Source organism: Burkholderia sp. Bp9004 (assembly GCF_003858025.1).
Classification (GTDB): domain Bacteria; phylum Pseudomonadota; class Gammaproteobacteria; order Burkholderiales; family Burkholderiaceae; genus Burkholderia; species Burkholderia diffusa.
On the sequence record NZ_QTQD01000026.1, the window covers coordinates 1 to 57,671 of the forward strand.

Below are 57,671 nucleotides of genomic sequence, written 5' to 3' on the forward strand. Positions count from 1 at the left end.
CGAATGCCCATGGATTTCCGTCTGGGCAGCGTCAATGAATGGACCAGGCACGTCGCTACGCGCAAGCCGCGAACGGCAGATGGCGGAGGTGTAGCCGCCTTACAAACATCCGGTCAAACGCCTTGGTGAGTGACGCCTCGTGGCCGGCGGCGGTCAAAAGCAACTGACCGCTGCCGACCGAAAGCGGCCTTTCTACGCGGTGGATCGTCAATGTCAGATAGCGGGGCGCAACGGTCATACGAGTCAAGCGCATTTCAAGTTTGTGAAAGCCCCTCACACGGTGCCACGGCGAGGTTTGTCGGGCCCTCCACCCGCCTGGGACAGCGCAACGCCGCCGCGCTCTGGCCGCTGCCATGTGCGATGCCCTAACCGCGCGCCGCGAATGCATGTACCTTCATCTTCCGTACACCAAATTATCAGTTTTTATAATAGTGCCGCACGCATGATTTGATTTTTTGAATGTGTCACTACACTCGTCTTCAGCGATACGCCAATTTGAATGGCGATCCGGCATTTCATTCAACAAATCTGGAGACGCATTGTGAGAGACAACCACGCTCATATGAGCCGCTACATGCACCGGCTTTTAGCTGGTCTTGCACTTTGCATGTTGTCAGTAGTGCATACCATGGCGCAATCCACATCTCCCGGGGGGCTGCCCCGCGTCGCAGTGCTGGCAACCGGGGGCACGATCGCAGGTACTGCGGGAAGCGAGACGCAAACGACGGGCTACAAACCAGGCGTACTGACGGCTGACGCGCTTCTCAAATCGGTACCGTCACTGGGCAAGATTGCACAAGTGTCCGGCGAACAGATTTCGAACGTCGGAAGTGAGAACATCACCAACGATATCCTCCTGAAACTGGCCAAGCGAGTGAACCAACTTCTCGCTCAGCCGGATATTGCAGGTGTGGTAGTCACCCACGGCACCGATACCCTCGAGGAAACCGCATATTTTCTTGATCTTGTCGTCAAGAGTGACAAGCCCGTGGTCGTGACAGGTTCGATGCGACCGTCAACGGCCATTAGCGCCGATGGTCCGAGCAACCTCCTGCAGGCAGTCACAGTTGCCGCCTCGCCGCAGGCGCGTGGCCACGGCGTGATGATCGTGCTGAACGACCGGATCGGCTCGGCACGCTTCAACACGAAGACCAATGGCACTACGCTGGATACGTTCAAGGGAAACGACGCCGGCTACCTGGGAACCCTGGTAGACGAGGTTCCCCACTTCGAGACGTCCGTGTTGAAGCGCCACACTACATCGACGCCATTCGACGTGTCGAAACTCGATTCGCTGCCGGAAGTCGATATTGTCTACGGCTACCAGAACGACGGCGGATTCATGTATGACGCCGCAGTTGCGCACGGTGCGAAGGGCATTATCGTCGCGGGCGTTGGGGCAGGCAGCGAATCGGTTCTTACTCTCCCCTCAATCAAGAAGGCGATTTCCAGGGGTGTGATTGTGGTTCGCTCCTCTCGTACAGGGGGCGGATTCATTCCGGAAGATTCAGCCTACGTGGGTCTTCTCGGCGACGACCTGAATCCGCAGAAGGCCCGTATCCTCCTGATGCTCGCGCTAACCGTGACCAAGGATCCGTCGAGTATCCAGACGATGCTTCACGATTTTTGAATCGTCGTTCACCAGCTGAGGGCCGGTGCAGCGACGATTTGTTCGGGCGCGACGGTGCTGCCAGGCACCGTCGCGCCGTGTGCCGTTTAGTGAGACCCACAGAGCCTCCCCAATTTGAATGGCAGCCCGGCCGGCGTCCATTGCGGCCGTCTACTTCAGTTACTGTGTGACGTACTATTAGAGTTGTTGATACTGCCGGCGGACATGCTGTTTTCTTGAATCTGACTCCCTACACTGGTTTCTGTAGGCGCACGCAGGCGCCTCGCTGATAACCAGAGTTCAGGAGACGAAAGTGAGCAAGCAGATATTGATGGAGGACGTTCCGCTGCGTGGTTTCCACTTGCGCGTGGCGTTCAGCGGTACGGGTGGACAGTTCAGTGACGGTTTCGTGCTGGGCATTATCGGCATCGCCGTGAGCATGGCTGCCGGCGCACTTCATCTGAACGCGGTCTGGATGGGGGCGCTCGGTGCCGCGTCCCTTGCCGGTCTCTTTTTCGGAAGCATGTTTGCCGGTCCCCTGGCGGACCGATATGGCCGGCGCACCATCTTCGCCTTCGATATGCTGCTCTTTGCGGTGATATCTGCTGCCCAGTATTTCGTGACGTCGCCAACCCAGTTGTTGATGTTGCGCGTGCTGCTCGGTCTCATTCTCGGCGCCGACTACGTTGTAAGCAAGTCGCTCGTCACGGAGTTTGCTCCGCGCCGCTATCGTGGCCGTTTGCTGAGCGTGCTCGCAGCGGCCTGGGCGGCAGGATACGTTTGCGCGTACCTGGCCGGGTTTGCCCTTCGCGACACCGGCCCTGATGCATGGCGGATCATGCTGGCCGCCAGTGGGTTGCCGGCTCTGCTGATCCTGCCATTTCGTATCGGCGTACCCGAGTCGCCCATGTGGTTGATGAAGCGTGGCCGGAAGGACGAGGCACTGGCAATCATCCGTGAAAAGTTCGGACCGCAGACCATTCTGCCTGTGTCGGCAGCCGCGCGCCAGGGACGCCGTGGTGCGTGGGCAGAACTGTTTTCGGCCCGCTGGAGAAAGAACACCCTGGTCGGCTGTGTGTTCTACACGTGCCAGGTCATTCCTTACTTTGCGCTCGGCACGTTTTCTCCAAAGGTACTGCAAGCCCTTCAGGTCAAGGACGGATTTGTCGGCGGCCTCGTTTATAACGTGCTGCTCTTCGCCGGATCAGTCTTCGGACTGCTTATCGCAGACAGGCTCTCGCGTCGCACATTTCTCGTTGGCAGCTTCTATCTGGCCGCAATCGGACTGGCGGTGCTTGCCTACGCCGGATTGGGTCCGCTCGGCACAATACTCGCATTTGGCATTTTCGCCTGCATTCTTTCGGCCGCCGCGAACCTCGAGTTCGTCTATCCGCCGGAGCTTTTCCCCACCCACCTGCGCGCGTCGGGCGTAGGGCTGGCCGTTGCCTCCAGCCGCTTCGGTTCTGCGATCAGCACGTTTCTTCTGCCCGTGGCCGTACAACAGGTCGGCATTCACGCGGCGCTCTGCGTGTGCGTGGCCGTCCTGGTGTTCGGTGGCATGTTCTGTCATGTGTTCGCGCCGGAAACCGGCAAGGAGAGTCTTTCGGATATGAGCTCGGGTCACGGCAGCAATGAGCCAGAAGTGGACGACGGCCAGAACGTGAGCCTGCGCACATCGGCGCATCGCAACTGATGCTCCAGCTCGGGTTGGCGTACGCCTCGGAGTTGTCTGCCAACCGAAACCTTGGGAGAGCCCATCATGTCGTCCAACAAGCCAATCGATATGTACGCGGTACAGGTCTTCGTCGCAGTGGCGGAGGAAGGCAGCATGTCTGGCGCCGCCGCACGCATGGGCATTTCCCAATCGGGTGTTTCGCAAATCATCCGCCAACTGGAAGACGAACTGGGCGTTGTGCTGGTCAATCGCACGACCCGCCCCCTCGCGTTGACACCGTACGGCATAGCACTGAGGAACCGTGGCGCGGTACTCAGCGAGGAGATCGCCAATCTGAAGGCGCAGGTTGTCGAAGCGGGGCGAGGCATCAAGCCTGATCTTCGCATCGGACTGGTCGACTCGTTCGCGGCCACCTGCGGCTCGGTTTTCACGAAGCGGCTGCTGGGAAAGGTATCGCAACTGTCGATACGTACCGGATTGAGCCCGCAGCAAGGCGAGGCGCTGTTGAGGCGCGATCTGGATCTCATCGTCACGAGCGACGCGCTGATCGACGCTAACGACGTCGTCCGGTTCCGGCTTTTCTCCGAGAAATACCTCGTCATCACGCCCAGGGATTTGCGCAAGTCGATTCGAACCGTCGAGGACATCCGGGCATTGGCCAATGCGTTGCCCATCGTGCGCTTTAACAGGAAATCACAGGTGGGCATGCAGATCGAGCGCTATCTGCGCCGCATCGAAGCGCGTGCACCGACGCGGCTCGAGCTCGATACCGCAGATGCGCTTACTTCGATGGTGGCCGAAGGTATCGGATGGGCCGTGACCTCGCCGATGTGCCTGCTGCAAGGGGCGGCATACGCAGACCATGTGGCCACCCACGTGGTCGACAGACTGGGCCTCGAGCGCTCGCTATACCTGGTGGCGCGCCGGGACGAATACAGCGCCTTTTTCGAAGACGCGTGCGATACCGCATCCGAAGTTATCGAAACGTCATTTTTGCCGCGAGTGAAAAACGCACTCGGCCAGGATATTGAACAACTGATTGATGTTGGAAACAGGAACCCAAATGAACAGTCGAGCTAAAGCTGAAACACGCACGGAACGCGATTACGTTGGTGAAGTCGAAATTCCGTTCGAAAAAATGTACGGCGTCAATTCGGTCAGGGGCGTCGACAATCTGACCGTTTCGCCACTCAGCATCGCGCACTATCCGGCGTTTGTGGTGGCTTTCGCGCAGTGCAAATGGGCGGCAGCGCTCGCGAACCGGGACACCGATGTGATCACGCCGGAACAATGCGATGCAATCAGCCGGGCGTGTCAGGACATCATCGAAGGCCAGTTTGCGGACTCCCTGATCGTCGATCTGCTCGAGGGCTCGGGTGGAACCTCGACGAACATGAACTTCAACGAGGTGATCGCGAATCGGGCACAGCAGCTTTTGGGGCATGCACCAGGCTCGTATGACGTGATCCATCCCAACGACCACGTCAACCGTTCGCAGTCTACGAACGACGTGTATCCGGCAGCACTCAAGATTGCAACATACGCGATGCTCGGACAGCTCATTGCGGAAGTGGAAAAGCTGGCTGAGCAGTTCGAACGCAAGGCTATCGAGTTTGCAGACGTCCTTCACCTCGGTCGCACGTGTCTCCAGGACGCGCAGCCAATGCGTCTCGGCCAGGTTTTCGGTGGTTACGCGGCGCTCGCGCGACGTCTTGCGGAAGAATTGACGGCAGTGCGGGACAAACTGCGGACGCTGCCGCTAGGTGGTACGGCGATTGGTACTGGTTTCGGTGCGCCCGCTGGATATCGACCCGCAGTTTATCGACACCTTTCGCGTGTCGTCGGTGTCGACTATGTCGCGCCGGAAAACTCGTTCGACGCGATGCAGAATATGGACGTGTTTTCGCGCGTTTCGGGGGAGCTTCGTACCTGTGCGGCATCCATTGCGAAAATTGCATCGGACCTCACGGTTCTGTCTTCCGGTCCCGTGGGCGGAATTGGGGAATTGCGCCTGCCGGAGGCACAGGCCGGCTCGTCGATCATGCCGGGCAAGGTGAACCCCGTGCTGCCGATGGCGATGATTCAGTTGAGTTTTGCCGTTATCGGCAATGATGTCGCCGTGGCGCAGGCCGTACAGTATGGCGAGCTGGAAATCAATCACTTCGAACCCGTCGTGGCGTCGCGCATATTCGACAGCATCATGCTGCTGACCAACGGCATCCGGCGGTTCGCGGAGAAGTGCGTTGCTGGCATTAGCGCGGACGTTGCGTGTAATGAACGACATCTGATGGATTCGATGGCGGTGGCCACGGCGCTCGTGCCCAAACTTGGCTATGCTCGTGTGAGCAAGCTGGCACGACAGTCAGTTGCGGACGGTCGGCCTTTGGTAGAAATTCTCGACGAATCGGGACTGCTGTCGCGCGATGACACCTTGTCGGCGATCGACGCTGCCTCGTACCCGGTTTTTGAGCCGCGTTGATCCACTTCTGGCCGGCCGCGCAAGGGCACGGCCGGCCTTTGCGACATTGCGGAGCGAATGGGAAATGATGGAAAGGGACGAACTGCTCACGCTGCTCGAGCAGCAAGACGTGCCGTTTGAGTGTGAGTACCATGAGCAGGTGCTCAACATGGCGGAATCCGGCGCGCTCAAGCTTTCTCTAGACGGTGCGCGCTGCAAGAATCTTCTGCTGGCGGACAAGCAGGGCAGTTTATACCTCGTCGTCACGACCGCGCATAAGTCGCTGGACCTGTCCGCGGTTGCGAAGACGCTGAACAGCAAACGTCTGTCGTTCGCTTCGGCCGATCGCCTTTTCGATCTGCTTGGCGTTCGACCCGGATCGTTGAGCCCACTCGCCCTGGTCAATGACCGTGCTCGTAATATTCGTCTCGTGATCGACGACGATCTGGCGCACGAACGGGTCTATTTGTTTCATCCGCTCGATAGTACGGCGACCGTCGCGTTGTCGAGGCAAGATCTCGAGGACTTTCTGGAGCACATTGGTCACGCTCCGTCGTGGCACACCCTCGAAGCGAGAAGGGCAGCTTGAAGCGTCAAATCATGCGGGCAATGATCGGGATGTCGGGAAGCCCAAATCGAGTAATGCTCGCCATTCCGGACTGAATGGCCGATTTCAGCGGTGGATTGCCCCCTAAACAGCCGAGTTCCAGAACTGGTGAATCCGCAACCCTGAGCAGCCGTTGGTTGCCTCCACTCTCAATGTCCGTTTCCAGAGGCTACCCGCCAACGGAACCCAAAGGGTGCCGCTGGGCCAGGTTGCCGACTCAGCGCTGGCGATACCTCCGCGAGATGTAACGTGCTCGCGACAGGCATCTGGCCAGAACGAGTCATGGCACTGACAGAGTGCGTCGACGATGAAGCCGTCACGCCACGCCTCAGAGGGACTTGCTGGCGCCGGTGCCGAGGAAGGGAAACGCGGGTGCGCGTTGAAAGTCCTTGGAGACTTCGCCGCCGAATGAATTGCGCTGATCCTTGCCGAGGTCGAGACGTTTGACAGGTGCGCCGGCGGAGAAGTCGACCTTGTTGAGATCGACCCAGAAAGTACTCGGGGTGACGGCCGATTCGAAGAAGTAGAGCATGCGCTTGTGATCGGCGACGGTGCGCCAGCGTGTGGACGATATGTTCGGCTCGCCTGGGGTGGTGATCCCGAACGGCACCGACACGTTACGGATCACGCTGAAAACGCTGGCAAGTGCAATGGCTGGGTCTTCACTCTTGGGGATAGCGTTGACGTAGAACGAGGCGCGCGCAAACCGGTCAGCAGAGCGATTGGTGCCAGGCAGCCAGACGGTGCCGCCTATCTGCTTCCAATATTCGTTCAGTGCAAGCTGCTCGTCGAAGGTCGGTGAATTGGTCATGACCTGGTACTGCCGACCATGATGGATGATCTGCTTGCCGCCGATGTACTCGACGATGGCGCTGTCGCCAGTCGCGTCTGACATGGCGAGGTGCAGTGTGGCGAGGCGCTGTTCTCCGGGGACGTTGTCAGTGACGATTGTGAACGGCTCTTTCTCAAGCGCAGCGACCGCTTCCGCGACGGTGGCGAAATTGTCCAGCACGTACTGCGCCCATGCGGCGATGGTGAGTCCCGGTTTCGAGTTTTTGTCGAAGGGGGGATATTGCGACTCGACGAGCCAGAGCAGTTCAGCGGCTAGCCCCTTTTCGTTCATGCCATCGGTGGTGGAGACGTCATAACCGGTAGCCACGACGCTACCGTATTTGGCGGTCCATTTAAGAGAGTTCGGACCGGATTCACCGGTGCGGGCGATGCCACGCGGCAGGATGTAAAGATTGGTGGCGACGTCGAGCTTCCAGTCCATCGATCGGGCGGTGATAACGTCGTCGTTGTCACCGTGATAGACGACGCGTGTGCAGGCTAGCGATCCGGACGGATCGACGAGGAGCGTCGCTGCTGCGGCGAGACAGGTCAGAACGACGCAAAAAGGGCGGCGCATGGCAATTCCTCACGCTGTGTTGGTGATTACAGATCGCTCGACGCCGACGCTCGCTGCGAAGGCGACTCGTGTCCGCCTGCTGCGATTGATTACCCGGGCAATATCGCGTCGACAACGTCTGAGGAAAAGGGAAGTATTGGATTTCCGTAATGCAGTTGTCAACTGGGCCGTTGCAGTCAAGTGTGAGATCGGAATGCGCGCTGGGTTGTGCCCGCTCTCCTTGCGGTGCAATTTCGTTACTCTTTCAGCGGAGTACGATCGGCTCCTCAAAGCCGATAAATGACCATTCTCGATGGCGCAGTGAATGTCGCTTCCTGGCTGGCTGAGGTCAAAAGCAACTGACCGCTGCCGACCCGAAGCGGTCTTCCGAATGCACCGATAGCGGCCACTCGTTGTTGGGTTTCCGCGTTGGTATGATTCGCATCTGATTGAGACGGATCGAGATAGACCAACTATGAAACTCGAAATCGAGGGCAGACCGGTAAACACCGTGCCGACTCCGATACAGGTTACACGTGCGCTTAAGTCGCTGCGAAGCTACGGCAAGTCATCCTATGCGTCATTGACTGACGATGCAGGCAATTACGTGCAAGTAGCCGGCGGTGGCGCCAGCTGTATGATCGAGCGCTTTGAATTCGGCGCGCAACGATGGAGAGCCTTCCATAACAAACCTTCGCCTGTACGCCCTGACGGCACGATCCTGGTCTTCCGAGCGGGCAACCTTCCGATGCGCTCAGATGAATGGTTCACGGCCGATCAGGTCGTGGAAGTATTTCTGGCCTTCCTTGGCGGAACATCGTATCCGCCATTTGTTCACTGGCGGTCAGCGCCGGACCTCTGAGCTTGAGGCCCTCAGTGAGCCGTCTCGAAGCAAGTAGGCCGACTGGCGCTCGTACGCAGCGGGTGAATAGGGTTGCCGATCAAGATCGGCCTGCACGCTATATTCTCCGTAGCCTACAAATTCATAGTAGACAGCCATAGTCTCGGCATGTGAACGCGTCCAGAATGTCCAGACCCATTCACTTCCGGGTTCATTAAGCGCACGTGCTGCGTCGCCATCTGGTCCATATGGAATGCATGCTGGAAGCGATTGTCCGTGCCCGTTGGGGCATAGCCAAATCTCATGCAGATATCCGAGGGAGTGTCTCATTTCGGGGCGGGCTAGATTAGTGATTCGGTCGTCATGTGCGAACGCGTGGCAATCGAACTCTTGAACGAAGCATTGTCAACCATCTCCGTACTTGTAGCGAGTGTCTCTTCCTGACCGGCTGCGGTCAAAAGCAATTGACCGCTGCCGACCCATTGCAGCCCTTCGACACCGCCTGAATCAACGGCAGCTTGCGAGGGACAACGGCCATTTCCGTCATCGTCCACACCGGCGGAAGTTGGGTCCTTACCTGCGGTTCACGCGTTCGTGATAATTCCCCAACTTCCGAGCCGAAGCCCTTGGCGTGCGAGCACCTTGGAAGGCCGCCTGACGGCAGACCAGTTGAGAACTGCTTGACGCTTTTGCAGTCGCGGGAGTTCCCTGGGCCCAAAGCGTCAATCACCCCGCCTCTTGATACCGCCGGTCAACAATGAGATCGCGGTACGCAGTAGATCGTCGATGTGATCGACATCCAGTCGAAGGCTATCGGGGCGCCACATCAGGCTGATAACGCCATTCATCATTGCCCACAGCGCCGTCGAGGCGTGTTCCGGCTCGACGTCTGCATGCACCCACCCTTCGTCGATACCTCGGCTGATCAATGCGGCCAATTTGGCGTTTTGCTGTCTGATCAGGGCAGCAATGCGCGCGAGCGCCTCCGGCTCATTCGGTGGCTCGACAAGGATACGGAATTGGTGCGGGCGCTCCTTGGCGAACCGCGCGTACGCAGCTGCCACACAACGTAGTTTCGTCTCCACATCGCCATCGGATGCATAGGCCGCGTCCATGTACTCGCGGTTTTCTTCCAACGCGCGCTCCGCCACGGCAATGAGCAACGCGGAACGGCCACCTACACGGTTATAGAGCGTCTGCACTGCGACATCCGCCCGGGTCGCAACCGCTTCAGGCGTGACCGCGTCCAGTCCGCCCTCCGTCAGCAACGTCTCGGCGGCTTGCACGATCGCCAGGCGGGTCGCGGCTGCCCGGCGCTGAGTTCTGGATTCCATACGGGGTTTTCCCTCATTAATTGGAACGAACTACAAACATAGAATGCATTCCAGAATTGGATTTCAATCTACGATTTTACACCTTGGAGGGACACATGGCCGGGCGGAGAAGTGTCGAGTTCGTGGCTGGCGGCCGCGGTGAACATTGCCGTGGTTGGCTGTACGAGCCTCCGGGGAGGGGCCCGTTTCCTGTCATCGTGATGGCACACGGGCTGGGCGGAATCAAGGAAATGCGGCTCGACGCCTATGCGCAACGCTTTTGCGCGGAGGGCTACGCGTGCCTCGTGTTCGACTATCGACATTTCGGTGCGAGCGACGGCTCCCCTCGCCAATTGCTCGATATCGATCGTCAACTGGAGGACTGGTCCGGTGCGATCGCTTTTGCACGCGGGCACAGCAATCTCCGGCCGGATCAGGTGGTCCTGTGGGGAACATCCTTCGGCGGCGGTCATGTGATTCTCTCCGCAGCACGCGACCGGACCGTTGCCGCTGCCATCGCGCAATGCCCGTTCACGGACGGGGGCGCGTCGTTGTTCGCGTTGAACTGGCGTAGCGCGCTCAAGGTTACCGCGCTCGCTCTATGCGATGTACTGCTATCCCTCGTCGGCAGGGAACCGGTGATGGTGCCGACGGCGGGTCCGCCCGGTTCTGCCGCGTTGATGACCGCACCGGATGCCCTGGATGGCTATCTCGCGCTTGTCCCTGACGGCACTGCATTTCGCAATCAGGTCACAGCACGCTTCGGCCTGAACATCGTTCGGCACCGCCCCGGTCGCAAAGCAGGCGACATTTCCTGTCCGATTCTGTTTTGCGTTTGCGAAGCCGACTCCGTCGCTCCGCCGGGGCCGACGAAACGGTATGCCAGGCGCGCCCCCAAAGGGGAAGTGCGCGCGTATCAGGCAGGCCACTTCGACATCTATGTGGGCAAGGACTTCGAACAGGTGGTCGCCGACCAGCTGGCATTCCTCCACCGTCACATTCCAACGAAGCAAGGAGGCGCGCATGTCGACTTATAAGCTGGCGAACAAGGTGGTGGCCATTACCGGTTCCACCGGCGGTCTGGGATCGGCCTTGGCCGAAGCGCTGCAAGCACGGGGCGCGCGTCTCGCACTTTTCGACCTGGAGGCAGACAGGCTCACGGCGCAAACTCGCAGCTTCGGCCACCCTTCTGACGTTCTTGGCTGGACCGCAGACGTCCGCGATTTCGAAAGCATCGAAGCCGCAATGGCCAATGCGGCGGATCACTTCGGTCAAATCGATGTGGTCATCGCAAACGCGGGCATTGACACCATGGCCCCGATGGCCACCATCGATCCGGCCGCTTTTGATCGTGTCATCGACATCAACCTCAACGGCGTGTGGCGTACGTTCCGGGCCGGCTTGCCATTCGTCCAGCAACAGCGCGGGTACATGCTGGCGATTTCGTCAATGGCCGCGTTTGTGCATTCACCGCTACAGGCGTCCTATACGGCCAGCAAGGCGGGCGTCTGGGCGATGTGCGACAGCATCCGTCTGGAGCTTCGTCATCTGGGAATCGGGGTCGGCAGCGCGCATCCGACGTTCTTCCCGACGCCCCTGATGGACGATGTCGTTGCCGATCCTGCCGGCCGGGCATTGTGGGGAGGCAACGATCAAGGCTTCTGGAAGATGATCCCGCGCGAGCAGGTAGTGCGGGACATCGTGGCAGGCATTGAGCGCCGCGCGGACATGATCGTCGTACCGAAGATGAACACGATAGTGGCCAAGGCACCCGGCTTCTTCAGGCGCATCGTCGAACGCGTTGGCTTTCGCGGCGAGGACATTGAACGTGCCATCAGTCTGGCGTCGGCAACAGGCTGGAACGATTCGGCCGCGCACGCTCCGGCGAAATGAATGGCAATCCTGTGGCCGCGGGAATCGATCGGCTTCGCACGATCAGCGGGGCGGCCCGGCATCCATCGCCCCTCGTTTGCGCAGTAATGGAAGTTCAATAGCAGAGGAGCAGTGCAAAGTGGCTTACGATCTTCAGGGAAAAGTCGTGCTTATTACGGGTGCTGCAGGCGGCATTGGTGCCGCGACCGCGCGTGAGTTGCATGCATGTGGAGCACGGCTCGTTCTAACAGATGTGACGCAGACTTCAGTGGACCGCCTCGCCGCGGAGTTTGATGCCGAGCGCACGCTCGCCTTGGCGCTCGACGTCACCGATGCTGCCGCCACCAAGGCGGTCGTGCAACACGCCGTCGATAGATTCGGTCGCCTCGACATTGCGTTCGCCAATGCCGGCATCTCATGGCACGATGTGCCCGCCACCGTGTACAGCTGTGATGAACAGGAGTTCGAGCGAATCGTCGAGGTCGACCTGCTCGGTGTCTGGCGCACGATCAAGGCCGCATTGCCGGAGATCGTGCGCAATCGAGGCCAGGTCCTGGTCACCGCTTCGGTCTATGCGTTCGTGAACGGAATGGTCAACGCACCTTACGCAGCGTCCAAAGCCGCAGTCGAGATGCTCGCGCGTTCACTGCGCGCCGAACTTGGCGGCACCGGGTCCACGGCAAGCGTGCTCTATCCGGGATGGGTGGCTACAGCAATTGCCAAGGTCGGCTTTGGCGGAAATGCGCTGGCGACGAAATTGATTGAAAAAGGGTTTCCTGCACCGTTGCGGCGACCGATACAACCCGAAGACGTCGCCAAGGCCGTCATAAAAGGGCTGCGAGACCGCCAACCGCGCATCGTCGTCCCGTTCCGGTGGGCACCGTTTTCGTGGACGCGAGGAATCTTCAACATCATGACCGACTGGCATCTCGGGCGACAACATGAAATGCATAAGTTGATGCGCGAGCTTGAGCGCGCTCGAGACCGACAAAGCTAGCGCGAGCTCTGAGCGGTATGTTGGCAGCGCCGGCGAGCGGCTTTCCGTCTGAAAGGACGGCTGCTACGCGCTAGCGTAAGACTCCCGGCAACTGAGAGGATCGGGTTGCCTCCAAATGGCCGTTTGCTAGTGCGGAGCGGACGTCCACGCGCCATGTGACTGTGCTGGAGAATGACGACTCATGGCCGGCTGCGGTCAAAAGCAACTGACCGCTGCCAACCCATAAGAGTCTTTCATAACGACGCGAAAGCGGACACATTCGGTGCAGTAAAGAGAGCCCATCGGACGTGTCTTACTGGCCGTGCGTCGACGCGAATGCGAACGCGCCCTGGGGATACGATTCGAATGGGGTTTCGTCGGCGCAGTATGGAAAATTGACTTTCACCCGCCCGTCGTCGCCATAGATCTTCGACAGTACTTCGCACATCCGCTTCGGATGAAGACTGACTATGCCGAATGGAGGCGCGCCACTCTGCACTTGTCTTCCCATGAGTCTAATGATCGGTGTTACATGGTCCTTCGCTGATTCACCTGAAAAATAGATTCCCCACGCTAACTCATAGAGTCGATCGCGGGTCGCCAGTGGAATAGGCTTGTCGTCCGGAACCGTGGCAAGAAGCTGATTCATCAGTGACTCTATCCGTGAAAGCGCCCCTGGATGTCCCCCAGCGGCTGCCACTTGCGCTGCGCCAGTGCCAATGGAACTGGCGCTCGAAATTTGCTCAAACGCAGTACTCGCGTATCGCGCCGACTCGTGTCCAAACCCTGCCAATGTAGTTCTCGCAATCGGCCTAATATCGCCCTTGACCTGTCCATCAATGCCGTCGCCTATCACAGGCCGGGGATCAAACGCCACTCGTGCCACGGCATCAACTACTTCGGCGGGCGGAGATTGCATTCGCGAGGCTAGCTCGACTTCATAGAAATCAAACGCGCCCTTGATAGGTTTCCCTGCAAAGGCGGCAGCAACACGGGCATATATAGCTGGCGGACTACACACCCTCGGGCCGAGCTGGCCCGGACTACTGCGGTGTAGGTCTTGACTGAGAGCGCGTTCGGCCCCGATGGCGAGCCAGTCAGGGGAATGCGGGTCGATATGTTCGAGAGTCGAAGCGGCGATATCAAAGTGCTCGCTTTCTTTGATATTCGCTGAAACGCATTGGGGATTTTTCCAGATGGGCATGGCTGGCATCGCCCTGAGCTTCCGGATTTCCGTCTTCCGAGCGGCTGCCCCATGATGTCCCACCCAGAAGCCTGCAAGGAACGTCAGTACGAATCCAACCAGCACATATCTGCGGTCCATTTCCCCGTTGCTCCGACGAGAGTTAGTTTTTCGTTTTTGCAGTTCGGTCTAGCGCGATTTACGTCCGTGTCGGACGGCAGAACTGCTTTCTGCCCGTGGTGATCTCGCGCGGGTGCGTGCGCAAGATGAGCGGAATTGTCAACGATTCAGATGCTGAAGTCGAGTGACGGCTTCTGGCCGAACGCCGACGTTCGTCCCCGGCGTTCCCCGGAAATCCGCGACGAACCTTTCTTGTCTGGATCGGGTTACGACGGCGCGGTATGCAGTGTCGGCGGGTGATCAGGAACATCAATCGAGTGCATCGCGTTGTACTTGCAAGGGCAGCACGAATCCGCACCTCCCCTGAGCCGACCTGCACGCGGTAAACATGCAATCGTGAAGACCTGGGCGTTGTCGGATTCGCACGTCCACGCAGGCTATTCGTCGTCGGGAAGCTCGCTGGCGCGCTGCCCACGAAAGGTGGGTAAGCGCCAGGCAAACCGAAGCGAAGCAAGGCGAATGGCGACGCAGAGGATTGTCGCGAACCATGGCGTCCACCACTGCGTCCAGTGCGCGGACGAGAACAGAACTTGTGTGCCCGCACCGGCGAGCGCAGCCGTCGCATAGACCTCGCGGTCCAAAATGGCCGGCAGGCGCGAAAGCACGACGTCGCGCATGACACCACCGCCGACCGCAGTCACGATGCCGAGCAAAATGGCGAGCTCCGCATTGTGTCCGAAGCTCAGTGCCTTTTGCGCACCCGCAACGGCGAACAGGCCGAGCCCGATCGCATCGAAGAAGAGGACGGGCTGTCGTAGACGACGTACCGGCGCATACGCGAAAATCGCGACCGCGGTCGCCAGCACGGAAGCCGCCAGATATCTCCAGTTTGAAAGCCCTGCGGGCGGAATCGCGCCAATGCAGACGTCACGCACGATTCCGCCGCCGCATGCCACCATGAACGCGATGGACAAGATGCCGAACAGGTCCAGCCGCTTTTGGCGAGCGGCAACAGCGCCGCTCATCGCGAATACGAAAGTTCCGACCAGATCGAGGGTGAAGTAGGCCGCGTGCGAATTCACGCCGATGTATCTTGCTTGTCGAGCCACGCCCCGGCCGCGCATAGCATCGCTTCCAGCCCCGTACGCAGCGTCGGGTCGAGTACCGGCGCGAATTTCGGCGAATGGTTGCTGGGAATCTCGTTGAGCTTTTTCTCTGCCAACGCCTTTCTAAACGTATCCGGATCGGTTCCGCCGATGAACCAGAACCCATACGGCACGCCCCATTCGCGCCCGAATACGCTGAAGTCCTCGCTCGCCGCTGCCGGGGGCGTTTCGTAGGCGCGCTCGCCAAAGTGTGCTTCGAAAGCCGCCCGCACACGCTCGGTTGTCTGCGCGTCGTTGATCGTCAGCGGATAGCTCGAGAGCGTCGTGAATTCGGGCTCGCGTGGTGCGTTGGAAGCCATGCATTCCGCGCAACAGATGCGCCGGATCGCACCCAGCATGTATTCGCGCACGTCTTCGTCGAATGTGCGCATGTTGAGCTTGAGCGTCGCGTCGTCGGGGATGATGTTCTCTTTCGTTCCAGCCTGCAGCGCACCAATCGTCAGCACCGCACTATCGCGCGGGGAGATTTCCCGCGATACGATCGTCTGCAGACGGAGCGTCGTCGACGCCGCCATGATGACCGGATCGATCGAGGTTTGTGGCTGCGATCCGTGCGAACCGCGTCCAAACAGCCTTACCTTCAAACTGTCGCCCGCCGAAAGAATCGTGCCGCTCCGATAGCCGACCGTGCCCGCCGCGCCAACCATGACGTGCTGGCCAAGGATCACGTCAGGCTTAGGGAAGCGTTCGGCCATGCCGTCGTCGATCATGCTGCGGGCGCCGCGCGCCACTTCCTCGCCCGGCTGAAAGACCGCCATCAGCGTTCCGCGCCAGGCGTCCCGGTGCGCAGCCATCAGGTGCGTCACACCCATCAGCCAGGTCACGTGCATGTCGTGGCCGCACGAGTGTGCGACGCCCACTTCGAGGCCATCCTCGTCCTTCGCCCGCGCCGCGCTGGCATACGATAATCCGGTCGCTTCTGCCATCGGAAGCGCATCCATGTCCGCGCGCAACATGACAGTCGGACCGTCGCCGTTGCGTAACACCCCCACGACGCCGGTCACGCCGACACCCCGCGTAACGTCATAGCCGACATTTTCGAGATAATCGGCTGCAATACGTGCGGTGCGCACTTCCTGCATCGACAGTTCGGGATGCTCGTGCAGGTCCTTGTAGATCGCTTCGAGCTCAGGCAAGAGGCTTTCGATGGCGTCCTTGGTCGCTTCCACCAATGCAGGCATGATCGATCCTTTCAAATGGTTCTTTGCGGTGGCCGATGTCGCATCGCACGCGCTGGCCGTCGGTGAAGCCTGGCAGCGCTTGCGCCCGATCTGGCGACCCGGCGGCAGGACCGCGGTACGCAATCCGCCGACTAGTACGATGCCTGCGACAGGGCGAAACACGGAACATCCGGGCGAGCCGCCTCTATCGCGGCACTTCGTATCACGGTTCCGTCAAATCGCCTACTGCCCCGAAGCGGGACAGGAATACAAGAGAACCATAGTCTCGATAGCGGTAATCCGGAAGTTCCTGTCGATTCATGAGACAAAGCGGTCACCCGCAGGTCCGTCTCGGCGAGACGGCGTATGACTCCTCCTGGCCGAACCCGGAAGTACGCGTCGGGCCCGGCAGCGAAGTATCGGCACGATAGCCGAACGTTCGTAGCTGCCTCGCCGGACCACGCGCAGAAGATCAATTGTCCGAGCGGAATCGACGTTTGAATGGCAGTTCAAGAGTGCTGGAAGATGGCTGAACGCACGACAGTGCGCCCGACGTTCCCCCCGAAAATCCCAGAAGAACGAATAAAGGCCGACGGGCAGGGCACCCGTCGGCCTTTTCCAGATGCGTGCGCGCCGCCCGTTACTTCGCCACCGAAGCCGTTGCCACGCGCTTGTCGGTCCACGCGTTATCCGCGACGCTCAGCTTCTGCGGAATCAGTTTCGCGGCGTAGAACGCATCGGCCACCCCCTGCTGCACCGCGACGATCTTCTCGTCGATCGGCACCGCACCGAACGGCACGCGCTTGATCCACGTTTCCACGAGCGGCGACGGCAGCCCGACCTTCGGCGCGATCAGCGCGGCCGTCTCGGCTGGATGGCCGTTGACCCACAGCCCCGTCTCACGCGCCTGCTTCAGGAGCACGCCGATCACGTCGGCGTGCTGCTCAGCAAAATCACGCGTTGCCTCGTAGAAGTTGTTCGCGGGCGTAAGACCCGTGTAGTCGGACAGCGTGCGAATCTTCAGCGAACTCTGCGCGGCGGCGTAGTACGGATCCCAGACGGCCCACGCGTCGACGTTGCCGCTCTCGAATGCGGCGCGCGCGTCGGCGGGCGGCAGGTACACGGGGCGGATCTCGTCGTAGCGCACACCTGCTTGCTTCAGCGCCTGGAGCAGCAGGTAGTTCGCACTCGAACCCTTCTGCAGCGCGACCTTCTTGCCGCGCAGGTCGGCGAGTGAGCGGATCGGCGAATCGGCCTTCACGAACACAGCTTCGTTGTGCGGCGACGGCGGCTCCGCGCCGACGTACACGAAGCGCACACCGGCCGCTTGCGCAAACACCGGCGGCGGCGCGCCGGTATAGCCGAAGTCGATGCTGTTCGCGTTCAGTGCCTCGAGCAGTTGCGGGCCGGCCGGGAATTCGAACCACTGGACGTTGTAGCCGAGCGGCTTGAGGCGCGCTTCAAGCGAGCCCTGCGCCTTGATGATCGACAGCAGGCCGGCCTTCTGGTAGCCGATGCGCACGACCTTGTCGGCGCCGCCCTGCGCGAACGCGGATGTGGCTGCGACGGCGACGAGCGCCGTCGCAGCGGCGCGGGTGATCCAGCGGGTGAAACGAATCATCGAACAGGCTCCATGCGAAACGTCTTCGGGGAGCGGCGCGTGCCGCTCGGTTGGAAGAATCGTCGCATGGGCGGTCGGGCCCGCAAACGAAGCATTGCCGATATGAATATGACGGCGGCGGTCCTATGCTTTGTCGCCGTCGCCTTGTGGATCGGGCGTGCCGGCCTGTCGTGCCGCTTCGTCGCTGAGCTTCTTGTCGAGGATCGTCGCGACGCGGCCGCCGAGATAGGCGCTTGCCGCCGTCTCGAGCGCTCGGTTCGTCTCGCCTTCGACGAACACGGCCGCAAGCGGGCGCAGGCGCCAGATCGCGTCGACGAGCGCGGGCACGTCGGTGACCGGCGGCAGCGTGCCGGCGTCGTAGCGGTCCAGCCGCTTCACGACGAGATCGACGAGCAGCCGCGCAATCGCATCGAAATGCGGCCGCGCGAGGCTGATCACGTCGAGCAGCTCGCGCGGCGGGATGCCTTCCTTGGTCATCGCGGCTGCCGCTTCGAGCAGCGCGGGGCTTTTCGCGACGAACGACAGGCCGCGCCGTTCGAGCAGACCGAGTTCGGTCACGCGTGACAGTTGCGATGCCGTTTGCGGGCCGAACATCTGCGCGAGTTGCGCGAGCGAATAGGTCTTCGGCAGTTCGTGCGACCAGCGGCCGCCGATCGCGTTTTCCAGGCCGAGGATCGAACGCAGGTCGTGACCCTCGTCGATCGCCATGATCAGGTCCTGGATGTTCGACAGCGTGTAACCGCGCGCGAGCAGGTGGTTGATCAGCTTCAGGCGGGCGACGTGCGTGTCGTCGTAGATGCCGACGCGCCCGCGCTTCTCGGGCGGCGCGAGCAGTCCGCGATCCTGGTATGCGCGGACGTTGCGCACGGTCGTGTCGGACACGCGTGCGAGTTCGTCGACCGTGTACTCGTTGCGGGAATCCGGTGCGGCCTCGTCTGGCATGGTTGGAGTCTGTCTTGGCATGCGGCCATTCTAGCGCGACGCGCCAGGCTCGGGCGAGGCGGGAAGGGTGCGTGCGCCGTCGCCGAGCGCGCGCTGCATCAGCGCGGTATCGATCCAGCGGCCGTGCTTGAAACCGACCGCCTTCAGCACGCCCGCCGGCTCGAAGCCGAATGCGCGGTGCAGCGACGTCGAGCCGCCGGTGCCGCCGTCGGCGATCACCGCGATCATCTGCCGCCACGGGCCGGTCTCGCACCGCGCGATCAGCTCCGCGAGCAGCGCGCGGCCGATGCCGCGGCCGCGCTGCGCGTCGTCGATGTAGATCGAATCCTCGATCGTGTGGCGGTACGCGCTGCGCGTGCGATACGGCGTCGCGTACGCATAGCCGGCGATGCGGCCGTCGCATTCCGCAACGAGGTAGGGCAGCCCGTGACGCAGCACCGCGTCGCGGCGCACGCGCAGTTCGTCGACGTCGGGCGGCGTCTCCTCGAACGACGCGACGCTGTGGCGCACATGGTGTGCATAGATCGCGTGAATGGTGGGGAGATCGGTATCGGTCGCGTCGCGGACGACGCAGGCGGGGGCGGCGGACATGGTGGCGGAACGGGCGGACGAAACCGTTACTATGCCGGCCGCGAGGCGGCGCCGTAAAGGCATGGGTCGCGTCGCGCGGTCAGGAGAAGCCGCGCCTACAAATGGCCGTCCGCGTCGCGAACCGCGTCGGCGATTGCATCCGCGACGCGCTGCACGCGCGGCGAGCGCCGCACGTCCGGGTGGACGACGAGCCAGATCTCGCGCTCGACATCGCATCGGGGCGCGGACGTCAACTCGACGAGCGCGGCGGCAGTCGACAGCGACGGATCGGCCGAAGCCGGCGTGCCCGCGTCCGCATCCGTCGCCGACGTGTCGACGAGAAAGCGCGGCAGCAATGCGACTCCTGCGCCGGCCACGCACGCACGATGGAGCGCGGCCAGATCGTTGGCGATGAACGCGAAGCGGCGCCCGGCCGCGAAGCGTTCGAGCCATTGCTGCTGCGGCATTTGTGCGAGTGCGTCGTCGTAGCCGAGGAATGCCCAGGTGTTGGGCGGCGCGGCGGCCCAGTCGGGCGACGCGCACAGCGCGAAGCGCATCGTGCCGAGCCGGCGCGTGGCCAGCCCCGGCTCGCTCGGCCGCGACAGGCGCACCGCGAGGTCGGCTTCGCGCGCGTAGAGGTTGGCCGCGTGCATCTCGCCCATCAGGTCGATCCGCAGCGCGGGCCATGCGCGCTGCGCGCGGGCGAGCCGCGGCGCGAGGAAGTGGCTCGCGAATACCGGCGACGCCGACACGCGCACGACACCGTCGAGCGCCGCCGCCCCCTGCGCGGCGCGCGCGAACGCATGCACGTCGGCTTCGACGCGCGCGGCATGCTCGGCGAGGTGCAGGCCTTCGTCGGTCGGCGGCCAGCCGCGTGGCAGCCGGTCGAACAGCCGGATGCCGAGCGCGGACTCCAGCGCATCGATGCGCCGGGCGACCGTCGAGTGCTGGACCTGCAGCGTTCGCGCGGCGGCCGACAGGCTGCCGCCGCGCATCACCGCCAGGAAATAGCGGAGGTCGTCCCAGCTCATCGGCGGCGCGGACGCCGGCGTCGGATCGGTCGAATTTTGCACGGTAGATGGGCGTGAAACGGGAATTCCGAGCGATTATGCACGATGAGATGATCGTGTCACATCATTCGATTGTGAGGAACGTCATGACCCAGACTGCCACTGCCACCCGGATCGGGATCGACCGCTACGGCGATGCCGGTGTGCTGCGACGCGTCGATGCGCCCGTCGCGCCGCCCGGCGCCGGCGAGGTGCGGATTCGCCAGACTGCCGTCGGCGTGAATTTCGTCGACATCTATTTCAGGACCGGCGCGCATCCGTTGCCGGCACTGCCGGACGCGCTGGGTGTCGAGGCGGCCGGCGTGGTCGACGCGGTCGGGCCCGGCGTGACGGGGCTGGTACCGGGCCAGCGCGTCGCGTATGCGGGGCTGCCGACCGGCAGCTACGCGAGCCTGCGCACGCTGCCTGCCGAGCGCGTGGTGCCCGTGCCCGACGGCGTGAGCGACGACGCGGTCGCGGCCGGGCTGCTGAAGGGCATTACCGTCTACATGCTGCTGCACCGCGTGCGCCACGTGGGGGCCGGCGACACCGTCCTCGTGCACGCGGCGGCCGGCGGCGTCGGGTTGCTGGCGACGCAGTGGGCGCGCGCGCTCGGCGCGCGGGTGATCGGCACGGTCGGCTCGGCCGCGAAGGCGGCACTGGTGCGCACGCGAGGGGCGGAAGTGGTGGTCGACTACCGCGAGGAGGATTTCGTCGCGGCGGCGCGTGCGTTCGGCGGCGGCGCGGGCGTCGACTATGCGATCGACGGGATCGGCGGCGACGTGCTGACGCGCACGCTCGGCGCGGTCCGGCCGTTCGGGATGGTCGCGAGCATCGGGCAGGTTGCCGCGATCGGCGCCCGGCAGACGATCGACCTCGATGAACTGGGCCCGGCCCGCTCGATCGCGCTGGCGCGGCCGAGCGTGCTGGGCTTCATCGCGCGTGACGTGGCGGGGTATCGGGAGGCGGCGCGCGCGACGCTCGAACGGCTCTCGGGCGGGATGCACGTGGAGATCGGCGCGCGGCTGCCGCTCGACCAGGCGGCCGACGCGCATCGTTTGCTGGAATCGCGACAGACGACGGGCGGGGTGGTGCTGGTGCCGTGACGGCGGGCCGTTCGTCGTGAACGGTCGCCTCGCTGCGCCGCTCTGCAGACAGGCGGCGGAGCCACGGTGCCGCTGCGTGCCCGCCGATCAGTGATGCTTGCGCAGCGGCGCGCTTTCGACGAACCACGCGAGCACGAAAGCGATCGCGATCACGCCCGCGGCCGAGAGATACACCACGTGCAGCGACCCGGCGAACGCATGCAGGTACGCCTCGCGCACCGCATCCGGCAACTGGTGCACGACCGCCGGACCGAGCGCGGGAGGCAGCTCCGTGCCGGCCGGCAGCGCCCGCGTGATTCGCGACTGCAGCCCGTGCGAGAACAGCGCGCCGAACGCGGCGACGCCGAGCGAGCCGCCGATCGAGCGGAACAGCGTCGCGCCCGACGTCGCGACGCCCATGTGCCGGAACTCGACCGTGTTCTGCACGGCGAGCGTGAGCACCGGCATCACCATGCCGAGCCCGATCCCGAGCAGCGCCATGTAGGCGTACATCGTGTGCAGCGGCGTGTCGAGCGTCAGCGTCGACAGCAGCGCCATCGCGATGCCGCCGATCAGCGTCCCCGCGATCGGAAACGGCCGATACGTGCCGAGCCGCGAGATCAGCCGGCCGCTCGCGACCGACATCGCGAGCATCCCGCCCATCATCGGCAGCAGCTGCATCCCGGCCTGCGACGGCGTCGAGCCCTTCACCACCTGCAGATAGAGCGGAATGAACGTGACCGAACCGAACAGCGCGATGCCGACGACGAAGCCGATCAGGCTCATCAGCACGAAGGTGCGCTGGCGGAATAGTTCGAGCGGCATGATCGGCTCGGCCGCAAGCCGTTCCTCGTAGATGAAGCCGCCGATCGCGACCACGCCGAGCACCAGCGTCATCCACAGCTGCGCCGACGACCACGGCAGTAGCGAACCGCCTTCGCTCGTGAACAGGATCACGCAGGTAAGGGCCGTTGCGAGGAACGCGGCGCCCATATAGTCGATCCGGTGCTTCACGTGCGCGGTGTGCGGCCGGAACGCGACGCCGATCACCGCGAGCGCGACGAAACCGAGCGGCAGGTTGATCGTGAAGATCCAGCGCCACGACAGATGTTCGACCAGGAAGCCGCCGAGCAGCGGCCCGACGATCGTCGCGAGGCCGTACACGCCGCCGAACATCCCCTGATAGCGCGCCCGGCGGTCGGGCGGCACGAGGTCGCCGATCGCGGCCATCGTGACGACCATCAGCCCGCCGCCGCCGAGCCCTTGCAGCGCGCGCAGCACGATCAGCTGCGTCATGTCCTGCGCCATGCCGCACAGCGCGGAACCGGCGAGAAACAGCACGATCGCCGCCTGCAGCACGATCTTGCGGCCGTACAGGTCGCCGAGCTTGCCGTACAGCGGCAGTACGACCGTCGACGACAGCAAATACGCCGTGACCACCCACGACAACTGGTCGAGGCCGCCGAGCTCGCCGACGATGGTCGGCAGCGCGGTCGATACGATCGTCTGGTCGAGTGCGGACAGCAGCATGACGAGCAGCAGCGCGGCGACGATCAGCCCGGTCGGCGCGTCGCGACGGGCCGCTTCGGCGGCCGGTGGGGCAAGGAGGGTATCGGTTCTCATCGAGATATCTGCCATGGCAGGGAATTGGTCGAAATATAGAGTCAATTCATTGCCTGGTCAATTTCTGCCGTACCTGGATTTGTTGCATCGGTAACAGAAGATTGCGAGCCGGAAAATTGATCGCGATCAGCCCGGCAGCGGGCGGGGCTCAAGTTTTTTGCAGGCTAACCGTAATCCAGAGTGCCGCGGACCGATTGCCGCGGCACTCTTTACCGCTCACGTCCCGTCATGAACCTGAACGCCCTGTTTTCCCGCTTCTCGATCCGTACGCGGATTTTTTCCACGCTCGGCCTCGTCGCCGCGCTGCTCGTTGTTTCGGGCCTGATCGGCCTGACCGGCATGCAGAGCTCGAACCGTGCGCTCGACGAGGCCTATACGCGCCAGCTGGCCGCGAAGACCGCGTTGTCCACCGCGAGCCTGAACCTGACGATCGTGCGCACCACGCTCGACCGCGCGCTACTGCATCCTGAGGCGCCGGAAGTGCCCGATCTCGTCAACAAGGCCGAGAACTATCTCGCGAAGGCCGACGCCGCGTGGCGCACCTACGCGACGATGCCGCACGACGGCGACGAAGGCCCGCTCGCGACGCGGCTCGACGCCGCGCGCCAGGCGCTGATCGGACAGGCGTTGAAGCCGTTGATCGACGCGATCCGCGCGGGACATCGCGACGATGCCGACCGGCTGCTGATGACGGTCGCGCCGCCGCTGTCGGTCGCGCTCACGCAGGCGACCGATGCGCTTGACGCGTACCAGGCCGCGCGCGGCAAGGACGTCTACGACACCGCGCAGACCTATTACGGCTGGATGCGCGCGGGCGCGATCGCCGGCATTGCGTTCGGTCTCGCCGCGTGCCTCGGCTGCGCGATCGGCCTGCATTTCGCGATCACGCAACCGGTGAACCGTCTGCTGTCGCATTTCCGCCGCCTGTCGGACGGCGACCTGACGTCGGAAGTGCGCTGGTCGTCGCGCGACGAGATGGCCGAGCTGGTCAAGGGCGTGACGGGCATGCAGCGCAGCCTCGCCGATACGGTGCGCCAGGTCAGCCAGGGCTCCGAAGCGATCTCGACCGCGACGCACCAGATCGCGGCCGGCAACACCGACCTGTCGCAGCGCACGGAGGAGCAGGCGTCCGCGCTGCAGGAGACGGCCGCGAGCATGGAGCAGCTGACGGCGACCGTGAAGCAGAACGCCGATCACGCGGTCGAGGCGCAGGCGTGCGCGGACAACGCGAGCGAGATCGCGACGCGCGGCGCGGCGGTCGTCGGCGAAGTGATCGGCACGATGAACGAGATCGACCAGAGCTCGCAGAAGGTGGCCGACATCATCGGCACGATCGAGGGCATCGCGTTCCAGACCAACATCCTTGCGCTGAATGCGGCGGTCGAAGCCGCGCGCGCGGGCGAGCAGGGCCGCGGCTTCGCCGTGGTCGCGGGCGAAGTGCGCACGCTTGCGCAGCGCTCGGCGTCGGCCGCGAAGGAGATCCGCACGCTGATCGGCGAGTCGGTCGAGCGTGTCGCGACGGGGTCGCGGCTGGTCGGCGTGGCCGGCGCGACGATGCAGGACATCCAGCAGGCGATCGGCCGCGTGACGGGCATCATGACCGAGATCGCGGCCGCGTCGAACGAGCAGCGCGACGGGATCGAGCAGGTGAATCGCGCGGTGTCGCAGATGGACCAGGTGTCGCAGCAGAACGCGGCGCTGGTCGAGCAGGCGGCGGCAGCCGCCGCTTCGCTCGAGGAGCAGGCCGACGGGCTGCGCCGGGCGGTGGGGGCGTTTCGCGTCGCGTGACGTGCGGCGGCGGGCGGGGCGGTCGGTCCCGCGCGCACCCGCTGCCCGCCGTGTCAGCCGCCCGTGAGTTGCGCGGCCGAGCGCGCCGACGCGACGAGCAGCAGCTTCATCGTCGCGCGCGTCGCGCCGACGAACAGCTTGCGGGCCGCGCGCGCATCGAGCGTGTCGAAGTCGATCTCGGTGAGGATCACGCACGGTGCGGATTGCCCCTTGAAGCGATAGATCGAATCGAGCAGCACGTCGCCTTCGCGATATTCAGGGTTGCCGAACAGGTCGTACTTGCCCGTGAAGCGCTTGACCCGATGCGGGCCGAGCTGGTCGAGCCGCGCGAGCACCGAGCTTTCGCGGCCGCGATACGACAGCACCGCGATGTCCTGCTTGCGGAAGCCGAGCGACAGCGCGTGCGTGATCGCGCGCTTGGTCGCGTCGATGCACGCGTCGGCGAGCGCGTCGCCCGCGCCGTCTTCCCCGTATGACGACACCGACGGATCGGAACCGTCGAACGGGCTGCCCGAGCGCAGTTCGGCCGCGAGCGGCTCGACGCGGCCGACGACGTCGCGCACGAATTCGAGCAGGTCGCGCGGGCTGCGGTAGTTCGTCAGCGCCTTCAGCGTGACCCAGCCAGGCAGCGCGACGGGCTCGCGCAGATAAAGGTTCTGCAGCGGATCTTCCAGCCACCACCATGCGCCGTCCGGTGCCAGCAGGCGCTCCAGTGCGGCCGCCCACGGCGCGTGGAAATCCTGACCTTCGTCGACGATCAGCACATCGAAGCGCCAGCGTTCCGGAACCGGCGCTTCCGCGAAGTGCGCCTCGAGCCGCTCGAACGCGCCGGGCGCGTCGAAGTCGGGCGTATAGCCGCCGTCGCGGGCCACCCAGTCGCACAGCTGATGGTAGTTCGCGATCTTCGCGCCGGGCGGCGCGATGCGCGCGATGTAGTCGGCGAGCGGCCGGTTGAAGCATACGTAAAGCACGCGATTGCCGGCCGCGACCGCATCGCGCATCGCCTGCACCGCGAGCTGCGTCTTGCCCGAGCCGGCGGTGCCCGTCACGCGCAAGCGGAACGGCGTGAACTCGAGCTGGCGCGCCCACGCGGCAAGCCCGCCAGACAGCCGCGTGACGAGCGTGCCGGCCTGCCCGACGAGCGCGCTCGTGTCGGGCGTGAGCGCCAGCTCGTCCGCGAGGAAATGATGCAGCTTCGCTGCGTTCGGCAACGGTTCGTCGTGCTCGGGCAGGATCTGCAGGATCACCTGCGCGAGCTGCGCCTTGCGCGACGCGTCGACGATGCGGTCGGCCGCGACGCCTGCGATCGCCGTTTCGCGGATCGCGTAGTCGGGGCAGTACAGCAGCGCCTCGACGCCGTAGACGCCCGCGCCGAGCGCGGCGGTCAGCCGCCGGTGCAGCGTCTCCTGCGTGCGCGCGAGCTGGATCGGGACGTTGCGCTCCTTCTGCAGGTAGACCTTCACGAGCCCCTTCGGCGTTTCGCGCAGGAAGCCGGCCTTCTGCTCGATCAGCAGCACGCGGCCGGCCGGGCTCACGACGACGAACGCCGCTTCGCCGAACACCGAGAAGCCCTGGTCGGCACGCGTCCAGTGCACGCCGTGATAGACGGTGTAGCTGTCCGGCAGCGCGTGTTCGAGGGCGGCAAGCGTCTCGCGCTCGCGTTCGGCCGCACCGGTGGCGGCGAGGTTTTTCCAGTCGTCGGGAATGAGGCGGGCCATGAAGTCGGGCGGCGCAGGCCGGTCGTGAACAGGGTCCGGCTATTGTACTGAGGAACCGGTTCACGGCCGCCGCGCCGCGCGGGCGCCGGCCATGCGAAAGAGGGGGCGTGCGTGCGGGAATTACCCGCGTGCGAGCCGCTTCGCGAGATCGGCGCTGAGGATCGCCATGCGTGCGGGCTTTTCGTAGCAGACGACGTCGAATGCGCGGATCACTTCGCTGATGTCCGCTTCGCTCGCGCGGCCCGTGAGCAGGTCGCCCGTCAGCACGAAGATGGGCGCGCCCGGATTGTCTGACGTGCGCACTGCCTTGATCGCGGTGGCGGCCGTGCCGTCGTCGAACAGCCATTCGGTGACGACCGCGTCGAACGCCTGGCCCTGCAGCGCGTCGACGAACGGCGCGAGCCCGTCGAATGCGGCCGTCGCGAAACCCTGCCGCTCGAGATAGCGACACAGCTCGGTCGCGCTGACGCGATCGGGATCGATCACCGCGACGACGAGCTTGTCGCTCTCCGCGCGGCGCGGATAGATCTCGATCTTGTGCACGTCGTACGCGTTCTGGTACAGCACGCCCGTGTGGCGCAGCACGCGCCAGCGGCCGTTCTGTTCGTACGCGACGAACTCGGGGCGCGCGCCGGCTTCGAGCGGCGCGCCGATCCAGGCGGTACACGGAATTTCGGCGACACCGGCGTACAGGACGGCTTCCTGCGAATAGGCGCCGACCATGCCGGGGTCGAGCGTCTGCGCGCCGAACAGTTGAGCGGCGGGCTCGCCGTACGCTTCGGCGACTTTCTTGATCTGCGCGAGCGTCCATGGGCTGCTGCCGCGCAGTTTGCGGTGACCCTGCGAAAAGCTCAGGTCGAGGATGCGGCACAGCTCGGTGGTTTGCTGGCGCTTGCCGATGCCGTTGCGAGTCATTAGCTCGCGCACGCGCTCGGCAACCGCGAGGGAATCCGTGGTGATTGCTTCAGTGGTCATGCTACGGGAACGGATCGTGACGTTCAGAACGACGCCTTGCGGCAGTCTCGGCGGACAGTCTTGACGACGTCCAGGGGCGAGCCGACCGGCCACGCGCGGAAAAGATAACTTTACCGCAAAACGACTGTCATTCAATGTCGCAAAAGGTGCGTTTCTGTGAAAGGTGTGTCACGACGTTACGCACGATCCGGCGGCGTGTGTCGCGCGCCGCTGCCCCGCTCGCAACCTTCAGGCACGGATCGCGAGGGGCCTGGACAGGATTCCTAGTCTGGCCGCACGTAATTGCGCCGCGCTGCCGAAGAATTGCACCAGAGTAGGGCGAATTCATGACCGGGAACCGCGGCATCATGTCACTCTGACGGCGACAAATTTTTACAGGACGTCGTGCGCCGGGCTCGACGGAGTCGCGTCTTATACGCGGATTGTTTGACGGTTTACTCTAAAAAAACCGATGCTGCCCCGTTTCGGGAGCGGGCGTGAATGCGGCAGGGGCCCGTGCTACGATTTCGCGGTCTAAAAATAGTGTTGAAGCGATGCAGAAGAAATTTGTGATGCGCGGGTACGAGATGAACTGCGAACCGCGCGTGACGGAGGACGGCAAGTACGCCGCCCAGGTCGAGGTCACGAAGCTGGGTTTCAGCCGCGAGGCGGCATTCCGCAAGCTGGGCGAATTCGATACCGAAGCGGATGCCGTCGCCTATGCGAAGAAGTTCTCCGAAGAATGGCTGAGCCGCTACGCGTAGCGCGTCGTTCGGCCGCGCAGGACGGGCACGCTCATTCAACGCGAAAAACACGGCGGACGTTCCGAATGCCCGGCGTGGATGGCATTGGCGAAGCGCCGCAGGATCGCCGGTTACACGGCGATCCTCCAGTGTCCATCTCTTGAGAAGTGCGAACCGATGGATCGACGCGCGTGCCATCGCGGCCATCGATCGACGGCGGCCGAATGCGATCGACCTACGCCGGCATGTACGTGAACGGTTCGCCGTCCTCGCGCTCGACCGACAGCAACCGCTTGAGTTGATCGAGCGCGAACAGCTGCGTGCCTTCCGCCGCCGCTTCGGCTATCGCGGCATCGACGAGTTTCCTCGCGCGCGCGAGGATCACGGATCGCTGGCGCGCGATCTCGAGCACCATGCGTTGCTCGATGTTCTGCCGGCTCGATTGCTTGTCGCTCAGGTGACGCCAGCGATCGCGAAGCTCTGCCCAGGTGACGCGCTGAAATTCCGGAATCGCGTGCGGGAGCGTGCCGGCTTCCGCGGGCTCGGGCCGCGCACGCAATGCACAGCGCAGCGCTTCGCGGGCGCGCCACTCATCCGAAAACGGCGCATACACGTCGCGCGTGCGGCCGATCGGATTCGCGCGTTCGATCTCCTTGTCGAGCAGGTAGCCGAGCCGCCGCAGCGCGGAGCCATGCGCGAGCATGGCCGGATCCAGCACGCGGATCCGGCGCGAAGCATCCGCGACGTGCGCTTTCAGTTCCCACAGCGTCAGGCGGAGGTGCTGCACTTCGAGTATCAGGCGCTGTACGTCTGCGTAGGTGCACTTCGTCCACCATTCGGTGAGGTCGTTCAGCTTCGGGGGATCGAATGGGGGGAGGATCATTTTTACTGCAGCGATACTGTATGGATGTACAGTTTATCGCGCGGTAACATAGCGCCGTCAAGGCGAAAAAATGGGGACGGCCGATGAGCGGAAAACGACCGGCAGCGGGGCTGCGGCCGGTCCGTTCATCGCGCGTCCCGCACGTTCGCCAGCCCCGTCCGGAACCCGACCGCATGATCCGGTGCATGCCATCGCGAACGTCGATGGATGCGCCGGACGTATCAACGCCAACAGAGAACAATGACGACAACCTATCCGCTGCATGACACATTGACGCACGCCGACACGGCGTTTCCGGCCGAAGCCGACATCGTGATCGCCGGCGCCGGCATCATGGGCTGCGCGGCCGCCTATTACCTCGGCCTGCGCGGCCTGAAGGCCGTCGTGCTCGACAAGTCGCGCATCGCCGGCCAGCAATCGACGCGCGCTTGGGGCTTCGTGCGGCAGCAGGGCCGCGAGTCCGCCGAAGTGCCGCTGATGATGGCCGGCATGCGGATCTGGGAAGGGCTCGAGCAGGCGCTCGGCTTCGATCTCGAATGGCGGCAGGGCGGTTGCCTCTATATGGCGGACAACGAAGACGACTGGGCATCGTTCCAGGCGTGGCTCGCGGTCGCACGCGAACACGGGCTCGACACGCGCACGCTGACACGCGCGGAAATCGACGCGCGCGTGACCGGCCTGTCGGCGCAAGCGCGCACGCTCGGCGGGTTGTATACGGCGACCGACGGGCAGGCCGAGCCGCGCCGTGTGGCCGCCGCGTTCGCGGCGCGCGCGACCGAAGCCGGCGCGCGTTTCTTCGAAGGCTGCGGCGTGACGGCGATCGAGACCGCCGGCGGCGCGGTCGTCGGCGTCGTGACCGAGCGCGGCACGATCCGCACGCGACGCGTGATCTGCGCGGCCGGCGCGACCAGCTTCCGGCTGCTCGACGGTGTCGGCATCCGGCTGCCGCAGCAGGCCGTGCGCGGCACCTGCATGCGCACCAACGTGCTGCCCGACGTGTCCGCGTCGACGATCTGGGGGCACGGCCTCGGCATTCGGCAACGCAGGAACGGTGCGATCAATCTCGCCGACGACATGCAGGTCGACGTCGACCTGACGCTCGGCCACCTGCGCGGCTTGAGCCTGTTCTGGCCGGAGTTCTGGTCGCAGCGCGAGAAGTTCCGGCTGCATCTGAATGCGGCGGCGTGGCGGGATGTCCGCGCGCGCATCGGCGGTGGCGGCGGCGCGATCGAGCCGCGCGATCCGCAGCCGCAGCCGAATCGCGCGCATGCGCCGCGCTCGCTCGCGAAGCTGAAGGCGATCTTTCCCGCGCTGAAGGACGCGCAGATCGTCGAGGCCTGGGCCGGCCTGATCGACGTGGTGCCCGACGGAATTCCGGTGATCGACGCGCCTGGCACGCCGTCCGGGCTCGCGATCGCGACCGGCTTCTGCGGGCACGGCTTCGCGATGGGGCCGATCGTCGGACGGCTGCTGGCCGAATGGGTCGATACGGGCGAGCCGTCGCTCGACCTGTCGGCGTTCCGTGCACGGCGTTTCGCCGACGGGACGATGGTCCGGCCGCGCAGCATGCTGTAGCGGACGTGCTCGCGTGTTCCCGTCGTAGAATCGAGCCCGCAATCTTCAGGAGATTCCCCGTTGGCAACGCCCTCCGACAAGCGCCGCCCGTTGCGCTCGCGCCTGCGTCGTGCCCGCGACCCATGGCGGGCGCCGCGTGCGCGCACGCTGTTCACGCGTCCGGCGACGTCGCCGCGGCGCACGCTGCTGTTCCGTCTCGGCGCGGTCGTGGTGCTGTGCGTGCTCGCGTTTCTCGTGCTGTATCTCGATCGCGACGGCCTGCGCGATTCGACCAAGAGCACGCCGATGAACGTCGCGGACCTCGTGTACTTCACGATGGTCACGGTCGCGACGGTTGGCTACGGCGACATCGTGCCGGTCACCGCGCGCGCGCGTCTGATCGATGCGTTCTTCATCGTGCCGATCCGCATCGGCATCTGGTTCATCTTCCTGGGCACGGCATATCAGTTCGTGATCCAGCGCGTCATCGAGGAATTCCGCATGAAACGCCTGCAGAAGCAACTGTCCGATCACATCGTCGTATGTGGCTACGGCCTGTCGGGGTCGATCGCCGTGCGCGAGTTGCTCGAAAGCGGCGTCGATCCGTCGACGATCATCGTGATCGACGCGCAGCAGCAGGCGCTCGAGGCCGCGACGTCGCTCGGCGTGACCGGGCTGCTTGGCGATCCCGCGCACGAGGATCTGCTGCAGCAGGCGCAGGTGCGCGCGGCGAAGGCCGTGATCATCTCGGTGACCGACGACCCGACCGCGATCCTGCTGACGCTGTCGGTGCGCAGCATCGCGCCGGAGACGAAGATCGTCGTGCGGATCCAGGAGAACCTGTATCAGCGGCAACTGCGGCAGGCGGGCGCGGACGTGATCGTGTCGTCGACGAAGATCGGCGCGCTGCTGCTCGCGGACGCGGTGCACAGCCGCTATATCGTGCCGTTCGTGAACGACATGCTGTCGACGCGCGGGCGGGCGACGCTGCTGGAGCGCGAGGCATTGCCGCACGAGATCGGCTGCATGACGAACGTCGTGCCGGGCGCGATCGTCGTCGGGCTCGATCGCTGCGGGAAGATCCATTCGTTCTACGAGGATCCGCCGTGCCGGATCGAGGCGGGCGATACGCTGGTCGTGATCCAGTCGGCTAGGATTCCGGACCCGGACATGTGAGGGCCGGTTGGGCAATAACCCGGCATGGCAGCCACTGCCGCGCCGTGACCTGTGCATCCCCGCTTGATAAGCCACCGCGCGTTATTTAGTATGACGTAATCGCGTCGTGCGCCGCGCACGAGCGTGATCATCGAGGAGACACATGCAATTCAGGTCGGCGGCGCCCCAGACGATCGTCGTGATCGGTGTCGTGATTGCCTGCGCGCTCATGGGTCTGTGCGTGCTGCAGTTGTTCCAGAGCCGCAACGACGCCCTCGAGCGGGCGAGCGAAACTTCCCGCAATCTGGGCCTGATCGCCGAGCGCGACATCGAACGCAATTTCGAACTCTACGACCTGTCGCTGCAGGCGGTCATCGCCGGGCTTCAACGTCACGACGTGATGGCTGCACCGGCGACCTTGCGGCGCGCGGTGCTGTTCGATAACGCGATGACGGCACAGTTTCTCGGTTCGATGCTGGTGCTCGACGCCGGCGGCAACATCGTCCTCGATTCCGCCAGCGACGTGCCGCGCCGCGGCAATTTCGCCGATCGCAAGTACTTCACCGTCCACCGCGACAATCCGGATGCAGGACTCTATGTCAGCGACCCGTTCCCGTCCCGCCTGCGCGGCGGCTCGCTCAGCATCGGGCTCACGCGGCGGATCTCGAACCCCGACGGCTCGTTTGCCGGCATCGTGCTCATCGCGGTCAACCTCGAGTATTTCCATCAGCTGTTTGCCGGCCTGTCGCTCGGACAACATGGATCGATCTCGCTGATCGGCAACGACGGCGTGATGGTGATGCGTCAGCCGTACGACGTCCACACCATCGGTCGCGACATCAGCCAGGCCGCGACGTTCAAGCGGTTCCAGGCCGCGCGTGAGGGTGTGTTCTCCGAAACCGCGTCGCTCGACGGCGTGCGTCGCCTCTACTACTTCAGGCACCTGCCGAAGCTGCCGCTGATCGTCATGGTCGCGGAAGCGGAGCAGGATATCTATGCGGCATGGCGGCACCGCGCCGTGACGATCGGCGCGCTGGTGGCGACGTTCGGCGCCGCGTTCATCGCGGTGTCCTTCATGCTCGGCACGCAGCTCCGGCACCGGATGCGCGCCGAGTCGGAACTCGTGCTGCTCGCCCGCACCGATGGTCTCACCGGCCTGAACAATCGCCGCAGCTTCGCGGAAGTGCTGGATCGCGAATGGCGTCGCGCGCGGCGCGCACGATCGGTTTTCTCGTTGCTGTTCGTCGATGTCGATCGCTTCAAGGCCTATAACGATACCTACGGCCATCAGGCGGGCGACGACGCGCTGGCCGCGGTCGCGCGCTGCATCGGCGAGAACATCCGACGCCCGGCCGATACCGCGGCCCGCTATGGCGGAGAGGAATTCGTCGTGCTGCTCCCCGATACGTCCGAGCCGGGCGCCGCCCAGATTGCCGAGCGGATTCGCGCGGCGATCGACGAGCTGCCGCTCGAGCACGCCGGCAGCGAATACGGGCATGTCACGGCCAGTATCGGCCTGGCGAGCTGGACGCCCGAGCACGATGCCGAGGCCGATGCCGTGATCAAGGCAGCCGACGAGGCGTTGTACTACGCGAAGGCGACCGGCCGGAACAAGGTTGCCGCCTTTCAGCCGCCGGCGTGACGCGAGTCACGACATGCGGCTGCAAGACGTTATGACGTACACCGAATAATTTATCGATTTATATCGGTTGGGAATGCCGGATCGCGAGAACAGAATCATCGCTTCCGGAACCCGAATGCATGTGTGCCGGCGCTCCAGCATCCACTTGTCCTGTGATGGTGACCGCGTGTGCACGTGTCGGGTTCCTGTCTCCACGTAGACTTCGCCGCCCATGCGGCGAACAAGGGAATGCGATGAGTTCGATCGACCTGAACGCTGTCACGCCGGTTTCCGCGCCCATTCGCTCGGCGAGCGATGTGGCGCGCCTGATCAATTCGACGGACAGCTCCGTCGGCCATGCACGGATGATCGTGCTGCTCGCGCTCGGCGGCGTGTTTCTCGATGCGTACGATCTGACGACGCTGTCTTACGGCATCGACGACGTCTCGCGCGAATTCGGCCTGACGCCCGCGCTGACCGGGCTGGTCGGCTCGGCGATCATGATCGGCACGATCTTCGGCAGCCTGATCGGCGGATGGCTGACCGACAAGATCGGCCGCTACCAGGTGTTCATGGCCGACATGCTGTTCTTCGTGATCGCGGCGATCGCGGCCGGGCTCGCGCCGAACGTCTGGGTGCTGATCGGCGCGCGCTTCGTGATGGGGCTCGGGGTCGGCATCGACCTGCCCGTCGCGATGGCGTTTCTCGCGGAATTCTCGAAGTTCAGCGGCCGCGGCAACAAGGCGTCGCGGCTCGCCGCATGGTGCCCGATGTGGTACGTCGCGTCGTCGGTGTGTTTCCTGCTGATCTTCGGCATGTATTTCCTCCTGCCGGCCGAGCATGCGGGATGGCTGTGGCGCGCGTCGCTGATCTTCGGCGCGGTGCCCGCGCTCGTCATCATCCTGGTCCGGAATCGCTTCATGAACGAATCGCCGTTGTGGGCCGCGAACCAGGGCGATCTGGCCAATGCCGCGCGCATTCTTCGCGAGTCGTACGGCATTCACGCCCATGAAGCGGACGATGTGCCGCGTGCGCCGAGCCAGCCGCCCGTGCGGATTCGCGTGCTGTTCCAGCGTCCGTATCTCGGGCGAACGATCGTCGCCAGCGTGATGAACCTGTGCATTCCGTTTGAATACACGGCGATCGCGTTCTTCCTGCCGTCGATCCTGTCGCAGTTTCTCGGCGCGGGCGTGTTCGAGACGATCGCGGCGTCGCTTGCGCTGAACGTGCTGTTCGCGTTTACCGGCGGCTTGCTCGGCATGCGCCTTGCGTATCGATATCCGTCGCGCCACGTCGCGATTGCGGGTTTCGCGCTGCAGTTCGTCGCACTCGTCGCGCTCGCGCTGGCGGGGCATCCGCATGGCGCACTCGCGGTCGGCCTCGTGCTGCTGATGCTCGGCACCTGGCTGTTCGCCGAGGGCTTCGGGCCGGGTGCGCAGATGATGATCTATCCCACGCTGTCCTATCCGGCGGCGATCCGCGGCACGGGGGTCGGCTTCGGGCGCTCGCTGTGCGGAATCGGTCAGGCGCTCGCGCTGTTCGTGCTGCCGATCCTGCAGGCCCGTCTCGGCACGGACATGTTCTGGGTCGTCGCAGTCAGCGCGGCCACGCCGATCGTGTTCCTGTTGATCGTGCGCCATGAACCGACGGCGCGCGATATCGACGCCGAGGCGGCGGCGTGAAGGCGGGCCTTGCCGGGATCCGCAAAACAAGTTCGCCGCAACGCCGGCCTTCGCGCTACAGTTGGCGTCATCCGCCTTCCGCCGAAGGCCGACCCGAGGTCGAACCATGCAACTTCAAACCGGCAACCTGTTCAATGTCGAAGCAACGCGCGGCAACGACGAGCGGGTCGATGTGCTCGTCGCCGGCGCGCGCCTGAACGTCGAGCGGATCGTGTCACTGGGGCATACGAGCCCCGACGGGTTCTGGTATGACGATTCGCGCGCCGAATGGGTGGTGCTGCTGTCGGGCGCCGCGGTGCTCGAGTTCGAAGCGGACGCGACGCTGCACGACATGCGCCCCGGCGACTACGTGCTGATCGAACCGCATTGCCGGCATCGCGTCGCGTGGACGCATCCCGACGAGCCGAGCGTCTGGCTCGCGATCTATCACGATCGCTGAAACGCGCGGGGCGCCGCGTTACCCGCGCCCCACGAACGGCATCGTGGTCGCCATGATCGTCATGTTCAGGATGTTCGTATCCAGCGGAAGATTCGCCATCTGCACGACCGCGTTCGCGACGTGCGTGACGTCCATCCGCGCCTCGGGCGCCATGCGTCCATCGGCCTGCAGCACGCCTTCCGTCATGCGATCCGTCAGCGACGTCGCCGCGTTGCCGATGTCGATCTGACCGCACGCGATGTTGTACGCGCGGCCGTCGAGCGCGAGCGACTTGGTGATGCCGGCCACCGCGTGCTTGGTGGCCGTATACGCGATCGTGTTCGGGCGCGGCGTATAGGCGGAGATCGAGCCGTTGTTGATGATCCGGCCACCCTGCGGCGTTTGCGCCTTCATCACGCGCCACGCGGCCCGCGCGCACAGAAAGACGCCCGTCAGGTTCGTCGCGACGACGTCGTTCCATACGTCGAACGCGTATTCGTCGAGCGGAACGGCCGGCGCGTTGCGGCCGGCATTGTTGAAGAGGACGTCCAGCCGCCCGAACTGCCGCGCGATCTGCGCGAACGCGTGTTCGACCGATGCTTCGTCGGTGACGTCGGCCGGAAATGCGTGTGCGTCGCCGTGGGCGGCGACGATCGCCTCTTTCGTCTCACGCAGCGATGCTTCCTTGCGTCCGATCAGCGCGACGGTATATCCGGCGTTCGCGAGTGCGATTGCCGCCGCGCGACCGATGCCGGATCCGGCGCCCGTGACGACGGCGATCTTCTTCGAGACAGACATGGCTTGATTCCCTGCGGGTTGGGTGAGGAAAGCGGCGGCGGCCGCGCGATGCACTCGCCGCGCGCCGGTCGAAGCGACATGCTACCGCGCACGCCGAATTTCGCGACGCGCGCGACTATTTCCTGCGCGCCGGCGGGGCCTTCCGTGCGCGCGTTCCGGTTTCCGCGAACAGGCTGACCACGACCTCCCGCAACCAGCGGTTGCCTTCGTCCTGATTCACGCGCGCATGCCACAGCATGTGAATCGGCGCGCCTGGCAGCGTGACCGGCAACGCGCGCCAGCCCAGCGAAAACGGCGCCGCGAGCTGCAGTGCAAGATGTTCCGGCACGGTCGCGATCAGGTCGGTGCGCTGCAGGATGTAGCCGACGCTCATGAAATGCGGCACCGTCAGCCGCACGCGGCGTTTCACGCGGCGCCGCTTCAGCCATTCGTCCACCTGCCCGTGACCGGTGCCTGCCGACACCACGACCAGATGCTCGGCGTCGCGCCACGCGTCGACGGTCAGCGGCGCGTCTTCGAGCGGATGCCCGCGCCGGAACAGGCACACGTAGCGCTGATCGAACAGCCGGCGCTGATAGAACCCGCCCTGAAGTTGCGGCAACAGCCCGATCGCGAGATCGACGCGGCCGTCGGCCATCTCGTCGCGGAGGTTGACGCTCGTGTTGCGCACCGTATTGAGCGCGATGCCCGGCGCTGCGCGCGACAGGTGTTCGAGCAGCGCGGGCAGAAACACGACTTCGCCGATATCGGTCATCCCGATCGTCATCGTACGCGACGCGCGCAGCGGATCGAACCCGGTCTCGGGGTTGAGCGCGGCATGCAGCGTCGACAGCGCGTGCGCAACCGGTTCGGCCAGGCGCAGCGCGAACGGCGTCGGGACCACGCCGCCCGGGCCGCGCACGAACAGCGGATCGCCGAGCCGGCGGCGCAGCTTCGCGAGCGCGTTGCTGACGCCCGGCTGGCTCATGTTCATCTGCTCGGCGACGCTCGACACGCGCCGTTCCTGCATCAGCCGCTGAAACAGCAGCAACAGATTGAGGTCGATCTCGCTCAGTTCCATGGTTCGGCGTGGCCTCCGGTCATTCCGTTCAGTGATGAAGCGGATTCCCGGCATTTTATTGTGGGATGACGAGACGCTGCTGAAAATACCGACACGGCGCAAGCATTCGACAGGCGCGCCGGGCAGGTCACGCGCGCCGCGCGCCTCGACCACGCATTACTTGAATATCGGAGACACGTTCATCATGCAGACGAAACTGAGGATCGCGATCGTCGGTGCCGGCATCGGCGGCCTGACGCTGGCGCTTGCATTGCGCGAACAGGGCATCGACGCGCAGCTGTACGAGCAGACCGACGTGCTGCGCGAGGTGGGGGCGGCCGTCGCGCTGTCGGCCAACGCGACGCGTTTCTATGAACGGATGGGATTGCGCCCGGCTTTCGACGCGGTGTGCGCGGAGATCCCGGGCCTCGTCTATCGCGACGGACGCAGCGGCGCGGTGATCGGCCATCATCGCGGGGAGCCCGACTATCGACGGCAGTTCGGCGGCTCGTACTGGGGCGTGCACCGCGCGGACCTGCAGGCGATTCTGTCGAAGGCGGTCGGGGTCGAGCAGATTCATCTCGGCCATCGGCTCGTCGATCTCGCGCAGCATCCGGAACGCGTCACGCTGACCTTCGCCAACGGCGAACGCGTCGACGCCGATCTCGTGATCGGTGCGGACGGCGCGCGTTCGATCACGCGGCGCTGGATGCTCGGCTACGACGACGTGCTGTATTCGGGTTGCTCGGGTTTTCGCGGCGTGGTGCCGGCCGAGCGGATGGACCTGCTGCCCGATCCCGAGACCATTCAGTTCTGGGTCGGGCCGCACGGTCATCTGCTGCACTATCCGATCGGCGACAACGGCGACCAGAACTTCCTGCTGGTCGAGCGTCATCCGTCGCCGTGGCCGTCGCGCGACTGGGTCATGCCGGCGGAGGAGGGCGAGCAACTGCGCCTGTTCGGGGACTGGCATCCGGCGGTGGTGCAGATGATCACCGCGGTGCCGATCAGCCAGCGCTGGGGGCTGTTCCACCGGCCGCCGCTCGGCCGCTGGAGCCGCGGGCGCGTGACGCTGATCGGCGATGCCGCGCATGCGCTGGTGCCGCATCACGGGCAGGGCGCGAATCAGTCGATCGAGGACGCGATGGTGCTGGCCGCGCAACTGGCGAAGGCGGGGCCGGGCAACTGGCGCGAGGCGCAGGAGGCTTACGAGCGGCTGCGGCGCGGCCGCACGCGCAAGGTGCAGTACGCGTCGATTTCCGCGGCCGACGTGCTGCATCTGCCCGACGGGCCGGCCGCGCAGGCGCGCAATGCGCGGCTCGGCGAGCGCGACAGCGTGCTGCATCACCTGGACTGGATTCACGATTTCGACGCACTCGCCGACGAGCCGAGCGAGCGGCAAGGCGGGACGTGGCTTTGACCTGACAGGCGCGGCGCGAGCGGCGGCAGTGCGCCGGGCGACCGGTGCGGCGATTACGCGGTCGTCCGTCGGGAATGCGGTCCGGCCGCGCAGCCGTCACGCGTAGTCGGCCACCTGTTGCGCATCGCGCTTGACCTGTTCGATGTCGCGAAACCGCGCGGCCGGATGCGCGTCCGGCAGCCGCGCCGACCCGCCGAACAGCTTCTCGCGCAGCGTGCCCGGCGCGTATTCGGTCGGATAGACACCGCGCCGCTGCAACTCCGGCACCAGGTAGCGCACGATGTCCTCGAAGGTTTCGTGCGCAACGGCATACGCGAGATTGAAGCCGTCGACGTCGGTCGCGGCGACCCATTCCTGCAGGATGTCGGCGACGGTCCGCGCGGAACCGACGAATACGGGCCCCATCCCGCCGATTCCGCCCCAGGCCGCCAGTTCCTCGATCGTCCATGCGGTATCGCCGCCGGCCAGATGCTCGACGGCCGACACGATCGCATTCGTCTCGACGCGCCGGACGGGATCGGTCGGCGCGTACTGGCCGAAATCGATGCCGGTCCAGCCGGACATGAACACGAGCGAGCCGTCGTACGAGACATAGCGGCGGTACTCGTCGAATTTCGCCTGTGCCTTCTCGTCGGTCTCGTCGACGATCACGGTGACGAGGTTGTAGATCAGCACGTCGTGCGGGTCGCGACCCGCGGCCGCGGCTTGCGCACGCACGTCGGCGACATAGCGCGCGAGTCGAGGGCGCGTCGGCGCGGCGACGAACACGCATTCGGCGTGTCGAGCGGCGAACGCCTTGCCGGGGCCGGACGCGCCGGCCTGGAACAGCACCGGCGTGCGCTGCGGCGACGGTTCGCACAGGTGATAACCGGGCACGTCGAAGAAGCGCCCCTTGTGGCCAATCTCGTGCACCTTCTCCGGATGCGTGAACACGCGGCCGTCGCGATCGCGCACGACCGCGCCGTCTTCCCAGCTGCCTTCGAACAGCTTGTACAGCACCTCCACGTATTCGGCCGCGACCGCATAGCGGTCGTCGTGCGTGCGCAGCCCGTTGTCGCCGACGTTCTTCGCGCCGCTTTCCAGATACGACGTGACGATATTCCACGCGAGCCGGCCCTTCGTGTGATGGTCGGCGGTCGACAGCCGGCGCGCGAACGTGTACGGATGCTCGAACGTCGTCGACGCGGTGATGCCGATGCCGAGATGCTCGGTCGCCATCGCGATCGGCGCGGCGAGCTGCAGCGGATCGTTGACCGGAATCTGCGCGGCCTGATGCAGCGCGTGGTAGTTGCTGCCCTGGTAGACGTCGTAATAGCCGATCACGTCCGCGATGAAGATCGCGTCGAAGATCCCGCGCTCGAGCACGCGCGCGAGATCGGTCCAGTAGTCGAGATCCTTGTACTGCCACGAACGATCGCGGGGATGCGCCCACAGGCCGGGCGACTGATGGCCGACGCAATTCATCTCGAACGCGTTGAAGCGAATGGTCTTGCTCATCGTGCGGCTCCCGATTCCGTGCCGGCGCCTGCACTTGCACCATTGCCGACGCGCCAGACGAACGGCGGCGTGCGTCCGTTGATGACCCAGTCGCCGACGATCCGCGCCTTGTAGACGAGCGGATTGTGCGACGACACCGTGCGCGCGTTGCGCCAGTGACGATCGAGCGCGGTCGTACTGCGCGTCGCGGAGGCGCCGAGCGCGTCGAACAGGCGTGTCGCCGCGCGCAGCACGAGTTCCGACACGACGAGCTGGCTTTGCGCGGATTCGATTTCGGCCGCGACGTTCGAGGCACGTTCAGCCTCATCGTCGCCACCGAAGCGTGCGACGTACGCCTGCTGCAGCGGCTGTGCGGCGCGCAGCGCAAGCGCATCGGCCGCATAGGCCCACGACGCGATTTCGCCGATCACCTGCTGAAGTTGCGCATCGTCGCCGGCGCGTGCTGCGTTGCCGTGGCTGTATACGCGCGAGCGGTTGCGCACGAGTTCGCCCGCGTCGCGCACGATCGCATGGCCGATGCCGGCCAGCGTGGCAACATGGAACAGCTGGTAGAACGCGGTCTGGTATTTGAAGCGGCGTGCGAAATCGATCACGTTGTCGGCGTCGACCGCCGCATTCTCGAAGCGTGTCGTGCCGCTGCCGGTCGTCGTCTGGCCGAAGCCGTCCCAGTCGTCGTCGCGGATCACGCCGGGCTGCGCGGTGGCGACCGCGACGATCACGTCGCTGCCGTCGTGCGCGCGCTGCGCGAATACGTCGATCCAGTCCGCGAACAAACTGCCGGTGCTGTAGAACTTGCGGCCGTTCAGCACGAACCGGCCGTTCTGCTCCGACACCTTGGTGATCGTCTGGCCAAGCGGGACGTCGCCGGCTTCCGACCATGCGTTGCCGACGAGCTGGCCGCTCGCGAAGCGGTCGAACCACGTCGTGCGCAGCGGCCCGGGCGGCGCGTTCAGCCAGTCCTCGACGAACGCGAAGTGCCCGCGCAACGCCTGCGGCAGATTGGAATCGGCGGCGGCGAGTTCGGTCAGCAGCCGGAACAGCTGCGGCAGCGATGCGCCGGCACCGCCGTCGCGCACCGGCAGCCGTATCGCGCCGAAGCCGGCGGCCTTGAGCCAGCCGATCGCTTCGTGCGGCAGTTCGCGGCGGCGTTCGCGCTCGGCGGTGCCGGCGGCGATGCGCTCGAAGAGGGGGCGAAAGCGGCTCGCGAGTGCATCGTAGTCGGTGCCGGTGGAAAGATCGGTATCTGCGTGCGACGAAGTCATGCGGTGTTCCTCGAAGGGCGGGGCCGTTTGCATCGGGATGCCAGTATAGGAAGCACGCTGCGCGCATTCCAATAACGGATTCGCAGATCGTTATCGTCGCTGCGCATTACGCGGATCAACGACGGGAGGTGTCGACGCTCGGGCATCGATTGCGATGCCGAAGCGCGGAGGCGGGCGCCGTTCTGTGCAATGTAGTTTGTTATCCGAAGGAATATCGTTACGAGAATCGCTCGGTTTGTCGGCTTGCGGGACGCTGCTAGATTGAATGCTTTCGTCATTCGACAGGAGAGCTCGATGTCAGATACGAGTGCGACGATTCAGGCGCGCCCGGCCGACGCAGGACCGCAGGTTGCCCGTGTAATCGCCGACGACGCGCAGGCGATCGCGGTCGCGCATGCACTTGCGCAGCGGCTGGCCGAAGGGGCGGCCGAACGTGATCGCGAGCGCCGGCTGCCGCGCGACGAGATCGAATGGTTCTCGCAGTCGGGGCTGTGGGCGATCACGGTGCCGAAGGCGTACGGCGGCGCGGGTGTATCGCACGTGACGCTCACCGAGGTGATCAAGATCGTTTCTGCGGCCGATGCGTCGCTCGGGCAGTTGCCGCAGAATCACTTCGGGCTGGTCGACGTGATCGCGCTGACCGGCACCGACGCGCAGAAGCGCCATTTCTTCGCCGAAATCCTCAGCGGCAAGCGTTTCGGCAACGGTTTCTCGGAGAAGGGCACGAAGCACGTGCTCGACCTGAAGACGCGCGTGCGGCGCGACGGCGACGACTATCTCGTCGACGGCACGAAGTTCTACTCGACCGGCGCACTGTTCGCGCACTACGTGCCGGTGCTCGGCCTCGACGATGCGCGGCAGGCGTGGCTCGCGTACGTCCCGCAGCCGACGCCCGGGCTGACCGTGATCGACGACTGGTCAGGCTTCGGGCAGCGCACGACCGCAAGCGGCACGGTGGTGCTCGACGGCGTGCGCGTGCCGGCTTCGCATGTGCTGAACGCGCAGCGCGTATCGGACGAACCGACGCTCAACGGCCCGCTGTCGCAGATCATCCAGGCGGCGATCGATGCCGGCATCGCGAGGGCCGCGATCGCCGATACCGAGACGTTCGTGCGCACACGCACGCGGCCCTGGGTCGACAGCGGCGTCGAGCGCGCGGTCGACGATCCGTTGATCGTCCGCGAGATCGGCCGTCTGCATATCCAGCTGCATGCTGCGGAAGCGCTGCTCGAACGCGCGGCGCGCACGCTCGACGAGATCGGCGCGCGCGGCACGGTGACCGACGACGATGTCGCGCGTGCGTCGGTCGCGGTCGGCGAGGCGAAGGTGCTCACGACCGAGATCGCGCTGCTCGCGGGCGAGAAGCTGTTCGAGCTGGCCGGCACGCAGTCGACGCTCGCCGAGCACAATCTCGACCGGCACTGGCGCAATGCGCGCACGCACACGCTGCACGATCCGGTGCGGTGGAAATATCACCTCGTCGGCAACTACTACCTGAACGGGGTGCGGCCGGCGCGTCACGCGTGGAATTGATCCGACGCTTTCGCGAGCCGAAATGTCGCGCGCGCCAGCCATGCTGCGCAGCATGTGCCGTCTCCCGGGCGAACGTTCCGTCGCATCGCTGAGCCGCATGCCGCCCGGACTTTGTCCTGCGCGGCATGCGAGCCGTTCTTTCGTCCCGCTGCGCTGAAATCGGTGCCGGCCCACCCGGCACGTCGATCGGCGCGGCCGCGCCCACGCGGCATTCGACCGTCTTCTGGAATCCCCCGACGCTGATCCGGCATCCGCCGATTATTATGCGAATGTTGATTCTGTATCGATTTAGTGTATCGATACAGAAGATGATATAGTGCGGCCAAACCACGCGAGCGATTTCTCCGGAAGATAGAGGGCCGTATCGCGAGGCTCCCCGAAACCGCTTTGCTCACCGGATTTCTCACGGACGATTTCCATGCGTTTACCCGGCTTTTCCGCGCTTGTCGCGCTTTTCCTCATTGCGACGGACCCCGCATCGGCGGCCGTGCAGGCCGCGGATCGCGTCGCCGCGGGCAAGGCGCTGGCCGTCGCGGCCGACTGCGTCGCGTGCCATACGGTGCAGGGAGGGCAGCCGTTCGCGGGCGGCCTCGCGATGCCGTTGCCGATGGGCGACATCTACTCGACCAACATCACGCCGGACAAGCAAACGGGGATCGGCAACTACTCGGAGCAGGAATTCGCGAACGTGCTGCGCAAGGGGCTTCGGCGCGACGGCGGCAACCTGTATCCGGCGATGCCGTATCCGTCGTACACGAAGTTCAGCGACGACGACATCGCGAACCTGTACGCGTATTTCATGCACGGCGTCGCGCCGGTGCACCAGCCGAACCGCCGGCCGGATTTCCCGTGGCCGCTGACCATGCGCTGGCCGCTGAAGATCTGGAACGCGCTGTATCTGCGCGAAGGCGCGTATGTGTCGAAGCGCGGGCGGGACGCCGAGTGGAATCGCGGCGCCTACCTGGTGCAGGGCGCCGCGCACTGCGGCACCTGTCATACGCCGCGCGGCATCGGGATGCAGGAGCTGGCCTACGACGAAACCGGCGCCGGCTATCTCGGCGGCGCGCCGCTCGCGGGCTGGCAGGCGTTCAACATCACGCGCGACCGCGACGCGGGCATCGGCACGTGGACGACCGCGCAGATCGTCCAGTACCTGCGCACCGGCAACGTGCCGGGCAAGGCACAGGCGGCCGGCCCGATGGCGGAAGCGGTCGAACACAGCTTCAGCCGCATGAGCGACCGCGATCTGAATGCGATCGCCGCCTATTTGTCGACCGTGCCGGCGGCGAAGGGCGCCGATATCGCACCGCGTTCCGCGCAGGGGCGCAAGACCGACGACTACGTCGCGGTACGCGCCGCGGCCGCGATGGGCAGCCCGGCGCCAGCCGGCGCGTCGCTCTACCTCGATCATTGCGCGAGCTGTCACGGGATGACGGGCGCCGGCACGGCGGACGGATTCTTCCCGTCGCTGTTCGCCAACAGCGCGGTCGGCACCGCCACCGCGTCGAACCTGCTGCAGGTGGTCATGCATGGCGCGAGCGTGAACAACGGCGCCGCGCACTATTTCATGCCGGCGTTCCAGACCGAACTCAAGGATGACGAAGTGGCGACCTTGGTGAACTACTTGAGCGACCGGTTCGGCAATGGCAAGACTCGCGTGAGCGCGGCGGATGTCGCGAAGATCCGCACGGCCCCCGCCCACTGACAGGAGATACACGCGATGAAGGATTTCGACGTGACCGACGACGCGAACGCGCAGCGTCGCCGCTTCGTGAAGCTGTCGGCCGGCGCGGCGCTTGCCGCCGCACTGCCTGCCGGCATGCTGATCGCACGTGCAGCGGCTGCGCCAGAGGCCGTGCCGCTGCGGGATTTTGCCGGCGTGGCCGCCTACCTGACGCGCCGCTCGACGCTTCCGTCTCGCTATGTGCAATCCGTCTACGACGGTCTCGTCGCGCAGGACCGCGAATTTCCCGCGCGGCTGCGCGCGCTCGCCGTCGCGATCGACATGGGCACGCAGCCGCTCGACGCGCTCGTGCGCACGCTCGGCGTCGCGGCCCCCGAGTTGCGCACCGCCGCGCTGGCCATCATCGAGGCCTTCTACACGGGCAGCGTCGGCCATGGCGGGCAGGCGCGCATGGTCGGCTACGAAACCGCGCTGATGTTCGAGCCGACCGCCGACGTCACGGTCATTCCGACCTACATCCGCGCGCGCCCCGAGTACTGGACGGCGCGCCCGACCGCCGACGCCGGCTGACCGGCCTATCGAACGAGGATCGAAATCATGAGCAGTACTTATGACGCGGACGTCATCGTAATCGGCGCGGGCATCCTGGGCGGCGCCGTTGCGCAGTCGCTGACGCAGGAACGCAAGTCCGTCATCGTGCTCGAGGCGGGGCCGGAGGTGAAGCGGGCCGAGCTCGTGCGCGCGTTCCGCGACTACGGCAACAAGTCGGACTACAACGGCCCGTATCCGGACCTGCCGTGGGCGCCGAAATCGTCCACGGGGCGCTATTCCGATCGCTACATCGACAGCGTCGGCCCGGTGCTGCAGAAGCCGTCGTTTCTGCGCCTCGTCGGCGGCACCACGTGGCACTGGGGAGGGGCGACGTGGCGCATGCTGCCGAACGATTTCCGGCTGCGCAGCCTCTACGGCCAGGGGCGCGACTGGCCGATCGGTTATGACGAACTCGAGCCGTGGTACCAGCTCGCCGAAGAGCAGATCGGCGTATCGGGCTCGGATACCGACGACCAGAGCGGCCAGGGCGGCGGGCCGTTCCCGCCGCGCTCGAAGCCGTATCCGATGCGGCAGCAACCGTGGTCGTACCTGACGCAGCAGGTCGCGGACAAGGTCGCGACGATCGGTCATCGTTTCGTCGACGAACCCAACGCGCGCGCGACGCGGCCCTACGAGGGCCGACCGACCTGCGCCGGCAACAACAACTGCGCGCCGATCTGCCCGATCGGTGCGCAATTTTCAGGCGATCGCCCGGTGCTGCGCGCCGTCGCGCAGGGCGCGCGGCTGCTGACGAACGCGGTCGTCTACAAGATCGAGCGCGGCGAGAATCGCAAGATCGCCGCGATCCATTACATGACGCCGGACGGCAAGAGCACGCGCCTGACCGCGCGGACCTTCGTGCTCGCGGCGCATGGCGTCGAGATTCCGAAGCTGCTGCTGATGTCGGGTGTCGCGAATTCGTCGGACCAGGTCGGCCGCAACATGATGGGACACACCGGCCGCGCGATCGCGATGCTCGCGCGCGAGCCGGTGTGGGCCGGGCGCGGCCCGACGCAGCAGGGCAGCATCAACACGCGGCGCGACGGCGCGTTTCGCCGCGAACACGGCGCGATCCGGCATTTCCTCGACAACACGGTGCCCAACGAGGTCGTCACGCGGCGGCTGATCGCGCAAGGTGTCGTCGGCGACGCGCTCGATACGCGGATCCGTCACGACGCGGCGCGCTATCTGAAGATCGCCAGCTACGTCGAGATCCTGCCCGACCCGCGCAACCGCGTGACGCTGAGCGATCGCAAGGATGCGCTCGGGCTGCCGACGCCGCGCACCGACTACGACGTGTACGACTACGCGTTGCGCGCGGCATCGCAAGTGCTCGACGACTACCGCGATTTCCAGCGGGTGTTCGGTGCGACCGAGATCGTGAACGACATCCATGCGTGGGTGCCGAGCTCGCACATCATGGGCACGACGATCATGGGCAGCGATCCGGCCGATTCGGTCGTCGACCGAGATTGCCGTACGCACGATCACCCGAACCTGTTCATCGCGAGCACGGCCGTGCATCCGAGTTCGTCGGTGGTCAATCCGACGCTGACTGGGTATGCGCTGGCGCTGCGGATGGCAAGGACGATCGCTGCGGAAGTCTGACGCAAGCAAGGCGGCCGGCGGCGCGCGCATACCGCCCGCCACGGCGGGGCCGCGCTCGGGCCCGCATCATTTCACGCATTCCAGTGCGTACTTCAACCCCTGTCCGAGCAGCCCCCGCCACACTTCCCACGTGTGCCCGCCGTCGACGATGCGCAGTTCCGCCGGGTTCTGCGCGCGGCGCAGGTGCGTGTACAGCACGCTCGATTCGGCCTGGATCGTCAGGTCGTCGTCGCCCGCCGCGATGAACATCGGCACGCGCCAGTTGCGCGCGAAATAACCGCGCATCAGCGCCGGGTAGTTCAGCTCGTGCCACACGCGCGGGTCGAACTGCCGGTCGCCGAACACGCCGACATAACGTGCGGCGGAATTGAGCGGCGGCTCGTTCGCGTAGATCGCGGGGCTCAGCAGCATCGCGCCGCAGAACAGGCCCGGCTCGAGCAGCGAGAAACGCAGCGCGCCGAAGCCGCCCATCGACACGCCGCCGATCGCGCGGCCCGCGCGCTGGTTCGACACCGCGAAGTGCGCTTCGACTTCCGGCAGCAGGTCGTTGAGGAACGCGCTCTGCATCTTCTCCTTGCGGTCGACGTACCAGTCGGTGCCGCCTTGCGGCATCACGATCACGACGGGCGGGATCTCGCGGCGCTCGATCAGCGTGTTGGCGGTGGCCTGCAGCCGGCCCTGCGTGATCCAGTCGTTTGCGTTGCCGGCGTTGCCGTGCAGCAGGTACAGCACCGGATAGCGCGCGCCTTCCGGGTTGTAGCCGGGCGGCAGGTAGACCGTGTAAGACCAGTCGCGCTTCAACGACGCCGACCGGAACGCGCGCAGCACGACGCTGCTGCCCGGATTGACCGAGGGTTCCTGGGCGGCCGGCGCGATCGTTGCGGGCGGGACGGTCGCGGTCGCGGGCGCGGACGACGCCGGCGAAACCGCGGGCCCGCCCGGCGTGGCGTGGGCGGTGGCGATGGCACCGGCGATCAGGGCGGCGGCGAACGGAAGGGCGAGTCGGCGCATGGTGAACCGTTTCAGGAGAGGCGCCCGCTATCGTAGCAGCGGCGCGTGACGGCGCGGCGCATCATCACCGCGGACGGAACGGGAACGGCAGCCGCGACACGAGCGGCGCATAGAGCTTCGCGACGAGATACAGCAGGCCCATCGCGACGACGTCGGCGGTCAGGCCGAGCGGCACGTTCAGATAGCCTTCGGTCGCCTGGTACAGCAGCGAGTCGACCGCGAGCGAGATGCCGGTGCCGGCGACGAAGCACAGCAGCCCCTGGCGGCCGATCGTGCCGATCCACGGCATTGCATGCGCGACCTTCTTCATCCACCCGAGGTGCACGAGCTTGGCTGCGAGCCACGCGATCGCGAGGAAGTTCGCGAGCCGCAGCGCGCCGAGATTCTGCTTGATCGACGGGTCGGTCGGGAACGGCTCGATGCGCAGCCGGTAGTACGCGCCGGCCGCGACGATCGCGAGCGACACGGCCGTCAGCAGCCAGCCCTGCGGTTTCGGTGCGAGCGTCTGGTAGACGGGCTGGCAGCGTGCGATCACGCCCAGCACGAACAGGAACTGCCACGCGAACGGATTGAAGTCCCACGGCGCGCCTTCGACGGTCGGCAAGAAGCGCGCAATGTGCGGCGCCGCGTACCAGAGCGAGCCGCTGAACGCGAGCATCAACCACGGCTGCGTGCGCGCGAGCGGCAGCGCGAGCGGGACGAGCAGCGCGAAGAACGCATACATCGGCAGCACCGACGCGAGGTACGGCTGGCGGCGGAACAGCAGGATGTCGCGCAGCGCGGCGAGCGGCTTGTGCAGCAGGCCGTCGAGATCGTTGGTCGGCATGTTCGGGCCGTCGATCGAGAATGCGTTCAGCACGGCGGTGATGAGCAGCATCAGGCCGGCCGTCACGAGGAAAGCACGGTAGATCTCGAAGGCACGGCGGATGAAACGCTGGCGCGCGGCAGCCTCGTCGTGGCGCTCGGCGAGCGAGTTGTACGCGATGGCGGTCGCGAAACCGCCGAGGAACACGAACACCTCGGCCGCATCGCACAGCGCGTACGCATGCAGCGTCACGCGCGACAGGATGCTGCCGCCGATGTGGTCGACGACGATCACCAGCAGCACGAGGCCGCGGAAGAAGTCGAGCTCGGCGTAGCGGCCGGCCCGGGCGGCGGCGGTCATCGGGCCGCCTCCCGGCGCGCGCCGCGTGCGCGGCCGGCACCCGCCGCGCATGAATCGGGGTGAAGCATGACTTCGTGAAGAAATGACGAACGGATGCGCATTGTGCCACCGATGTGACGCCGTCCGGGTTTACGCGGATGGTGGGCCGGCCAGCCGCTACCGACAAGCCTGGTCAGGCCATGACGAGGACAGGGCAGTTGGACGAGCGCAACGCTTTGCGTGCCGGCCCCACGCCCATATGGACGGGCGGTTTGCGACGTGACACCATTTTGTCCTCGCGGCCGCACACCGCGCAGTCCGCCCTGCGGGCCACCTCTATAAAACAGACCAAACAATCGCCGGGCGCACGGCCTGCCCGGCACCCGGCTCCGGAGATTCGTCATGAAGAAGCACGTCATTTTTGCCGCCGCGCTGGCCGCTTTTGCCGCGCCGGCCTTCGCGCAGGACAGCGTGACGCTGTACGGCCTGATCGACGAGGGCTTCAACTACACGAACAACGTGAACGTAGGCGGGGTCGGAAAAACGAATTACCAGCTCGCGAGCGGCTACGCGCAGGGCAGCCGCTGGGGCCTGAAGGGCAGCGAGGACCTGGGCGGCGGGCTGAAGGCGATCTTCACGCTGGAAAACGGCTTCGACGTGAACAACGGCCGGTTCAATCAGGGCGGCCGGATGTTCGGCCGCCAGGCGTTCGTCGGGCTGAGCGCGTCGCGCTTCGGCACGCTGACCTTCGGCCGCCAGTACGATTCAGTCGTCGACTATCTCGCGCCGCTGACCGCGAACGGCAACTGGGGCGGCACGCTGTTCTCGCACCCGTTCGACAACGACAACACGGACAACTCGTTCCGCGTCAACAACACGGTCAAGTACGCCAGCCCCGACTGGAACGGGCTGTCGTTCGGCGGCACCTACAGCTTCAGCAACAGCACGGGCTTCTCGACCAACCGCCAGTACAGCATCGGCGCGCAGTATTCGCTGGCCGGGCTGCAGGTCGCGGCTGCCTACCTGCAGGCGAACAGCCCGGGCGTCGGCAACGCGGGCGCGATCGCGGCCGACGATGCGAACTTCGTCGCCGACCGCCTGCGCATCTTCGGCGGCGGCATCAACTACACGTTCGGCCCGGCGACGGTCGGCTTCGTCTATACGAAGACCGACGTGAAGAACCCGGTGTCGACCGTCTACCTGCCGGCGTCGACGTTCTCGGGCCTCGGGCTGACCGCGACCAAGTTCCAGAACTTCGAGATCAACGGCAAGTACCAGCTCACGTCCGATTTCTATCTCGGCGCGCAGTACGTGTACACGGACGGCAAGTTCGACGCCGCGGCCGGTTCGTTCAAGCCGAAGTACCACACCGTTGGGCTGATGGCCGACTACAGCCTGTCCAAGCGCACCGACGTCTACCTGCAGGGCGCATGGCAGAAGGTCGCCGGCGACAAGACCGGCACCGCCGCCGATGGCGGCTACGTGGTCGGGACGGACGGCCCGTCGTCGTCGGCGAACCAGTTCGCGGTGCGCGCCGCGATCCGCCACAAGTTCTGACGCTGACCTGCCGGCGCCCGGGGGCGGATTGCCCCGGTGCCGGCTTTCGTCATGCTGGCCGGTGGGCGTCGTCGAGCGTTTGCGCGAGCCAGTCGACGAAGATCCGCACGCGCGGCGCCAGATGCCGGCCGTTCGGAAACATGACCGACACCGGCAGCGGCGCGGCATGCCATTCCGGCAGCACCTCGACCAGCGAGCCGTCCTCGAGCAGCGGCGCGAGCCCGTCGCGCGGCACCTGGATCAGACCCAGGCCTGCGATGCAGCACGCGAGATACGCCTGCGAGCTGTTTACCGCGACCACGCTGCGCATCTTCACCGTCTGCAGCGCGCCCGAATCCATGTCCGCATATTCCCAGTCCAGCTCACGGCCCGTGCGGCTCGAGAAATAGCCGACCGCGACATGGTCGGGCAAATCGTCCGGCGAGCGCGGCGTGCCGTATCGCGCGAGATACGCGGGCGACGCGCAGTTGATCTGCGCCATCTCGCCGACGCGGCGCGCGACCAGCGACGTGTCGGACAGCACGCCGACCCGCACCGCGCAGTCGATGCCGTCTGAGATGAGATCGACGAAGCGGTCGGTCGTGCTCAGCACGACGCGCAGGTCGGGATAGCGCGCGTGGAAATCCGGCAGCGCCGGAATCACCTTGTTCAGGGCGAAGCGTTCGGGCAGGTCGACGCGGATCACGCCGCGCGGCGCGGCGCCGGCGTCGTCGAACAGCGTCTCGGCATCGTCCAGATCGGCCAGCAGCCGCGTGCAGCGCTCGTAATAAGTGGCGCCCTCGGCGGTCAGCGCGACGCGCCGGGTGGTTCGCTGCAGCAGGCGCACCCGCAGGTGTTTTTCCAGATACTGGACGGCATTGCTGACCGTCGGGCGCGGCAATTGCAACTGCTCGGCCGCTTTCGTGAAGCTGCCGAGGTGGGCGACGCGCGCAAAGATGCGCATTGCATGCAGATGGTCCATGCGGAGCGAAAGCCTGGGCGAATTGGGACAGGCTCCATTGTTAATCAGCGTCGAATGATTTGGTTGGGCGTTTCGCGTTTATCGCGCGCCGCGATGCGTCCAGAATCCGGTTCATTCACTCACCACCGCAAGGAAACGGACATGGACAAGCGTCAACTGGGCCGCACGGGCCCGCAGGTGTCGGCGATCGGGCTCGGCTGCATGGGGATGTCGGATCTCTACGGGCCGGCGGATCGCGACGAAAGCATCGCGACGCTGCACGCGGCGCTCGACAGCGGGATCACGCTGCTCGATACGGGCGACTTCTACGGGATGGGCGACAACGAGATGCTGATCCGCGACGCGCTGCGCGGCCGCACGCGCGACCAGGTGCTGATCAGCGTGAAATTCGGCGCGTTGCGCGATCCGGCCGGCGCGTTCGTCGGCTACGACGCGCGGCCGCAGGCGATCCGCAATTTCGTCGCGTATTCGCTGAAGCGGCTCGGCACCGACCACATCGACATCTACCGGCCGGCGCGCGTCGATCCGGCGGTGCCGATCGAGGAGACGGTCGGCGCGATCGCCGATCTCGTGAAGGCCGGTCATGTGCGCCATATCGGCCTGTCGGAGGTGGGTGCCGACACGATCCGCCGTGCGGCAGCCGTCGCGCCGATCGCCGACCTGCAGATCGAGTACTCGCTGCTGTCGCGCGGGATCGAGGCGGACATCCTGCCCGTGTGTCGCGAACTCGGGATCGGCGTGACGGCCTACGGTGTGCTGTCGCGCGGGCTGCTCGGCGGCGGCTGGAGCGCGGCGCGGCAGGGTGAGCGCGACTTCCGCGCGGCCAGCCCGCGCTTTCAGGGCGAGAATCTCGCGCACAATCTCGCGCTGGTCGACGCACTGCGCGCGATTGCCGACGAAAAGGGCAGCAACCCGGCGCAGATCGCGATCGCGTGGGCGCTGTCGCGCGGCGACGACATCGTGCCGCTGGTCGGCGCGCGCAAGCGCACGCAACTCCAGGACGCGTTGCAGGCGTCCAAGTTGCAACTAACGGTCGATGATCTGGCTCGCATCGAAACGGCGGTTCCCGCCGGGGCGGCTGCCGGCGAGCGTTATCCGGCCCCCCAGATGGCGCACCTCGACAGCGAGCATGGCCGGGGGCCGACGCACGCAGCCTGAACGGCGGGCATGGCGGGATGATGAGGCGACGAGGCCCGCCGGGTGGGCCCGAGCCAGCCTCAGGCAAAGCCAGATGGCCGGCGGCGTGACGGTGGTTCATCATCGGCGCCGTCTTCAACCGGACGGAACGCCCTCCATGCAAACCCATACGCTGACGATCATCGTGCTGGTCTTTCTGCTGGCCGGCGCGGTCAAGGGCATGATCGGCCTCGGGCTGCCGACGATCGCGATGGGCCTGCTGACGCTCGCGATGCCGCCGTCGGCCGCCGCGAGCCTGCTGCTCGTGCCGTCGTTCATCACCAATGTGTGGCAGCTGTGGCTCGGCCCGTCGTTCGGGCCGTTGCTGCGGCGTCTGTGGCCGCTGCTCGCCGGGCTGACGATCGGCACGCTGACGGGCGGGCTGCCCGCGCTCGCGGGCGGCAGTGCGTGGACCCACGCGGCGCTCGGCGTCGTGCTGGTCGCGTACGGCGGCTGGGGGCTCGCCGCCGCGCGATTGCCCGCGCCGGGCCGACACGAAAAGTGGCTGTCGGCCGCGATCGGCTATCTGACGGGCGTCGTGACGGCCGCCACCGGCGTGTTCGTCGTGCCTGCCGTGCCGTACCTGCAGGCGCTGCGGCTGTCGAAGGATGACCTGATCCAGGCGCTCGGGCTCTCGTTCACCGCGTCGACGATCGCGCTCGGGCTGCAGTTGCGCGTAACGGGCGCGCTGCAGACGGTCGATCTCGGCGTATCGGCGCTGGCGCTCGTGCCGGCACTCGCGGGGATGATCGGCGGGCAATATGCGCGGCGCGTGATGAGCGAGAAGACTTTCAAGCGCTGCTTCTTCGTCGGGATGACCGCGCTCGGCGCCTGCATGGCCGCCTCGGCGTGGCAGTGAGCGGGCATCGCCGACACGCGTAATGCGCGCCGCGCGTGAATGCCCCGAAGCCGGTTTCGAGCGCCGGCTTCGAGGACGCTCACGGAGCGGCGGCCAGGCCGCTCAGGCCGGGTCGGCGTACTTCAGCGTCCACCCGAACGTGCGGGTGACGCCCGCACCGAGCGCGAACGGCGCGGTCTTGCACGCGAAGTTCGAATGCAGCTGGCCGATCGGCGTCGTCGACAGCGGGTTCGTCGCGCCGTTGACCGTGTCGAAGGCGGACAGCGCGCAGGTGTCGAACCCGGACGCCGCATAGCCGGTCGCGGCGCTGTTCGCGTACGTCACCGATGTGCCGTCGCCGTTTGCTTGCGTGGACGCGAAGTCCGCGAACGACGCGAAGTCCGTCTCGACCGACAGGTTACCGGCGAGCGTGCCCGAAGCAAGCGTGTCGCTGCGCGAGATCGTGCCGTGCGCGAACGTCAGCACGGTATGCACCTGGAGGTCGAGGTCCGTCGTGTACGCCGCGTTCTTCGATGCGAGACGAAACTTCGCCGTGTCGAACGACACGACCACCTGGCCGTTGGCCTGCTGCACGTTGAGGTTCTTGTAGTACGTGACGGGCACGTAGGTCTTCCCGTTGTACGACACCTGCGGCACCAGCAGTGCATAGGCCAGATCGGTCGTCCCGTAGATCAGCTTGTCGGAGAACGGCACCGGGTAGTACGGCGTGAACGAGTTGTAGTCGGGCGCCTGGCTGAGATTCAGGTTGACGACGCGGCGGCCGTCGCGCACGGTGAGCAGCGCCGCGTCGTACGGATGCGCGGTATCGCCGGGCTGGTTGTACCAGGTGAGCGTGTAGCGCGGCAGCGCGTCGAGCCACGTATCGTAGGCCGCATCGTCCATCGGTGCCTTGCCGCCGAAGCCGAGCTTGTTCCACCACGCGTTCACGTAAAGGTACTGGTGCAGCAGGCTGAAATTCTCGCCCATCACGCGCGGCTTGCCGCGATAGGCGTCCGTGCCGCGACCCTTGACCCACATGTTCACCGACGGCGTCGGCAGCGACGGGTCGTACCAGTACGTGTCGAAGCGACGCGCGGCCCGGTAGATGAACGCGTACGCAATCTGCTTTTCCTGATCGGTCAGCACGCCCGCATTGGCCGCTGCCGTCAGGATCTCCATGAACGCGGAATCGCCGTACGGGCCGATCGAACGGCCGTAGTCGAAGCCCTGGCCGTCGGCGTTCAGCTGCGGCAGGATCAGGTCGACCGACTTGCGCAGATAGCCCTTCAGTTCCGGCGTGAGGTTCGCCTCGTTGCCCATCTCGAACGTGCGCTCGGTCACTTCACCGATCAGCAGCGTGCTGTAGCGGTCGTAGCGTGCCTGGTCGTAATAGGTCGTGTGCGTGTTCGACGCTTCGTCGGAGAACCCGCCCGACGAATCCTTGCGGATGTGGTTCGTCAACGTGTAGAGCAGCGCATCGCGCGCGCCCATCGTCGCGACGGCCGGATCGGTCGCCGACGAGAACGACGGATTGCTCCAGCCGAGTTTTTGCCGCAGGCCGGCAATTCCGTAGGACACCGCATAGTAATTCTGCGCGGTGTTGAGCGACGCAATGTCGATCGGCGTGCCGGCGGCCGGGCAGGTGCTGGTCTTGCCGCTTGCATCGGGGCCGAACATGTCGCAGAAGGTGAGCCGTTGCTGCAGCGTCGCGAGCATCGCGTCGCTGAAGACCTCGTTGAGCATGCCGTGCGCCTTCAGGTTGTTCAGCGCGACGAGGTAGTAGTACTCGCCCCATGACGTATTTGCATACGCATAGTCGCTGCCCGACTGCGCCATCATCGCGGTCGTGATCGTCTGGTACGTCGCCAGATAGCTTGCGTATTGCGGGTCGCCCTTCGACTTCATGTCGATCAGGATGTACGACAGGCCGAGCGCGAGCTTGCCGGGAAGGAATTTGTCGCCGGTGTTCGTGTCGAGCACGTGAACCGGCGAACCGTCGCCGAGATCCATCACGACCTGCGTGAAGTCGGGCGACTTCCGGATCAGGTCGAACAGCGCGCGCATCTGGCCCATCATCGTGACCGGAATGCTCGTGCCCGCCGGCACGCTGGTGTCGGGTGCGCCGTAGACGAGCGCCTGCAACGAGTTCGGCGCGAGCGCCGGTGTCGACGGCGGGGGCGACGAGGGTGGCGGGGCGGTCACGTCGTTGCCGCCGCATGCGCTGACGAACAGGACGGAAAGGGCGCTGAGCGCGGCGCCGAGCGCGAATCTGCTGCGCATATGCATTGTGTCTCCGGGTTTTCGAATAGTGATGAAGGCTTGAATCGCAACTCGGGCAGGCAAGCGTTCTCCCTGCGCGGGCCACGAAGGCGTCGCGCTGAAGGCGAAGGAAAACGTTTTCCAAATTTAGGCATCGATTGCTTCGATGTCAATGCGCTTTCACGCCGGAGACGCCGGTGAAAACCCGGATGGCTGAAATGGCAGCTGTCGTGAAGATGGGGTGTTGATGCCGGAATTACCGCGATTTATTATTATTTTCGCTGCAATGCAGCGTGACATATCGGCAGCGACTGAAGCGTTGTAAAGGTGCTCGGGCGGCGCGCTTCCAACGAGATGCAAGAGAAAACGTTACCCCTGAAAATCGAATCAAGCCGGATCTCGGCTGTCGATTCTGTCCGGCGGCGGCCCCGCGGCGATGCTAGAGCTGCGCTTCGATCGCCGCCTTGTCGATCACCGACCAGACCTGCCGGATCTTGCCGTCGTGAAATTCGTAGATGACGTTCTCGGCGAACGTGACGCGCGTGCCGTCGACGGCGAGCCCCATGAACGTCCCTTTCGGCGCACACGCGAAGCGAAGCCGGCACGCGACGCGCGGCGGTTCGCACACCAGCAGCCGGATCGCGAAATGGAGATCCGGAATGTCGCGGAAATCCTGCTCGAGCATCGCGCGGTAGCCGGCCAGGCCGAGCGGCCGGTCGTTGTGGATCACGTTGTCGGCGACGTACTGGCCGAGCGCCGGCCAGTCCTGGCGGTTCAGGCAGTCGATGTAGGCGCGGTAGTGCGTGGCGAGATCGGGTTTCGTCATGACGGCGGTGCCTCCTCGTGTATCGTCCGGCTGTTGCGGATGGCGCGGGCGTTCAGCGCGATGACGTTTCGCCCGACAGATACGACACGAACGCCTGCGTATATTTGGGCAGCGCATCGAACGATCGTGCGCAGAGCGTCAGCTTGCGGTGGCTCCACGCGTCGGACAGCTCGACGAGCCGCACGTCCATCGTCTGCATCGCGCGCTCGGCCGCGTGGCGCGACACGATGCCGATCCCCACGCCGCTTTCGATCACGCGGCAGATCGCATCGAAACTCTTCAGCTGCACACGGTAGCGGATCCGCTTGCCGAGCGCACGCGCCTGCTCCGCGAGATGGACCTGCAGCGCGCTGCCGTCGGTCAGCCCGATGAAATCCGCGTCGGCGATCTCGTCGAACGCGACCTTGTCGCGCGCGGCGAGCGGATGCCCGGCCGGCACGACCGCGATCAGCCAATCCTCGCGGAATGGCTTCTGCTCGAGCCCGCCGAGCCCGACCGAATCGGCGACGATGCCGACCTCGGCCGTCTTGTTGCGGATCGCGTGCACGATTTCCTGGCTCGAGCGCTCCTCGACGCTGATCGACAGTTTCGGATGATGCGGCAGGTACGCGGCGAGCGCGTCGGGCAGGTATTCGCTCAGCGAGGCCGTGTTGCAGAGCAGGCGGATATGCCCGCGCAGCCCCTGGCCGTATTG

General features: G+C 65.3%; 48 protein-coding genes (1 of these 48 running past the window's edge). 25 read left to right on the forward strand and 23 right to left on the reverse strand.

Annotated features, from left to right (window positions below):
* Positions 1-562: 562 nt before the first annotated feature.
* From DIE08_RS24860 to DIE08_RS24880, 5 genes are all read left to right on the forward strand, one after another.
* Positions 563-1,630 carry an asparaginase gene (locus tag DIE08_RS24860; RefSeq protein ID WP_260436560.1) on the forward strand — a complete coding sequence of 356 codons (1,068 nt, stop codon included), beginning with the start codon at positions 563-565 and terminating at the stop codon, positions 1,628-1,630.
* 292 nt (positions 1,631-1,922) lie between these two features.
* Positions 1,923-3,302 (forward strand): MFS transporter, encoded by a 1,380-nt coding sequence (locus DIE08_RS24865; RefSeq protein ID WP_221622509.1) that lies wholly within the window; start codon positions 1,923-1,925, stop codon positions 3,300-3,302.
* A 66-nt stretch (positions 3,303-3,368) separates the two neighbouring features.
* A complete protein-coding gene (locus DIE08_RS24870; RefSeq protein WP_221622510.1) occupies positions 3,369-4,364 on the forward strand; it encodes a LysR family transcriptional regulator in 996 nt (331 codons plus the stop codon).
* Complete coding sequence (locus DIE08_RS24875) at positions 4,348-5,763, forward strand: aspartate ammonia-lyase (RefSeq protein ID WP_124904057.1); 1,416 nt, start codon at positions 4,348-4,350, stop codon at positions 5,761-5,763. Before DIE08_RS24870 ends, DIE08_RS24875 begins: the two co-directional genes overlap by 17 nt.
* Positions 5,764-5,827: 64 nt before the next feature.
* The gene (locus DIE08_RS24880; RefSeq protein ID WP_185715892.1) at positions 5,828-6,331 is read left to right on the forward strand and encodes a prolyl-tRNA synthetase associated domain-containing protein; all 504 of its coding nucleotides are present in this window, start codon (positions 5,828-5,830) and stop codon (positions 6,329-6,331) included.
* Between the two features lie 346 nt (positions 6,332-6,677).
* On the opposite strand, the gene DIE08_RS24885 is transcribed toward DIE08_RS24880, so the two are convergent.
* Complete coding sequence (locus DIE08_RS24885; protein ID WP_124904061.1) at positions 6,678-7,757, reverse strand: linear amide C-N hydrolase; 1,080 nt, start codon at positions 7,755-7,757, stop codon at positions 6,678-6,680.
* Between the two features lie 454 nt (positions 7,758-8,211).
* Here DIE08_RS24885 and DIE08_RS24890 point away from each other — a divergent pair, with 454 nt between their 5' ends.
* A complete protein-coding gene (locus DIE08_RS24890) occupies positions 8,212-8,598 on the forward strand; it encodes a hypothetical protein (RefSeq protein WP_124904063.1) in 387 nt (128 codons plus the stop codon).
* Between the two features lie 701 nt (positions 8,599-9,299).
* Here the strand turns inward: DIE08_RS24890 and DIE08_RS24900 are convergent.
* Positions 9,300-9,911: a TetR/AcrR family transcriptional regulator gene (locus DIE08_RS24900; protein WP_059600991.1), complete on the reverse strand. Its 612-nt coding sequence runs from the start codon at positions 9,909-9,911 to the stop codon at positions 9,300-9,302.
* Positions 9,912-10,006: 95 nt separating this feature from the next.
* On the opposite strand from DIE08_RS24900, the gene DIE08_RS24905 reads away from it, so the two are divergent.
* The 3 genes from DIE08_RS24905 to DIE08_RS24915 all read left to right on the forward strand — a co-directional run bounded on the left by DIE08_RS24905 (position 10,007) and on the right by DIE08_RS24915 (position 12,759).
* Positions 10,007-10,927 (forward strand): alpha/beta hydrolase, encoded by a 921-nt coding sequence (locus DIE08_RS24905; RefSeq protein ID WP_124904065.1) that lies wholly within the window; start codon positions 10,007-10,009, stop codon positions 10,925-10,927.
* Positions 10,914-11,783, forward strand: a complete 870-nt coding sequence (locus DIE08_RS24910) for an SDR family NAD(P)-dependent oxidoreductase (RefSeq protein ID WP_124904067.1) — start codon at positions 10,914-10,916, stop codon at positions 11,781-11,783. The genes DIE08_RS24905 and DIE08_RS24910 overlap by 14 nt, the downstream gene beginning before the upstream one ends.
* 118 nt (positions 11,784-11,901) lie before the next feature.
* Complete coding sequence (locus tag DIE08_RS24915; RefSeq protein WP_124904069.1) at positions 11,902-12,759, forward strand: SDR family NAD(P)-dependent oxidoreductase; 858 nt, start codon at positions 11,902-11,904, stop codon at positions 12,757-12,759.
* Positions 12,760-13,051: 292 nt separating this feature from the next.
* On the opposite strand, the gene DIE08_RS24920 is transcribed toward DIE08_RS24915, so the two are convergent.
* The 7 genes from DIE08_RS24920 to DIE08_RS24950 all read right to left on the reverse strand — a co-directional run bounded on the left by DIE08_RS24920 (position 13,052) and on the right by DIE08_RS24950 (position 20,531).
* Entirely contained in the window at positions 13,052-14,062 is a 1,011-nt protein-coding gene (locus DIE08_RS24920) for a hypothetical protein (protein ID WP_124904071.1), read from the reverse strand.
* A gap of 416 nt (positions 14,063-14,478) precedes the next feature.
* Complete coding sequence (locus tag DIE08_RS24925; protein WP_124904073.1) at positions 14,479-15,123, reverse strand: trimeric intracellular cation channel family protein; 645 nt, start codon at positions 15,121-15,123, stop codon at positions 14,479-14,481.
* Complete coding sequence (locus tag DIE08_RS24930; RefSeq protein WP_124904187.1) at positions 15,120-16,388, reverse strand: M20 family metallopeptidase; 1,269 nt, start codon at positions 16,386-16,388, stop codon at positions 15,120-15,122. The genes DIE08_RS24925 and DIE08_RS24930 overlap by 4 nt, the downstream gene beginning before the upstream one ends.
* Before the next feature lie 619 nt (positions 16,389-17,007).
* A complete protein-coding gene (locus tag DIE08_RS24935) occupies positions 17,008-17,988 on the reverse strand; it encodes a sulfonate ABC transporter substrate-binding protein (RefSeq protein WP_124904075.1) in 981 nt (326 codons plus the stop codon).
* A gap of 123 nt (positions 17,989-18,111) precedes the next feature.
* Positions 18,112-18,951: a MerR family transcriptional regulator gene (locus DIE08_RS24940; RefSeq protein WP_124623148.1), complete on the reverse strand. Its 840-nt coding sequence runs from the start codon at positions 18,949-18,951 to the stop codon at positions 18,112-18,114.
* 9 nt (positions 18,952-18,960) lie between these two features.
* Entirely contained in the window at positions 18,961-19,521 is a 561-nt protein-coding gene (locus DIE08_RS24945; protein ID WP_124904077.1) for a GNAT family N-acetyltransferase, read from the reverse strand.
* 95 nt (positions 19,522-19,616) lie between these two features.
* Positions 19,617-20,531: a LysR family transcriptional regulator gene (locus DIE08_RS24950; RefSeq protein ID WP_124904189.1), complete on the reverse strand. Its 915-nt coding sequence runs from the start codon at positions 20,529-20,531 to the stop codon at positions 19,617-19,619.
* 125 nt (positions 20,532-20,656) lie between these two features.
* Between DIE08_RS24950 and DIE08_RS24955 the strand changes: the two genes are divergently transcribed.
* Positions 20,657-21,655, forward strand: a complete 999-nt coding sequence (locus DIE08_RS24955; RefSeq protein WP_124904079.1) for a quinone oxidoreductase — start codon at positions 20,657-20,659, stop codon at positions 21,653-21,655.
* 87 nt (positions 21,656-21,742) lie between these two features.
* On the opposite strand, the gene DIE08_RS24960 is transcribed toward DIE08_RS24955, so the two are convergent.
* Positions 21,743-23,257, reverse strand: a complete 1,515-nt coding sequence (locus tag DIE08_RS24960) for an MDR family MFS transporter (protein WP_124904081.1) — start codon at positions 23,255-23,257, stop codon at positions 21,743-21,745.
* Between the two features lie 228 nt (positions 23,258-23,485).
* On the opposite strand from DIE08_RS24960, the gene DIE08_RS24965 reads away from it, so the two are divergent.
* On the forward strand, positions 23,486-25,045 hold the full coding sequence (locus DIE08_RS24965; protein WP_124904083.1) for a methyl-accepting chemotaxis protein: 1,560 nt from the start codon (positions 23,486-23,488) through the stop codon (positions 25,043-25,045).
* A 53-nt stretch (positions 25,046-25,098) separates the two neighbouring features.
* Here DIE08_RS24965 and DIE08_RS24970 read toward each other — a convergent pair whose 3' ends face one another.
* Positions 25,099-26,763, reverse strand: a complete 1,665-nt coding sequence (locus tag DIE08_RS24970) for an ATP-dependent helicase (RefSeq protein ID WP_124904085.1) — start codon at positions 26,761-26,763, stop codon at positions 25,099-25,101.
* Positions 26,764-26,883: 120 nt separating this feature from the next.
* Positions 26,884-27,738 carry a helix-turn-helix domain-containing protein gene (locus DIE08_RS24975; RefSeq protein WP_059607120.1) on the reverse strand — a complete coding sequence of 285 codons (855 nt, stop codon included), beginning with the start codon at positions 27,736-27,738 and terminating at the stop codon, positions 26,884-26,886.
* A gap of 533 nt (positions 27,739-28,271) precedes the next feature.
* Between DIE08_RS24975 and DIE08_RS24980 the strand changes: the two genes are divergently transcribed.
* Positions 28,272-28,481, forward strand: coding sequence for a hypothetical protein (locus DIE08_RS24980; RefSeq protein WP_059464641.1), 210 nt, complete (start codon positions 28,272-28,274; stop codon positions 28,479-28,481).
* 214 nt (positions 28,482-28,695) lie between these two features.
* On the opposite strand, the gene DIE08_RS24985 is transcribed toward DIE08_RS24980, so the two are convergent.
* Positions 28,696-29,343: a hypothetical protein gene (locus DIE08_RS24985; protein ID WP_059607122.1), complete on the reverse strand. Its 648-nt coding sequence runs from the start codon at positions 29,341-29,343 to the stop codon at positions 28,696-28,698.
* Positions 29,344-29,583: 240 nt separating this feature from the next.
* On the opposite strand from DIE08_RS24985, the gene DIE08_RS24990 reads away from it, so the two are divergent.
* The 5 genes from DIE08_RS24990 to DIE08_RS25010 all read left to right on the forward strand — a co-directional run bounded on the left by DIE08_RS24990 (position 29,584) and on the right by DIE08_RS25010 (position 35,794).
* Positions 29,584-30,918 (forward strand): FAD-binding oxidoreductase, encoded by a 1,335-nt coding sequence (locus DIE08_RS24990; RefSeq protein WP_124904087.1) that lies wholly within the window; start codon positions 29,584-29,586, stop codon positions 30,916-30,918.
* 60 nt (positions 30,919-30,978) lie between these two features.
* Complete coding sequence (locus tag DIE08_RS24995) at positions 30,979-32,073, forward strand: TrkA family potassium uptake protein (protein ID WP_124904089.1); 1,095 nt, start codon at positions 30,979-30,981, stop codon at positions 32,071-32,073.
* 142 nt (positions 32,074-32,215) lie between these two features.
* Complete coding sequence (locus DIE08_RS25000; RefSeq protein WP_059607128.1) at positions 32,216-33,694, forward strand: sensor domain-containing diguanylate cyclase; 1,479 nt, start codon at positions 32,216-32,218, stop codon at positions 33,692-33,694.
* 233 nt (positions 33,695-33,927) lie between these two features.
* Positions 33,928-35,355 carry an MFS transporter gene (locus DIE08_RS25005; protein WP_124904091.1) on the forward strand — a complete coding sequence of 476 codons (1,428 nt, stop codon included), beginning with the start codon at positions 33,928-33,930 and terminating at the stop codon, positions 35,353-35,355.
* 106 nt (positions 35,356-35,461) lie between these two features.
* Positions 35,462-35,794 (forward strand): cupin domain-containing protein, encoded by a 333-nt coding sequence (locus tag DIE08_RS25010; RefSeq protein WP_124623124.1) that lies wholly within the window; start codon positions 35,462-35,464, stop codon positions 35,792-35,794.
* An 18-nt stretch (positions 35,795-35,812) separates the two neighbouring features.
* Here DIE08_RS25010 and DIE08_RS25015 read toward each other — a convergent pair whose 3' ends face one another.
* Both DIE08_RS25015 and DIE08_RS25020 read right to left on the reverse strand, forming a co-directional pair.
* The gene (locus tag DIE08_RS25015) at positions 35,813-36,571 is read right to left on the reverse strand and encodes an SDR family oxidoreductase (RefSeq protein ID WP_059607135.1); all 759 of its coding nucleotides are present in this window, start codon (positions 36,569-36,571) and stop codon (positions 35,813-35,815) included.
* Between the two features lie 115 nt (positions 36,572-36,686).
* Complete coding sequence (locus tag DIE08_RS25020; protein WP_124904093.1) at positions 36,687-37,631, reverse strand: LysR family transcriptional regulator; 945 nt, start codon at positions 37,629-37,631, stop codon at positions 36,687-36,689.
* A 184-nt stretch (positions 37,632-37,815) separates the two neighbouring features.
* Here DIE08_RS25020 and DIE08_RS25025 point away from each other — a divergent pair, with 184 nt between their 5' ends.
* Positions 37,816-39,030, forward strand: coding sequence for an FAD-dependent monooxygenase (locus DIE08_RS25025; RefSeq protein WP_059607138.1), 1,215 nt, complete (start codon positions 37,816-37,818; stop codon positions 39,028-39,030).
* 96 nt (positions 39,031-39,126) lie between these two features.
* On the opposite strand, the gene DIE08_RS25030 is transcribed toward DIE08_RS25025, so the two are convergent.
* Positions 39,127-40,527: an LLM class flavin-dependent oxidoreductase gene (locus tag DIE08_RS25030; RefSeq protein WP_124904095.1), complete on the reverse strand. Its 1,401-nt coding sequence runs from the start codon at positions 40,525-40,527 to the stop codon at positions 39,127-39,129.
* Positions 40,524-41,789, reverse strand: a complete 1,266-nt coding sequence (locus DIE08_RS25035; RefSeq protein WP_124904097.1) for an acyl-CoA dehydrogenase family protein — start codon at positions 41,787-41,789, stop codon at positions 40,524-40,526. The genes DIE08_RS25030 and DIE08_RS25035 overlap by 4 nt, the downstream gene beginning before the upstream one ends.
* Before the next feature lie 294 nt (positions 41,790-42,083).
* Between DIE08_RS25035 and DIE08_RS25040 the strand changes: the two genes are divergently transcribed.
* From DIE08_RS25040 to DIE08_RS25055, 4 genes are all read left to right on the forward strand, one after another.
* Positions 42,084-43,322 carry an SfnB family sulfur acquisition oxidoreductase gene (locus DIE08_RS25040; RefSeq protein WP_124623113.1) on the forward strand — a complete coding sequence of 413 codons (1,239 nt, stop codon included), beginning with the start codon at positions 42,084-42,086 and terminating at the stop codon, positions 43,320-43,322.
* 418 nt (positions 43,323-43,740) lie between these two features.
* Positions 43,741-45,027: a cytochrome c gene (locus DIE08_RS25045; protein ID WP_124904099.1), complete on the forward strand. Its 1,287-nt coding sequence runs from the start codon at positions 43,741-43,743 to the stop codon at positions 45,025-45,027.
* Positions 45,028-45,042: 15 nt separating this feature from the next.
* Entirely contained in the window at positions 45,043-45,576 is a 534-nt protein-coding gene (locus DIE08_RS25050) for a sugar dehydrogenase complex small subunit (RefSeq protein WP_124904101.1), read from the forward strand.
* 27 nt (positions 45,577-45,603) lie between these two features.
* Positions 45,604-47,205, forward strand: a complete 1,602-nt coding sequence (locus DIE08_RS25055) for a GMC family oxidoreductase (RefSeq protein ID WP_124623107.1) — start codon at positions 45,604-45,606, stop codon at positions 47,203-47,205.
* A gap of 66 nt (positions 47,206-47,271) precedes the next feature.
* Here DIE08_RS25055 and DIE08_RS25060 read toward each other — a convergent pair whose 3' ends face one another.
* Positions 47,272-48,216 (reverse strand): esterase family protein, encoded by a 945-nt coding sequence (locus DIE08_RS25060; RefSeq protein WP_124904103.1) that lies wholly within the window; start codon positions 48,214-48,216, stop codon positions 47,272-47,274.
* Between the two features lie 64 nt (positions 48,217-48,280).
* Complete coding sequence (locus tag DIE08_RS25065; RefSeq protein WP_124623103.1) at positions 48,281-49,381, reverse strand: OpgC domain-containing protein; 1,101 nt, start codon at positions 49,379-49,381, stop codon at positions 48,281-48,283.
* Positions 49,382-49,762: 381 nt separating this feature from the next.
* Between DIE08_RS25065 and DIE08_RS25075 the strand changes: the two genes are divergently transcribed.
* Positions 49,763-50,917 carry a porin gene (locus DIE08_RS25075; protein ID WP_124904105.1) on the forward strand — a complete coding sequence of 385 codons (1,155 nt, stop codon included), beginning with the start codon at positions 49,763-49,765 and terminating at the stop codon, positions 50,915-50,917.
* Between the two features lie 49 nt (positions 50,918-50,966).
* Here the strand turns inward: DIE08_RS25075 and DIE08_RS25080 are convergent, their stop codons facing one another.
* Positions 50,967-51,878: a LysR family transcriptional regulator gene (locus DIE08_RS25080; RefSeq protein ID WP_059607152.1), complete on the reverse strand. Its 912-nt coding sequence runs from the start codon at positions 51,876-51,878 to the stop codon at positions 50,967-50,969.
* Positions 51,879-52,019: 141 nt separating this feature from the next.
* On the opposite strand from DIE08_RS25080, the gene DIE08_RS25085 reads away from it, so the two are divergent.
* Positions 52,020-53,036 carry an aldo/keto reductase gene (locus tag DIE08_RS25085; RefSeq protein WP_124904107.1) on the forward strand — a complete coding sequence of 339 codons (1,017 nt, stop codon included), beginning with the start codon at positions 52,020-52,022 and terminating at the stop codon, positions 53,034-53,036.
* Between the two features lie 136 nt (positions 53,037-53,172).
* The gene (locus DIE08_RS25090; protein ID WP_124623097.1) at positions 53,173-53,913 is read left to right on the forward strand and encodes a sulfite exporter TauE/SafE family protein; all 741 of its coding nucleotides are present in this window, start codon (positions 53,173-53,175) and stop codon (positions 53,911-53,913) included.
* A gap of 102 nt (positions 53,914-54,015) precedes the next feature.
* Here the strand turns inward: DIE08_RS25090 and DIE08_RS25095 are convergent, their stop codons facing one another.
* From DIE08_RS25095 to DIE08_RS25105, 3 genes are all read right to left on the reverse strand, one after another.
* Positions 54,016-56,178, reverse strand: a complete 2,163-nt coding sequence (locus tag DIE08_RS25095) for a hypothetical protein (RefSeq protein WP_124904109.1) — start codon at positions 56,176-56,178, stop codon at positions 54,016-54,018.
* A 412-nt stretch (positions 56,179-56,590) separates the two neighbouring features.
* Positions 56,591-56,977 carry an ester cyclase gene (locus tag DIE08_RS25100; RefSeq protein ID WP_124904111.1) on the reverse strand — a complete coding sequence of 129 codons (387 nt, stop codon included), beginning with the start codon at positions 56,975-56,977 and terminating at the stop codon, positions 56,591-56,593.
* Between the two features lie 52 nt (positions 56,978-57,029).
* Positions 57,030-57,671: the 3' portion of a LysR substrate-binding domain-containing protein gene (locus DIE08_RS25105; protein ID WP_124904113.1), read on the reverse strand. It continues 255 nt past the right edge of the window; 642 of the gene's 897 nt are visible here — the last part of the coding sequence; its start codon lies beyond the right edge, outside the window — the gene reads right to left on this strand; it ends in the stop codon at positions 57,030-57,032.

Excerpts from the sequence above, each read along its gene's own strand:
- DIE08_RS25010 (WP_124623124.1), top strand. The coding sequence starts at position 35,462 with ATGCAACTTCAAACCGGCAACCTGTTCAATGTCGAAGCAACGCGCGGC.
- DIE08_RS24905 (WP_124904065.1), top strand. The coding sequence starts at position 10,007 with ATGGCCGGGCGGAGAAGTGTCGAGTTCGTGGCTGGCGGCCGCGGTGAA.
- DIE08_RS24930 (WP_124904187.1), bottom strand. The coding sequence starts at position 16,388 with ATGCCTGCATTGGTGGAAGCGACCAAGGACGCCATCGAAAGCCTCTTG.
- DIE08_RS24970 (WP_124904085.1), bottom strand. The coding sequence starts at position 26,763 with ATGGCCCGCCTCATTCCCGACGACTGGAAAAACCTCGCCGCCACCGGT.
- DIE08_RS25090 (WP_124623097.1), top strand. The coding sequence starts at position 53,173 with ATGCAAACCCATACGCTGACGATCATCGTGCTGGTCTTTCTGCTGGCC.
- DIE08_RS25100 (WP_124904111.1), bottom strand. The coding sequence starts at position 56,977 with ATGACGAAACCCGATCTCGCCACGCACTACCGCGCCTACATCGACTGC.
- DIE08_RS25095 (WP_124904109.1), bottom strand. The coding sequence starts at position 56,178 with ATGCATATGCGCAGCAGATTCGCGCTCGGCGCCGCGCTCAGCGCCCTT.
- DIE08_RS25065 (WP_124623103.1), bottom strand. The coding sequence starts at position 49,381 with ATGACCGCCGCCGCCCGGGCCGGCCGCTACGCCGAGCTCGACTTCTTC.
- DIE08_RS24935 (WP_124904075.1), bottom strand. The coding sequence starts at position 17,988 with ATGATTCGTTTCACCCGCTGGATCACCCGCGCCGCTGCGACGGCGCTC.
- DIE08_RS25060 (WP_124904103.1), bottom strand. The coding sequence starts at position 48,216 with ATGCGCCGACTCGCCCTTCCGTTCGCCGCCGCCCTGATCGCCGGTGCC.
- DIE08_RS24870 (WP_221622510.1), top strand. The coding sequence starts at position 3,369 with ATGTCGTCCAACAAGCCAATCGATATGTACGCGGTACAGGTCTTCGTC.
- DIE08_RS25035 (WP_124904097.1), bottom strand. The coding sequence starts at position 41,789 with ATGACTTCGTCGCACGCAGATACCGATCTTTCCACCGGCACCGACTAC.
- DIE08_RS24945 (WP_124904077.1), bottom strand. The coding sequence starts at position 19,521 with ATGTCCGCCGCCCCCGCCTGCGTCGTCCGCGACGCGACCGATACCGAT.
- DIE08_RS24980 (WP_059464641.1), top strand. The coding sequence starts at position 28,272 with ATGCAGAAGAAATTTGTGATGCGCGGGTACGAGATGAACTGCGAACCG.
- DIE08_RS24955 (WP_124904079.1), top strand. The coding sequence starts at position 20,657 with ATGACCCAGACTGCCACTGCCACCCGGATCGGGATCGACCGCTACGGC.
- DIE08_RS25045 (WP_124904099.1), top strand. The coding sequence starts at position 43,741 with ATGCGTTTACCCGGCTTTTCCGCGCTTGTCGCGCTTTTCCTCATTGCG.
- DIE08_RS25020 (WP_124904093.1), bottom strand. The coding sequence starts at position 37,631 with ATGGAACTGAGCGAGATCGACCTCAATCTGTTGCTGCTGTTTCAGCGG.
- DIE08_RS24985 (WP_059607122.1), bottom strand. The coding sequence starts at position 29,343 with ATGATCCTCCCCCCATTCGATCCCCCGAAGCTGAACGACCTCACCGAA.
- DIE08_RS25030 (WP_124904095.1), bottom strand. The coding sequence starts at position 40,527 with ATGAGCAAGACCATTCGCTTCAACGCGTTCGAGATGAATTGCGTCGGC.
- DIE08_RS24880 (WP_185715892.1), top strand. The coding sequence starts at position 5,828 with ATGATGGAAAGGGACGAACTGCTCACGCTGCTCGAGCAGCAAGACGTG.
- DIE08_RS25085 (WP_124904107.1), top strand. The coding sequence starts at position 52,020 with ATGGACAAGCGTCAACTGGGCCGCACGGGCCCGCAGGTGTCGGCGATC.
- DIE08_RS24975 (WP_059607120.1), bottom strand. The coding sequence starts at position 27,738 with ATGACCACTGAAGCAATCACCACGGATTCCCTCGCGGTTGCCGAGCGC.
- DIE08_RS25000 (WP_059607128.1), top strand. The coding sequence starts at position 32,216 with ATGCAATTCAGGTCGGCGGCGCCCCAGACGATCGTCGTGATCGGTGTC.
- DIE08_RS24920 (WP_124904071.1), bottom strand. The coding sequence starts at position 14,062 with ATGGACCGCAGATATGTGCTGGTTGGATTCGTACTGACGTTCCTTGCA.
- DIE08_RS24875 (WP_124904057.1), top strand. The coding sequence starts at position 4,348 with ATGAACAGTCGAGCTAAAGCTGAAACACGCACGGAACGCGATTACGTT.
- DIE08_RS24960 (WP_124904081.1), bottom strand. The coding sequence starts at position 23,257 with ATGAGAACCGATACCCTCCTTGCCCCACCGGCCGCCGAAGCGGCCCGT.
- DIE08_RS25015 (WP_059607135.1), bottom strand. The coding sequence starts at position 36,571 with ATGTCTGTCTCGAAGAAGATCGCCGTCGTCACGGGCGCCGGATCCGGC.
- DIE08_RS24990 (WP_124904087.1), top strand. The coding sequence starts at position 29,584 with ATGACGACAACCTATCCGCTGCATGACACATTGACGCACGCCGACACG.
- DIE08_RS24890 (WP_124904063.1), top strand. The coding sequence starts at position 8,212 with ATGAAACTCGAAATCGAGGGCAGACCGGTAAACACCGTGCCGACTCCG.
- DIE08_RS25080 (WP_059607152.1), bottom strand. The coding sequence starts at position 51,878 with ATGGACCATCTGCATGCAATGCGCATCTTTGCGCGCGTCGCCCACCTC.
- DIE08_RS25055 (WP_124623107.1), top strand. The coding sequence starts at position 45,604 with ATGAGCAGTACTTATGACGCGGACGTCATCGTAATCGGCGCGGGCATC.
- DIE08_RS25075 (WP_124904105.1), top strand. The coding sequence starts at position 49,763 with ATGAAGAAGCACGTCATTTTTGCCGCCGCGCTGGCCGCTTTTGCCGCG.
- DIE08_RS24950 (WP_124904189.1), bottom strand. The coding sequence starts at position 20,531 with ATGAGCTGGGACGACCTCCGCTATTTCCTGGCGGTGATGCGCGGCGGC.
- DIE08_RS25025 (WP_059607138.1), top strand. The coding sequence starts at position 37,816 with ATGCAGACGAAACTGAGGATCGCGATCGTCGGTGCCGGCATCGGCGGC.
- DIE08_RS24900 (WP_059600991.1), bottom strand. The coding sequence starts at position 9,911 with ATGGAATCCAGAACTCAGCGCCGGGCAGCCGCGACCCGCCTGGCGATC.
- DIE08_RS24940 (WP_124623148.1), bottom strand. The coding sequence starts at position 18,951 with ATGCCAAGACAGACTCCAACCATGCCAGACGAGGCCGCACCGGATTCC.
- DIE08_RS24965 (WP_124904083.1), top strand. The coding sequence starts at position 23,486 with ATGAACCTGAACGCCCTGTTTTCCCGCTTCTCGATCCGTACGCGGATT.
- DIE08_RS24910 (WP_124904067.1), top strand. The coding sequence starts at position 10,914 with ATGTCGACTTATAAGCTGGCGAACAAGGTGGTGGCCATTACCGGTTCC.
- DIE08_RS25005 (WP_124904091.1), top strand. The coding sequence starts at position 33,928 with ATGAGTTCGATCGACCTGAACGCTGTCACGCCGGTTTCCGCGCCCATT.
- DIE08_RS24860 (WP_260436560.1), top strand. The coding sequence starts at position 563 with ATGAGCCGCTACATGCACCGGCTTTTAGCTGGTCTTGCACTTTGCATG.
- DIE08_RS24885 (WP_124904061.1), bottom strand. The coding sequence starts at position 7,757 with ATGCGCCGCCCTTTTTGCGTCGTTCTGACCTGTCTCGCCGCAGCAGCG.
- DIE08_RS25050 (WP_124904101.1), top strand. The coding sequence starts at position 45,043 with ATGAAGGATTTCGACGTGACCGACGACGCGAACGCGCAGCGTCGCCGC.
- DIE08_RS25040 (WP_124623113.1), top strand. The coding sequence starts at position 42,084 with ATGTCAGATACGAGTGCGACGATTCAGGCGCGCCCGGCCGACGCAGGA.